Source organism: uncultured Gordonia sp. (genome assembly GCF_937858515.1).
GTDB lineage: Bacteria > Actinomycetota > Actinomycetes > Mycobacteriales > Mycobacteriaceae > Gordonia.
On the sequence record NZ_CALLZT010000056.1, the window covers coordinates 1 to 51,205 of the forward strand.

The 51,205-nt window shown below is 64.8% G+C and carries 42 protein-coding genes; 23 read left to right on the forward strand and 19 right to left on the reverse strand.

The genetic code is table 11. The features are described 5' to 3' along the window. The first annotated feature begins 291 nt into the window (after positions 1-291). The 7 genes from Q0627_RS04415 to Q0627_RS04445 all read left to right on the forward strand — a co-directional run bounded on the left by Q0627_RS04415 (position 292) and on the right by Q0627_RS04445 (position 7,609). Entirely contained in the window at positions 292-1,623 is a 1,332-nt protein-coding gene (locus Q0627_RS04415) for a DUF1524 domain-containing protein (RefSeq protein ID WP_291019213.1), read from the forward strand. Between the two features lie 180 nt (positions 1,624-1,803). After that, the gene (locus Q0627_RS04420; protein WP_291016306.1) at positions 1,804-3,786 is read left to right on the forward strand and encodes a CocE/NonD family hydrolase; all 1,983 of its coding nucleotides are present in this window, start codon (positions 1,804-1,806) and stop codon (positions 3,784-3,786) included. A 58-nt stretch (positions 3,787-3,844) separates the two neighbouring features. Beyond that, positions 3,845-5,512 carry an AAA family ATPase gene (locus Q0627_RS04425; RefSeq protein WP_291016268.1) on the forward strand — a complete coding sequence of 556 codons (1,668 nt, stop codon included), beginning with the start codon at positions 3,845-3,847 and terminating at the stop codon, positions 5,510-5,512. Continuing rightward, entirely contained in the window at positions 5,512-5,979 is a 468-nt protein-coding gene (locus Q0627_RS04430; protein ID WP_291016270.1) for a hypothetical protein, read from the forward strand. Before Q0627_RS04425 ends, Q0627_RS04430 begins: the two co-directional genes overlap by 1 nt. Further along, a complete protein-coding gene (locus tag Q0627_RS04435; RefSeq protein WP_291016271.1) occupies positions 5,976-6,194 on the forward strand; it encodes a DUF2997 domain-containing protein in 219 nt (72 codons plus the stop codon). The genes Q0627_RS04430 and Q0627_RS04435 overlap by 4 nt, the downstream gene beginning before the upstream one ends. Beyond that, positions 6,178-6,999: a helix-hairpin-helix domain-containing protein gene (locus Q0627_RS04440; protein WP_298807931.1), complete on the forward strand. Its 822-nt coding sequence runs from the start codon at positions 6,178-6,180 to the stop codon at positions 6,997-6,999. Before Q0627_RS04435 ends, Q0627_RS04440 begins: the two co-directional genes overlap by 17 nt. A gap of 13 nt (positions 7,000-7,012) precedes the next feature. After that, on the forward strand, positions 7,013-7,609 hold the full coding sequence (locus Q0627_RS04445) for a 4Fe-4S single cluster domain-containing protein (RefSeq protein ID WP_291016277.1): 597 nt from the start codon (positions 7,013-7,015) through the stop codon (positions 7,607-7,609). Here the strand turns inward: Q0627_RS04445 and Q0627_RS04450 are convergent. From Q0627_RS04450 to Q0627_RS04465, 4 genes are all read right to left on the reverse strand, one after another. Further along, positions 7,606-8,646, reverse strand: a complete 1,041-nt coding sequence (locus Q0627_RS04450) for an NAD(P)-dependent alcohol dehydrogenase (RefSeq protein ID WP_291016280.1) — start codon at positions 8,644-8,646, stop codon at positions 7,606-7,608. The two genes, Q0627_RS04445 and Q0627_RS04450, sit on opposite strands and share 4 nt — an antisense overlap. 135 nt (positions 8,647-8,781) lie before the next feature. Further along, a complete protein-coding gene (helR, locus tag Q0627_RS04455; RefSeq protein ID WP_291016283.1) occupies positions 8,782-10,911 on the reverse strand; it encodes an RNA polymerase recycling motor ATPase HelR in 2,130 nt (709 codons plus the stop codon). A 163-nt stretch (positions 10,912-11,074) separates the two neighbouring features. After that, positions 11,075-12,364, reverse strand: a complete 1,290-nt coding sequence (locus Q0627_RS04460) for a competence/damage-inducible protein A (protein ID WP_291016285.1) — start codon at positions 12,362-12,364, stop codon at positions 11,075-11,077. A gap of 41 nt (positions 12,365-12,405) precedes the next feature. Then, a complete protein-coding gene (locus Q0627_RS04465) occupies positions 12,406-13,011 on the reverse strand; it encodes a hypothetical protein (protein WP_291016287.1) in 606 nt (201 codons plus the stop codon). A 213-nt stretch (positions 13,012-13,224) separates the two neighbouring features. Here Q0627_RS04465 and Q0627_RS04470 point away from each other — a divergent pair, with 213 nt between their 5' ends. Further along, positions 13,225-15,819 (forward strand): ABC transporter ATP-binding protein/permease, encoded by a 2,595-nt coding sequence (locus Q0627_RS04470; RefSeq protein ID WP_291016290.1) that lies wholly within the window; start codon positions 13,225-13,227, stop codon positions 15,817-15,819. Then, entirely contained in the window at positions 15,816-17,555 is a 1,740-nt protein-coding gene (locus Q0627_RS04475) for an ABC transporter ATP-binding protein (RefSeq protein ID WP_298807939.1), read from the forward strand. Before Q0627_RS04470 ends, Q0627_RS04475 begins: the two co-directional genes overlap by 4 nt. On the opposite strand, the gene Q0627_RS04480 is transcribed toward Q0627_RS04475, so the two are convergent. The 3 genes from Q0627_RS04480 to Q0627_RS04490 are packed head-to-tail and all read right to left on the reverse strand — an operon-like array spanning position 17,545 to position 24,197. Next, positions 17,545-20,829, reverse strand: a complete 3,285-nt coding sequence (locus Q0627_RS04480) for an exodeoxyribonuclease V subunit beta (RefSeq protein WP_298807942.1) — start codon at positions 20,827-20,829, stop codon at positions 17,545-17,547. The genes Q0627_RS04475 and Q0627_RS04480 overlap by 11 nt on opposite strands. After that, entirely contained in the window at positions 20,826-23,684 is a 2,859-nt protein-coding gene (locus Q0627_RS04485) for a PD-(D/E)XK nuclease family protein (protein WP_298807945.1), read from the reverse strand. The genes Q0627_RS04480 and Q0627_RS04485 overlap by 4 nt, the downstream gene beginning before the upstream one ends. A 51-nt stretch (positions 23,685-23,735) precedes the next feature. Further along, complete coding sequence (locus Q0627_RS04490; protein WP_291016300.1) at positions 23,736-24,197, reverse strand: 5' nucleotidase, NT5C type; 462 nt, start codon at positions 24,195-24,197, stop codon at positions 23,736-23,738. Positions 24,198-24,335: 138 nt separating this feature from the next. Here Q0627_RS04490 and Q0627_RS04495 point away from each other — a divergent pair, with 138 nt between their 5' ends. The 3 genes from Q0627_RS04495 to Q0627_RS04505 all read left to right on the forward strand — a co-directional run bounded on the left by Q0627_RS04495 (position 24,336) and on the right by Q0627_RS04505 (position 26,955). After that, complete coding sequence (locus Q0627_RS04495) at positions 24,336-25,955, forward strand: HNH endonuclease signature motif containing protein (RefSeq protein WP_298807948.1); 1,620 nt, start codon at positions 24,336-24,338, stop codon at positions 25,953-25,955. 68 nt (positions 25,956-26,023) lie between these two features. Then, complete coding sequence (locus Q0627_RS04500) at positions 26,024-26,401, forward strand: helix-turn-helix domain-containing protein (RefSeq protein WP_291019196.1); 378 nt, start codon at positions 26,024-26,026, stop codon at positions 26,399-26,401. Further along, positions 26,398-26,955: a PIN domain-containing protein gene (locus Q0627_RS04505; RefSeq protein ID WP_291019194.1), complete on the forward strand. Its 558-nt coding sequence runs from the start codon at positions 26,398-26,400 to the stop codon at positions 26,953-26,955. Before Q0627_RS04500 ends, Q0627_RS04505 begins: the two co-directional genes overlap by 4 nt. 127 nt (positions 26,956-27,082) lie before the next feature. Here the strand turns inward: Q0627_RS04505 and Q0627_RS04510 are convergent, their stop codons facing one another. From Q0627_RS04510 to Q0627_RS04525, 4 genes are all read right to left on the reverse strand, one after another. Continuing rightward, entirely contained in the window at positions 27,083-28,846 is a 1,764-nt protein-coding gene (locus Q0627_RS04510) for a DUF262 domain-containing HNH endonuclease family protein (RefSeq protein WP_298807951.1), read from the reverse strand. Positions 28,847-28,990: 144 nt separating this feature from the next. After that, positions 28,991-29,323 (reverse strand): hypothetical protein, encoded by a 333-nt coding sequence (locus Q0627_RS04515; RefSeq protein ID WP_291019189.1) that lies wholly within the window; start codon positions 29,321-29,323, stop codon positions 28,991-28,993. Positions 29,324-29,362: 39 nt separating this feature from the next. Further along, positions 29,363-32,449, reverse strand: coding sequence for a DUF3427 domain-containing protein (locus Q0627_RS04520; protein WP_291019187.1), 3,087 nt, complete (start codon positions 32,447-32,449; stop codon positions 29,363-29,365). Positions 32,450-32,514: 65 nt separating this feature from the next. Continuing rightward, a complete protein-coding gene (locus tag Q0627_RS04525) occupies positions 32,515-33,372 on the reverse strand; it encodes a DUF3883 domain-containing protein (protein WP_291019185.1) in 858 nt (285 codons plus the stop codon). 165 nt (positions 33,373-33,537) lie between these two features. On the opposite strand from Q0627_RS04525, the gene Q0627_RS04530 reads away from it, so the two are divergent. Further along, on the forward strand, positions 33,538-33,966 hold the full coding sequence (locus Q0627_RS04530) for a hypothetical protein (RefSeq protein WP_291019183.1): 429 nt from the start codon (positions 33,538-33,540) through the stop codon (positions 33,964-33,966). Between the two features lie 65 nt (positions 33,967-34,031). Here the strand turns inward: Q0627_RS04530 and Q0627_RS04535 are convergent, their stop codons facing one another. Together Q0627_RS04535 and Q0627_RS04540 are read right to left on the reverse strand one after the other, a co-directional pair. Beyond that, positions 34,032-34,502 carry a hypothetical protein gene (locus tag Q0627_RS04535; protein ID WP_291019180.1) on the reverse strand — a complete coding sequence of 157 codons (471 nt, stop codon included), beginning with the start codon at positions 34,500-34,502 and terminating at the stop codon, positions 34,032-34,034. A gap of 75 nt (positions 34,503-34,577) precedes the next feature. Continuing rightward, positions 34,578-34,937, reverse strand: a complete 360-nt coding sequence (locus Q0627_RS04540) for a hypothetical protein (RefSeq protein ID WP_291019177.1) — start codon at positions 34,935-34,937, stop codon at positions 34,578-34,580. An 859-nt stretch (positions 34,938-35,796) separates the two neighbouring features. Between Q0627_RS04540 and Q0627_RS04545 the strand changes: the two genes are divergently transcribed. The 4 genes from Q0627_RS04545 (at position 35,797) to Q0627_RS04560 (ending at position 40,579) form a co-directional block, all read left to right on the forward strand. Beyond that, entirely contained in the window at positions 35,797-36,180 is a 384-nt protein-coding gene (locus Q0627_RS04545; RefSeq protein ID WP_291019174.1) for a LuxR C-terminal-related transcriptional regulator, read from the forward strand. A 198-nt stretch (positions 36,181-36,378) separates the two neighbouring features. Next, positions 36,379-37,791 carry an NAD(P)/FAD-dependent oxidoreductase gene (locus Q0627_RS04550; RefSeq protein WP_291019171.1) on the forward strand — a complete coding sequence of 471 codons (1,413 nt, stop codon included), beginning with the start codon at positions 36,379-36,381 and terminating at the stop codon, positions 37,789-37,791. A gap of 80 nt (positions 37,792-37,871) precedes the next feature. Beyond that, positions 37,872-38,579 (forward strand): ATP-binding cassette domain-containing protein, encoded by a 708-nt coding sequence (locus Q0627_RS04555; protein WP_291019165.1) that lies wholly within the window; start codon positions 37,872-37,874, stop codon positions 38,577-38,579. Continuing rightward, complete coding sequence (locus Q0627_RS04560) at positions 38,579-40,579, forward strand: YhgE/Pip domain-containing protein (RefSeq protein ID WP_291019154.1); 2,001 nt, start codon at positions 38,579-38,581, stop codon at positions 40,577-40,579. Before Q0627_RS04555 ends, Q0627_RS04560 begins: the two co-directional genes overlap by 1 nt. Before the next feature lies 1 nt (position 40,580). Here the strand turns inward: Q0627_RS04560 and Q0627_RS04565 are convergent, their stop codons facing one another. After that, positions 40,581-41,390 carry a sulfite exporter TauE/SafE family protein gene (locus Q0627_RS04565; protein WP_291019151.1) on the reverse strand — a complete coding sequence of 270 codons (810 nt, stop codon included), beginning with the start codon at positions 41,388-41,390 and terminating at the stop codon, positions 40,581-40,583. Positions 41,391-41,433: 43 nt separating this feature from the next. Next, positions 41,434-41,877, reverse strand: a complete 444-nt coding sequence (locus Q0627_RS04570) for a DUF5313 family protein (RefSeq protein ID WP_291019148.1) — start codon at positions 41,875-41,877, stop codon at positions 41,434-41,436. 107 nt (positions 41,878-41,984) lie between these two features. Here Q0627_RS04570 and Q0627_RS04575 point away from each other — a divergent pair, with 107 nt between their 5' ends. The 6 genes from Q0627_RS04575 to Q0627_RS04600 all read left to right on the forward strand — a co-directional run bounded on the left by Q0627_RS04575 (position 41,985) and on the right by Q0627_RS04600 (position 45,756). After that, positions 41,985-42,464 (forward strand): MarR family winged helix-turn-helix transcriptional regulator, encoded by a 480-nt coding sequence (locus Q0627_RS04575; RefSeq protein WP_291019145.1) that lies wholly within the window; start codon positions 41,985-41,987, stop codon positions 42,462-42,464. Positions 42,465-42,498: 34 nt separating this feature from the next. Next, a complete protein-coding gene (locus Q0627_RS04580) occupies positions 42,499-42,996 on the forward strand; it encodes a hypothetical protein (RefSeq protein ID WP_291019143.1) in 498 nt (165 codons plus the stop codon). A 66-nt stretch (positions 42,997-43,062) separates the two neighbouring features. Further along, positions 43,063-43,590, forward strand: coding sequence for a DUF1697 domain-containing protein (locus tag Q0627_RS04585; protein WP_291019141.1), 528 nt, complete (start codon positions 43,063-43,065; stop codon positions 43,588-43,590). Positions 43,591-43,647: 57 nt separating this feature from the next. After that, positions 43,648-44,130 carry a ribonuclease HI gene (rnhA, locus tag Q0627_RS04590; RefSeq protein WP_291019140.1) on the forward strand — a complete coding sequence of 161 codons (483 nt, stop codon included), beginning with the start codon at positions 43,648-43,650 and terminating at the stop codon, positions 44,128-44,130. Positions 44,131-44,141: 11 nt separating this feature from the next. Further along, positions 44,142-45,056, forward strand: a complete 915-nt coding sequence (locus tag Q0627_RS04595; RefSeq protein ID WP_291019138.1) for a D-isomer specific 2-hydroxyacid dehydrogenase family protein — start codon at positions 44,142-44,144, stop codon at positions 45,054-45,056. Positions 45,057-45,075: 19 nt separating this feature from the next. Beyond that, positions 45,076-45,756, forward strand: a complete 681-nt coding sequence (locus tag Q0627_RS04600) for a hypothetical protein (RefSeq protein ID WP_291019136.1) — start codon at positions 45,076-45,078, stop codon at positions 45,754-45,756. A gap of 14 nt (positions 45,757-45,770) precedes the next feature. Here the strand turns inward: Q0627_RS04600 and Q0627_RS04605 are convergent, their stop codons facing one another. The 4 genes from Q0627_RS04605 to Q0627_RS04620 all read right to left on the reverse strand — a co-directional run. Then, complete coding sequence (locus tag Q0627_RS04605) at positions 45,771-47,687, reverse strand: ABC transporter ATP-binding protein (protein ID WP_291019134.1); 1,917 nt, start codon at positions 47,685-47,687, stop codon at positions 45,771-45,773. Further along, positions 47,684-49,417, reverse strand: coding sequence for an ABC transporter ATP-binding protein (locus Q0627_RS04610; RefSeq protein WP_291019132.1), 1,734 nt, complete (start codon positions 49,415-49,417; stop codon positions 47,684-47,686). The genes Q0627_RS04605 and Q0627_RS04610 overlap by 4 nt, the downstream gene beginning before the upstream one ends. 105 nt (positions 49,418-49,522) lie before the next feature. Beyond that, positions 49,523-50,323, reverse strand: coding sequence for a family 1 encapsulin nanocompartment shell protein (locus tag Q0627_RS04615; RefSeq protein ID WP_298807980.1), 801 nt, complete (start codon positions 50,321-50,323; stop codon positions 49,523-49,525). A gap of 43 nt (positions 50,324-50,366) precedes the next feature. Then, positions 50,367-51,205, reverse strand: an 839-nt coding sequence (locus tag Q0627_RS04620) for a Dyp-type peroxidase (RefSeq protein WP_298807982.1), incomplete at its 5' end; no start/stop codon positions are given.

Below are 51,205 nucleotides of genomic sequence, written 5' to 3' on the forward strand. Positions count from 1 at the left end.
GGCCTCCTTGGTCAGCGAGACATTTCCGCCCTTGCTCAGGCTCACGCCCATTGTGTATAGCCTTCCGTTGATGTGGTGGTGTGTGGTGCCGACGGTGTGATGCCGACGTCTGTCGTGCCGACATTCAACAGACGCCACTCTATGCGAACACGGAAAGACCGGACATCGTTGAAGCGGATGACACCCGGGCGGCTGCCGTGCCTGTGTAACAATTCTGGCGCCTACGACGGTACAGAACCTGGTGCCGGTGCGGAATGGCCCGCGAGTGGCGTGGGTGTGAGAGTGGAGTGGGTGCGAGAGATGTCATCGGGTTTGCCGGGGGCGGGATGGTTTGCCGATCCGGCGGGCAGTGGCCGGATGCGCTGGTGGGACGGGTCGGGATGGACCGACGGCTTCGCAGATGAGGACGGTGCGTCGCCGTATCCGCCGCCGTCGCCGGTCACCGGTGGTGCACCGGGTGCGCCGCGCCGCCGGTCACCGAAATGGAAGTGGCTCGCGGTCGTGGGCGCGGCCGTCGTCGGGCTGATCGTCGTCGCGGGGCTTGTCGGTTCCCCGGATGACGATGCGGGCACCGTCGACACCGTCGCCGGGTCCTCGACCACCACAACGCCGCCGACCACCTCGTCGAGTTCGTCGTCGGCCAGTCCGTCGGCGGTGGCCACCGGCACCCGGATGCAGGGCCGCGAGGCGATGGTGGCGTTGGGCAAGCTCGACGAACTCGACGTCAAGGGCCGCGCTCCGAAGACCGGCTACAGCCGCGACGAGTTCGGCAGCCGCTGGTCCGACGACGTCGATGTCGAGGGCGGCCACAACGGCTGCGACACCCGCAACGACATGCTCAAGGGTCTCGACGACGTCACCTTCAAGCCCGGCACTCGCGACTGCGTCGTTCTGTCGGGCACGCTGCGCGATCCGTACACCGGCCGCGACATCGAGTTCGTGCGCGGCGAGAAGTCCTCGTCCGCGGTGCAGATCGATCACATCGTGGCCCTGTCGGACGCCTGGCAGAAGGGTGCGCAGAAACTGTCGGCCGACGAACGCCGCGACCTCGCCAACGACCCGATCAACCTGCAACCCACCGACGGACCCACCAACTCGCGCAAGAGCGACGGTGACGCGGCGACGTGGCTGCCGCCCAAGAAGTCGTACCGATGCACGTACGTGTCGCGGCAGATCGACGTCAAGACCAAATATCGCCTCTGGGTGACAACCGCGGAGAAGTCGGCGATGCAACGGGTCCTCGAGACCTGCGGCGCGACGATCACGGAATCTTCGACCACGTCGAGCGAGGCCCCCGCCCGGACCACCGAGACCGAACGAGCCACCGAGACCGAACGGACCCGGACCCGGACACGTACGCCGACGACGACGACCGACACACCCATCCGGACCCCGAACCGGGTGGTCGAGCTCCCCGTCGAGGAGACGGTCACCCCCGAAATGACGGTCGTTCCGGAACCGACGGTCGTGCCCGAGACGACAGAGGTTCCCGACAGCGGCGGCAGTGTCTACTACGCCAACTGCTCGGCGGTCCGGGCCGCCGGGGCCGATCCGATCTATGCAGGGCAACCGGGCTATTCACGCAAACTGGACCGGGACGGCGACGGCGTCGCGTGTGAATAGTCCGATTCGGGTCATACAAATCGGGACATCCGTATGATGTGACGCCGACAACTGCTATTGTCCTCCCGGATATGTGATATCGCGTATCGGTTCGCGGAGGGTAGTGAGTATATGGCTGGGTTGTGGGGAACTCGTCGCATGATCGGTGTGCGGTCGGCGGCATTGGCGACGGTGGCGGCGATGGCCGTGGGTCTGGGCGGTGCGGGTGTCGCATCGGCCGATCCGACCGGTGGCGCGGCAGGCAGGCAGTGGACCGCCTCGCACGACAGCAAGCAGAAGAAGTACGCGGGCGTGAGTATCCAGACCGACGTGCCGATCAGGATGAGCGACGGCACCGTCTTGCGCGCGGACATCTACCGACCGGCGGATGCGCGGAAACGTCCCATCGCTACCAAGACCCCGACGATCGTCAACCTGACGCCGTACACCAAGCTACTCACTTCGCTGGGCACCGCGGTCACCGAACACCCGGTCCTCAAGCCGTTCATGGAGCAGGTGGTGTCCAAGATTCATCTGACCGGACCACTGCGCGGCGCCGACGACCTGATCGGCACTATGCGCGACGGCGGCGCCAAGACGATGATGGCCGACTACGACCTCATCCGCAGTGGCTACACCCAGGTGGTCGTCGACGTCCGCGGCACCGGCTTCTCGCAGGGCAAGTGGCAGACCTTCAAGAGCCGGGAGCAGAAGGACACCGTCGAGGTCATCAACTGGGCTGCCAGGCAGAAGTGGTCCGACGGCAAGATCGGCATGTCCGGCGTGTCGTACTCGGGCATCAACCAGATCTACGCCGCCAAGATGGCGCCCAAGGCGCTCAAGGCGATCTTCCCGGTCGAGCCGGGTGGCGACCTGATCCGTGACGTGGTCGCGCCGGGCGGCGCACTTGGTGTCGGGTTCCTGCCGTTGTGGCTGACCCTGGTCAACGCCACCAAGCTGATCCCCAACGTCGCATCGATGATGACAGGCAACTTCGACTGGAAGTGGCTGGCGGACAGGATGAGTGAGCCGGGTACCTTCTACCCGCAGCTCTTTGCGGCGCTGTCGACACCGAACATCGCCTCGATCCCGCCGAACCTGAAGAGTCTGCTGGAGACCAATTCGGACGAACGTTCCTCGTGGCTGTCGGGCGCCGACAAGATCACCGTGCCCACCATGATCTACGGCGGCTGGTTCGATCTGTTCACCAACACCGAGGTCAGGGCGTTCAATCAGATTCCGCTGCCGCCGAGCCAGAAGAAGCTGATCATGGGCGACGGCTATCACCTGACCATCGGCGCCCGCCAGTCCGGTAAGAACGGCACCCCGCCCCGGCTGGACGTGCTGCAGAAGGCCTGGTTCGACAAGTGGCTCAAGGGAATCGACAACGGTATCGACAGGTATTCGCCCGTCACCCTCAAGCAGGTCGGCGACAAGTGGATCAGTGCCGATCAGTTCCCGCGCGCGGGCATGCAGCGTCAGCGCCTGTACCTGAGCGACAAGCGTTCGGGCACAGCGCCGTACGCGGTACGCGACGGTTCGCTGAAGGTGGCAAGGACCACTTCGCGTGGGCGACTGACGGTTTCGCCGGGCCTGGCCACCATCTGCTCGCGGGACAGCGCACAGCAGACCATCGGCGTGGTGGCGATCCTGCCGGTATGTTCGGACGACGCCCGGTTCTCCGAACGCGACGCATTGACGTTCACCAGCGCCCCGGTGCCCACCACCCGCAGCGTGTCCGGCTACACCAACGTGCGCCTGAACACCGTCCACGACGCCACCGACGGCTACTGGGTGGCAACCCTGAACGATGTCGCACCGAATGGCACGTCGAAGGTCATCTCCACCGGTCAGCTGGTGACGTCGCTGCGCGCCTACGATGCGGCCAAGTCCGAGTTCGCCGCCAACGGCGACGTGATCGACCCGTATCTCAAGCTGACGCTGAGTTCACGACAGCCGGTAACCCCCGGTAAGCCGGTGGCCATCGACATCGGCCTGCTGCCCACCGAGGCCCTGATCAAGGCCGGTCACCGGCTGCGGGTCGACGTGTTCGCGATGAACATGCCGCGTGGTCTGCCGCTGCGTCCGCTACTCAACGCCTCGCAGCTCAAGCCGCAGCACATCCAGCTCGACCCGACGCGGCCGAGTTTCGTGAACCTGCCGATCTCCGCCACTTTGCGATAGCTCGGTGACAGTTGATCGATCGACGCGGGCTGGGCATCGGCGCGACTAGTCTGAGCGGGTGAGCTTCCGTGACGACCTCGCGCTGACCCTGCGCGCCCGCTTCCCGATCCTCTACGTCGAGTCGTTCGAGGAGCACCGGGTGCTGGCCGAGATCGCCACGGTATCCGGGGCTGGCGGCAAGGTCCGCACGGCGCGGGCGGTGCATACCTGGTCGACCACTGCGGGCGTCGTAGACCAGGCCGGCAAGCAGGCGTCGGGTACCGGCGACCCGCGGGCCGCGCTGGAGTGGTTCCGCCGCAATCAGGAGCCGTCGGTGCTGGTGATGCGGGATCTGCACGCCTTCCTCGGTGACGACCGGCGGCCCGCCGACCCGGCGCTGGTGCGCACCCTGCGCGACCTGGCGAGCGAACTGCAGGCCGGAGCGGTGGCGCGGACCCTGATCCTGGTGTCGCCGATCCTGCGGATCCCGCCGGAACTCGACAAGGACATCACGCTCCTCGACTTTCCGCTGCCCACCGAAACCGAGATCAGGGCTGTCCTGGACGGGATGATCGCGGCCAACGCGGGTGGCCGGATCGCGATCGCCGCCGACGACGTGGGCCGCGAACGGCTCGCCAAGGCCGCGCTCGGGCTCACCCTCAACGAGGCCACCAACGCCTTCGCGCGGGCGATGGTGAACGACGGCCGGCTCGGCGCCGACGACGTGCATTCGGTGATGGAGGAGAAACGGCAGACCGTTCGCAAGGCGGGGCTGCTCGAGTTCGAGTCCGTCGACATCGACCTCGATGACGTGGGCGGGTTGCAGAACCTGAAACGGTGGCTGCGCAAACGCGACGGGTCGTGGCTGGCCGAGGCCGCCGAATACGGGGTGTCCGCACCCAAGGGTGTGCTGATGACGGGTGTGCCCGGCTGCGGAAAGTCGTTGACCGCCAAGGCGATCGCCGCCGCGTGGGAGTTGCCGCTGGTGCGGATGGATATCGGCAAGGTGTTCTCCGGGCTCGTCGGGTCGTCGGAACAGAACATGCGCACCGCCATCCGCACTGCAGAGGCCACCGCGCCGTGCGTGCTGTGGATCGACGAGATCGAAAAAGGCTTCTCCGGCATGGGAAGTGGCGATTCGGGGACGTCGACGCGGGTATTCGGGTCGTTCCTGACCTGGATGCAGGAGAAGACGGCACCGGTGTTCGTGATCGCGACCGCCAACAAGGTGGACGCGCTGCCGCCGGAGTTCCTGCGCAAGGGGCGCTTCGATGAAATCTTCTTCGTCGACCTGCCCACCGCCGCCGAACGCCGCGACATCTGGGAACTGCACCTGCACAAGCGGTTACGTGACAACAAGGCCGCCGGCCTGGGCATCACCCCGCAACTGCTGGAAGCACTCGCCGACCTCACCGAGGGTTACACCGGCGCAGAGATCGAACAGGCCGTCATCGCGGGACTGTTCGACGCGTTCAGCGACCGCCGGCCGATGACCGGGGTGGATCTGCGGCGCGCGATCGCGACGATGGTGCCGTTGTCGGTGACGCAGGCCGAGCAGATCGCCGCGATCCGCGGCTGGGCCGCCGACCGGGCAGTGGCCGCGACATCGGCCGAGGACCGCACCGGTTACACGACCGCCGGCCCGGACGCCGGCACGGCACCTGCGGAGAAGGACGGTTCCGGACCCCAACTTCGTTTGGTACCAACAGATCCCACGACACGTGGGGGAAGGACAGTGGATTTCTAGTGAGTATCTCAATTGTGCTGATTCCCGCGGCCGTGGCGGCCGCCACCTGGGTCGCCGGCCGTGGTCAACGTCGGGAGATGGACGGACGCACCGTCATCGGCGTGTCCACCCGGATGCGCGACGTCGATCTGCTGACCGGCGCTCTCACCGACACCGGCGCCGTGGTCACCTCACAAACCGACGACGCACTCGTCGCCCAATGGAGCAACGTGTCCGCCCGCTTTCACCGAGACCCGGCCGTCGCAGGCGGGGCCTGGCAGGTCGACTTTCTCGGCGAGGGCACGACCGAAGAGTCGGTGGCCGAAGTGGTCACCGCCATCGACACCGCGTACGGACTCCGGGTGCAACAGGCGGTATTGACCCGCCTGCGGGAGCGGGCACCGCTGGCGGGAATGAGCATCGCCTCGGAATCGGTCGACGACAACGACACGGTCACCGTGGTTCTCGATCTGGCGGCCGGCGCATGAGCACCCACAAGCAGATCGTGCTCACGGTGGCCGCCGACGGTTCGGTGCGCGCCGAAACCCGCGGTATCGTCGGGCCGTCCTGTCTCGATCAGATCGCGCTCCTGGAGGATCTGCTCGACGCACACACCGAAACCAGCGAATTCACGCAGGACTACTACCGGGCCACAGCTGTTGAGCACGACACCGTGGAGGATCCGGATGAGCTTTACCACTGATCCTGCGGTCGCCTCCCGGCTCGCCGACCGCAACTGGCGTATCATCCACAGCCTGTGGATCGCCACGCCGATCGTGTGTTGCGGGATCTTTTCGTGCGCCGGATTCATCTACGCCGCGGGCAGGGTCCGCAACCGCAAGTGGAACATCATCGCGGCCGTGTCGACGGTGGTAACGATCGCGGTGTGCGTGTGCCTCTTCGCGTTCGAGAATGCTGAGGACGAGGTCCCCGACTGGGCGGGTGGGGTGATGATCGCCTCGTGCATCGCACACCTGCTGGCGGGGCTGGCGCTACGCAACGAGTACCTGGTGCGCCTCGCGCAGCGGCAGGCGCAGGGGCCCTGGTACGGCTACGGCACCCACGGCGTCGGCACCCACGGCGTCGGCACGCAGGGAATGGGCCCCCAGGGTTTGGTGCCGCAACCTGCTCCCGGCCCGGGACAGTTCGCTCAGCCGGCGTATCCGCCGCCGCAGACCCCGGTGCAGACCCTGCCCGGCACACCCGACTACTCCCCCCCTGGCCCGCCGGTCGCACCGCGACCCACACCCGCCTCGGTCGTCGATATCAACACCGTCACCGCCCCCGAACTGGCCGCAGCCACCGGACTGGACACAGTGCAGTCCGACGCCGTGATCGCCGCCCGCGCCCGGACCGGTGGTTTCCGCGATTTCGACGACCTGGCCGCATCGACGGGCCTCCCCCCGCATCACCTGGCGCGCCTGCGGTCGGTGACTTTCGGGCCCACACAACCGGATTCGGGCTACCGGCCCCCACCACCACCTGGGGGCCGGATCCTTGATATCTGATTGGGCGATACGCGTGGGCGCGGTCGTCGACGACACGGTCGCCGAGGGCCCGGGCCGACGGTTCGCCGTCTGGGTGCAGGGCTGCTCCATCCGCTGCCCGGGCTGCTTCAATCCGCATCTGTGGGGTCCCCATGGCGGCACCGACATCGACGCCGGCGAACTCGCGGCCCGCGCGCTGGCGGTACCGGGTATCGACGGGGTCACCCTGCTGGGCGGCGAACCCTTCGAACAGGCCCGCCCGCTGGCCCGGTTCGCCTCCCTCGTCGCCGCCCAAGGGCTTTCGGTGATGACGTTCAGCGGCTTCACCTACCGTGAGTTGACCGCGGCAGGCGCCCCCGACGGGGCCGCTGAACTGCTGTGTGCCACTGACCTTCTGGTGTCAGGGCCGTATCTGGCCGACCGCCCGGACATCGGGCGGCCGTGGGTGGGTTCGACCAATCAGGAGTTTCACTTCCTCACCGATCGCTTGCGGCACGTGGAGGCAGAGCTGACCGCTCTGCCCGACCGCATCGAGGTCCGGGTGGCCGCCTCCGGCGAGGTCACGGTCAACGGCTGGGCGGCCACCGACCAACTCGACGCCCTCCTGGCCGACGACTTCCGGAGGTCTTAGTCCGGGACCACGACCGCCCGCCCCCGCAGATCATTCGCCGCGAGCCGCCGGTACGCCTCCAAACCGTCGTCGAGACTGAACCTTTCGACCTCCACGTCGAGAACGCCGTCGCGGGCCAGATCGAGTACCTCGATCAGCTCACCACGCGTGCCCCAGTATGGGGACCGCACCGACACCTCGTACGGCTGGGAGAAGAAGCCGACCTTGGCGGCGGCCACGCCGTCACCGAGTCCGACGATCACCACATCGCCGAGCACCCCGACCACGCCCATCGCGATGTCGATGGTCGGCTGATATCCGACGAAATCGAATACCGCTGTGGCACCCTGCTTTCCGGTGATCTTGCGGACCTCGGCAACCGTGTCGGCATTGCTCAGGACAGTCTCGTGCGCCCCCACCTCCCGGGCGAACGCCAGCTTCTCCTCGGTGACGTCGACGGCGATGATCCGCGACGGGGTCAGAGCCCGCAGCAACTGGATACCGACATGTCCGAGACCACCCGCACCGATGACGACGGCGGTGGTACCGCCGACCAGCTTGGCCAGCGACGGTTTGATCGCGTGGTAGGGCGTGAGTCCGGCGTCGGTGAGCGCCACCGACGTGACCGGATCAAGGTCACCGAGCGGCACCAGGTGGCGTGCGTTGTCGATGAGAAGATAGTCGGCCATCGCGCCGTCGGTGCCGAGTCCCGGTGGAGTGATGGACATTTCGGCCGCATTGAGGCAGTAGTTCTCCTGCCCCTGGGCGCACCGGTAGCAGGCGCCGCAGCCCCACGGCCCGTACACCGCGACCGCGGTTCCCTCGGACAGCCGCACGCCGGACCCGACCTCGGCAACGATTCCGACACCTTCGTGGCCGAGCGTCATCGGCAGCGGGTAACTGAACGCACCGGCCGGCGCGTTCAGCACGAAGTCATCGGAGTGGCAGGCACCGGCGGCGGTGATCTTGAGCAGCACCTGCCCGGGTCCGGGCGATGGTTTGTCCACCTCGCGAAGCTCGGGTGGTTGTCCGGGGGCGATGAACTGGATGGCCTTCATGGCGTGGGGTGCCTCTCAAATATGACGTCAACCTCACCTTTTGGTTCTACTCGCGCCGATGCGCCGATGCGGCTGCTTGGGACCAACTCGGGCATATCGGGGACGTAAGTCCCGTGCCGCGGCCGCGCGCCCGGATCAGGTCAGGATCACCAGTTGCCGCGTCGCCCGCGTCATCGCCACGTACCGGTCGACTGCGCCGGCCACCCCGTCGCCGAACGAGCCGGGCGCCACCAACACCACCAGATCGAACTCCAGCCCCTTGGCGGTGCCCGCAGTCAGTGAACGCACCCGCGGTCGGCGCAGCGTCACGGATTCGCCGATCACGCAGGCGGTCCCGTCGGTGTGTTCACGCAGCCACCCGTCGACCACCGATTCGAGGTCGTCGACCCCGGCACGGGTGACGGGGATCGCGCTCGACCTGATCGACCGGGGGACGTTGGCGTCGGGTATCGCCGCGAGGATCGCCGGAGCGGCCTCGGCCATGATCTCGGCCGGGGTCCGGTAGTTGACGGACAGGCCGGCGATACGGATGCCGTGCAAGCCGACCCGTTCGAGACGCTGCGTCCACGTCTCGGTGAATCCGTCGCGGGCCTGGGCGCGGTCGCCGACGACGGTGAAACTCCTTGACGGGCACCGGCTGATCAGCATCTGCCATTGTGCGTCGGTGAGTTCCTGTGCCTCATCGACGATGAAATGCGCGAACGGCCCGGCGAGTTCGTCGGGATCGGTTGTGGGCGAGACGGTGTCGTCGTCGAGTGCGTCGCGCAGGTCGGCCGAGCGCAGCATGGAGGCGACCCGCATCTCGCTGTCGTCGGCGGCGATCACGTCATTGATGACGTCGTCCATGCGGGAACGTTCGGACCGGAGCGCGGCGGCATGCCGGTGCCGGCGCCGGGTGGCTTCGGGGTCGCCGATGCGCCGACGGGCCGCGTCGAGCAGCGGCAGATCCGACGTCGTCCACGCCGAAGGGTTATCCCGTTGCAGCGCAAGTACTTCAGTACGATCAAGCCATGGTGCGCACATCGACAGGAATGCCGACACCGTCCACAGATCACCGATGATGTCGGCGGGGTCGAGCAGTGGCCACGCCCGATTGAACGCCCCGGTCAGAACCCTGTTGCGGCGCAACGACGATCGGACCTCGCCGAGTTCGGACTCTTCGATATCGGGCAGGGCATCGGCCGCGATCTCCAGCAGCTTCTCCCACACCGCGTCGCGGGCATCATTATGCGGCACAACAGGATCAGCCTCGCCGAATGCTTCGGCCCAGTCGTTGGGCGAGAGGATCAACTCACCCCAATCGGTGCCGACGGTCAGCGAGGAACGTGGGGGGTCCTCGTAGAACCGCACCGCCGGCTCGATGGCGCCGACCATCTCCACCGACGACTTCAGCTGCGCGACAACGGGATCAGATTCGACAATCGCCCCGGCCGTTTCGGGAACCAGATCCGCGACGGTGCACGTCAACACCCCCTGCTCGCCGAGCCCGGGCAGAACGTCGGCCACATACGACAGGTACGGCCGGTGCGGACCCACCACCAGCACCCCACCCCGATGTCCGCTCAGGCGCGGATCGGCATACAGCAGATACGCCGCACGGTGCAGTGCGACAACGGTTTTCCCGGTTCCCGGCCCACCGTCGACGACGAGGGTGCCCGAAGACCCGGCCCGGATGATCGCGTCCTGGTCGGCGGCGATGGTGCCGAGAACATCTCGCATCCGCTCACCGCGGCTGCCGCTGAGGCCCGCCAGGAATGCCGAATCGTCGTCGAGAATCAGACCCGGCGGAGTGTCGGCGGTGAGGGACTCGTCCCAGAAGTCGACGATCGACCCCTGTGACCAGCGGTAACGCCGCCGGCTGGTCAGGCCGCGAGGCTCGGCGAGGGTGGCGGCGAAGAACGGTTCGGCCGCCGGGGTCCGCCAGTCCACCAGCAGTTGCTCACCGGTCGGGCCGCATACCCCCAGGCGTCCGATGTAGGTCACGGTGCCGTCACCGGCCACCATCCGGCCCAGACACAGGTCGAGCCCGTACCGCCGGATGGTCGCCAGCCGGGCGTGGGTGCGGTGGATCTCCATATCCCGTTCCATCGCATGATGCCCCGCCCCGCCCGGCGCTTTCCGGAGCGCGTCCAGACGGTTCTCCAGAGTGGCCACGGTATGCGCGAACGCATCTGCAATGGCGGCGAAATGTGCGACATCGCCGGCAATGGACTGTGAATCACCCTTGTAGGCAACATTTTCGGATAGAAGGAACGGACTCTGCATGTGGCGTGTACTCCTCGTGGGCGGCGGGAGAAACGATTGTGCACCACCACGGGGGCCTTGCGGCAAGCCCCCATCCGCGATATACCGTTAAAGGGGAAAGAAATCCGCCGTTCGAGGTGGTCGCCTCATACGTGTCTCTCACCGGACCCTTCGTGAGCGAGGGTCACGAAGGGTCCGGTGACGCCAGGCTCCCGACGGTTTCCAGGATCAGATGCATCGCGGCCGTCACTGTCAGCGCACGAACGATCGCCCGGTCTCCCGGAAACCGGATCGTCAGCGTCCGCGTCGGCGCACCATCGACAGAAACGCCGAAACAAACAGTGCCGACGGGCTTTTCGGCCGATCCCCCGCCCGGCCCGGCGATCCCGGTGGTGGAGACCGCGATATCGGTGCCCAGCACCCGTCGGGCCCCGTCTGCCATCGCCTCGGCCACCTGCTCGCTGACGGCACCATGTTCGGCGATCATCGCGGCCGGCACCCCGAGCACGTTCGTCTTCACTTCGTTGGAGTACGACACCACCCCGCCGGCCACATACTCCGACGACCCGGCGCGGTCGGTGAGCCGGGCGGCGATCTTCCCACCGGTGCACGATTCGGCGGTCCCGATCATCCGCCCGGTCAACGCCGCGGCCACCAGGTCGTCGACGGTGGACCCGTCGGTGGAAAAGATCTGCCCGTCATGACGTTCGGTCATCAGATCGAGAAGCTCGGCATAGGGCGATCGGCCATCATCGGCGAACCGGGTGACCATGTCGATCTCCCCGGCCCGAATGCAGGTGGTGATCTCCAGTGCCGAAAACCCGGCCACATCGCGCTCGGCCAGCCGCAAAGTCTCGGCCAGTTCTGCCTCCGACAGCCGGTACGCGCGAATCGTCTCCGACGAGAACACCGGCAGCGACGCGGTCACGGAGGCGAACGCATCGGTTGTGACCGCAGCCGGCCACATCGCCTGCAGTTCGCGAGGTGGGCCGGGCAGCACGATGATCGCGGGCAAGCCATCGGTACGAGCGATGGCGATCCCCGGCGCGGTGCCGGTGGGCGGAATGTACCGGGCATCCTCGGGCACATACGCCTGCTTGCGAACGCCTGCCGCGGCGGCTTCGGGCAGCGGACCGTCGATACCGCGCCAGCGCAGCAGAATGTCGGTGATGTGCGATTCGAGGTCGGGGTCATGCCGCAACTCGCGCCCGCAGAACGCGGCGACGGTCGGGACGGTCAGGTCGTCGGCGGTCGGTCCGAGTCCGCCGGTGGTGACGATCAGGTCGACACCCTCGTCGACGAGGAACCGCAGTTGTGCGGTGAGGTCGTCGGGCCGGTCGCCGCAGACGGTGATGTGCGCGACGTCGACACCGAGCCCCAGCAGTTGTTCGGACACCCACGGCCCGTTGCGGTCGGCGATCCGGCCGGTCAGCACTTCGGTTCCGGTGACGACGATCCCTGCGCGTGTACTCACCCATCCGACCCTATCGGGTGGGTGAGTACACGCCGATCAGATCAGGCGTTGAGCCAGTTCAGAACCGCGTGGAAGGCCCGTGGGTTGGCCATGTTGATGCCGATGGCCCCGCCGATCACGGCACCGACTCCGGCGACCCAGAGGCAACCGATGATGGTGGCGCAGCCCAGGACGAGGCCGATGATCGCACCGATCGCGGCGGTAAGGCTGCCGCCGTTGTTCCAGCCGATCATCAGCTCACGCATCATGCGCTGGTATGCCTGAGCTTTCGACGCGTACGGCTTGGCGTCGGTGAAGATCGCGGCCCGTGTCTGCGGCGTGATGACCGGGACCAGTGTGGCGCTGGTGCGGTCGGCGCTCATCTGTACTCGCACGGGGACGTCGACGCCGCTGATCGGGAAGATCAGCGGAACCTGCTCGATGATCTTGCCGCTGCGGTTGGCGACCTTGAGGGTGTCGCCGCCGCTGTAGGGGAGGAATGTCGCATTCGTCAGCGATGTGGTGAGTTTGCCGGGCATAGCGGTGGTGACGGCGGTCGGGTTGGCGCCCGACACGGGAGCCGCGTCGGCGGTGCCGGCCGCGACGGCGAGGACGGTGGCTGTTGCGGTGACGCCGAGCGCCAGGCCGATGCGTCGAAGAAGTTTCATGGGATAACCGATGCCTTTCGGTAGTGAAGTTTCGTGCTGCTCACTCTGCCAAATCCTCCGTGCCATGTCTGGATTACGAACGTACATGTTGTTTCCGTTGCCGGATTGATGCCTACCGAACCTGTGTAATGCGCCCGGGGGATTGTTGTTACCCGGGTGGGGTATCTAAGGTGAGTCTTGCCTTACTTGCGATCGGATGGGTGGGAGGACGTCATGTCGAGGGGTTTCAACGGGGCGCTGATGCGTGCTTTCGGTGCCCGCGACCATATCGCTAAAGTCACTGGCGCGCAGGATATTACGCCACACTGCAAGCGGATCTGGTTCGTGTCGCAGACGCTGTTCACCGAGGCGGAGGCGTTCCCGACGGCGTTCGTGCGTGGTTGGTTCCCGGACGGGGAGGGCAAGGAGTTCCAGCGCGGCTACACCTTCGTCGACGCCGTGCCCGAAACGGGCGAATTCTCCATCGACTTCGTATTGCATGAGCCCGCCGGACCGGCGTCGAAGTGGGCGGCGACGGTCGAACCGGGCGCCGAGATCTCCGTGATGTGGATGAGCGCGATGCCGTTCGAGGTTCCCGCCGTCGGCCGCCCGGAGGGATATCTGCTCATCGGTGACTCGGCGTCGCTGCCGGCGATCCGGACCGTCGTCGACGTGATTCCCGACGACCTGCCGATCGAGCTGTATCTGGAGGAACACGACCCGCTCGACCACGAGTTGCCGCTCCCCGAACATCCGCGACTGCGCACGCACTGGGTGCCGCGCGTGGATGCGATATCGGTGGCGGCGGCGCTGGAGAATCGCGACTGGTCCAACTGGTATCTGTGGGTGTGTCCGGAATCGGGCACGCTCAAGGAGGTGCGCAAACGCGCCAAGGAGTTCGGATTCCCCAAATCGGAGACACACGCGCAGGCGTACTGGGCGCACGGCAAGGCGATGGGTAAGGAACGCGATCCCGAAGCCGAGGCGGCCGCGCAGGCGAAGGCCGTCGAGCCGGAACCGGTCGCCGAACCCGTTGCCGCGTCCACTCAGGAACCGTCGGCCGTCCAGGGCGAATGGAACGCCGCGGGCGCCGGCCGATTGATCGCGCCGCTCAAGAAGACACTCATCCTCGCCGGTATCGCGCAGGTGATCCTGGTACTCCTTCAGCTGGCGCCGTTCCTGCTGCTGGTCGAGCTCTCTCGGCGGATTCTGCGGGATGCGCCGTCGTCGGAATTGTGGAATATCGGTTTCTGGGCGCTCGGCCTGCTGGGTGCGGGATTGCTGCTCGAATTCTTGCTGCAATTGTGGCTGCATCTGGTCGACGCCCGCTTCTCCCGCGATCTGCGACATCGCCTGCTCGGCAAGATGGCGCGAATACCCCTGGGCTGGTTCACTTCCCGAAACTCGGGCACTATCAAGTCGCAGATCCAGGACAATACCCTGGCCCTGCACTATCTGGTGACGCACGTGGTGGTGGACGCCGTCGCTGCCGTCATCACCCCGATCGCGGTGCTGATCTACCTGTTCACCGTCGACTGGGGAATAGCGCTGTGCATGTTCATTCCGGTCCTCACCTATGTGGTGGTGATGTGGCGGATGATGGCGCAGTCGGGACCGAAGATCCCGCAGGCGCAGAAGTGGGCCGAACACATGAACGGCGAGGCCGCCGCCTATCTGGAGGCGCAGCCGGTGATCCGCGTCTTCGGTGGTCCGATGGCGTCGAGTTTCCAGCGAAATCTGGACGAGTACATCGTGTTTCTCGACAACTGGCAGCGCCCGTTCATCAAGGCGAAGACCCTGATGGACCTGGTCACCCGGCCCACCACGTTCCTGTGGTTGATCTGTTTCACCGGAACGCTCTTCGTCATCTGGGGGTGGGCCGAGCCGGTCGACCTGCTGCCGTTCCTGTTCCTGGGCACCACATTCGGAGCACGTCTGCTCGGGATCGGTTACGGCCTTTCGGGATTGCGCACCGGTACGGTCGCCGCCCGTGACATCCAGGCCACCCTCGAAGAACCCGAACTCACGGACCTTCCGGTCGCTCCGGTGTCTGATGCCGGTGGCGATGTGGAGTTCCGGAACGTCGGCTTCGGATACCGCAAGGACACCCCGGTGCTGCACGACATCTCGCTGCGCCTGACACCGGGAACGGTGACCGCGCTGGTGGGACCGTCGGGGTCGGGCAAGTCGACGCTGGCGGCACTGTTGGCCCGCTTTTACGACGTCAGCACGGGCGCTATCACTATCGCCGGTCGCGACATCCGGTCGATGGACGGCGACGAGCTGTACCGGAAACTCGGTTTCGTCCTGCAGAACACCCAACTCGTGGCAGGTACGGTCGCCGAGAACATCGCCCTCGCCGTACCGGATGCCTCCCGCGACCGTATCGAGGCCGCGGCACGTGCGGCCAACATCGGTGACCGGATCGAACGGATGCCCGACGGCTACGACACGTACCTCGGTCCCGACGCCGCGCTGTCGGGGGGTGAACGGCAACGTCTCACGATCGCCCGCGCTCTGCTGGCGGACGCACCGATCCTGGTGCTCGACGAGGCGACTGCCTTCGCCGACCCCGAATCGGAATACCTTGTGCAGCAATCATTGAGCAGGCTGGCCAGGGACCGGACGGTCCTGGTGATCGCGCACCGGCTACACACGATCGTCGACGCCGACCAGATCGTGGTCCTCGACGACGGCCGGATCGCCGAAACCGGTACCCACGCCCAACTGATCGAGGCAGGCGGCCGATATCGGGCTCTTTGGGATTGCCTGGAAGCCCCGCCCGAGACCACCGACGCATCTGACCTGACCCTGGGGGCACAACGATGATCCACACAGTGCTGGCTCTGATTCCGCCCGTCTACACCGGTTTCCTGCGCCGTTTCGCGGTCCTGACGGTGCTGTCGGTAATCGTCCGCGCGGTGAGCGTGGTGTTCCTGGTGCCGCTGCTGTCGGGGCTGTTCGACGGCGACCACGACAAGGCGCTGGTATGGCTCGGCGCGCTGACGGCGTCGACGATCGTCGGCTGGATCATCGACCGGATGACCTCGCGGGCCGGTTTCGACGTCGGTTTCGGCATCGTCGACAACGCGCAGCGTGATGTGGCCGAACGGCTGTCGCGGGTGCGGCTGACCTGGTTCAACACAGCCAACACCGCCGATGCCCGGCAGGCGATCGCCGCCACCGGACCCGATCTGGCAGGGCTGGTGGTGTATCTGATCGTGCCGGTGGCCGGTGCGGTGCTGTTGCCGGCGGCGATCGGGATCGCCCTGTTCGGGGTGGCGTGGCAGCTGGCGCTGGTCACGCTCGCCGGGGTGCCGTTGCTGCTGGGTGCGCAGTGGCTGTCCACCGTGATCACCAAGAAGGCCGACACCGTCGCCGACGAGGCGAACGCAGAGCTCAACGCGCGGGTCATCGAATTCGCCCGCACTCAGGAGGCGTTGCGGGTATCGCGGCGCGCCGAACCCGAACGTAGCCTCGTCGGCGATGCTCTGGACCGCCAGCACGGCGCGATGACCAAGCTGCTGCTGTTCCAGATCCCGGGCCAGGTGATCTTCAGTGTCGCAAGCCAGGTGGCGTTGTTCGCGCTCGCCGGTACTGCCGCCTGGCTGACAGTGCGCGGCGATCTGTCCCCGGCCGAGTCGGTGGCGCTGATCGTGGTGGCGGTACGTTACCTCGAACCGTTCACGATTCTCGCCGAACTCGGCGCGGGTCTGGAGACCACCCGCCTGACGCTGAACCGGATCGGTTCGGTTCTCAACGCGGAAACCGATGGACCACAAGAGGGTTCGGCAGCCAAGGCCGATCTCCGGACGGCCCCTCGGATCGTGTTCGAGAATGTCACCTTCGGCTACGGCGACGATCGGCCGATCCTGGCGAATCTGAATCTGACCATCGAATCCGGTTCGGCCACAGCCATTATCGGTGCCTCAGGGTCGGGCAAGTCGACGATCCTCGGGCTGATCGCGGGCCTGCACGAGCCGCAGTCCGGCCGCATCCTGTTTGACGGTGTCGACGTGGCCACCCTTGAACTGCCGGCGCGACGGGCGTTGTCGAGTGTGGTGTTCCAGGAGCCGTATCTGATCCAGGGCACCATCGAGGAGAACGTCCTCGCCGGCGACCCGTCGGCCGGTCCTGAACGTGTCGCGGCCGCAACACGTCTCGCTCGCGTCGATGAGATCATCGGCCGCCTGCCCGACGGCCTGGGTTCGGAGGTCGGCGAGGGCGGCTCGGTGCTCTCGGGAGGCGAACGCCAGCGCATCAGCATCGCCCGCGCCCTGCTCAAGCCGGCGCCGGTGCTGCTGATCGACGAGGCCACCAGTGCCCTCGACAACGAGAACGAACGCGCCGTCGTGGATGCGCTGTCTGCCGATGACGTGGCGCGCACCCGCATCATCGTCGCCCACCGGCAGGCCGGTATCCGGCACGCCGATCAGGTGATCGTGATCGACGACGGACAGATCGCCGAACAGGGCACCCCCGGCGAACTCCTCACCGCGGGTGGACTGTTCGCGCAGTTCTGGGAACGTCAGGGCGCGAGCGCCGGCTGGAAACTCACCGACTGAACGAGCGCGAGACTACGACGGCATCGCCGGGGCGACAGAAGACCAATTCCAGGCGGCTGACGTACTCACCGGTGGCCTGCCGGATCAGGTCGGCGTAGATGGACAGTTGCGCCCAATATGCTTCCAGCGTCTCCTGTTTCACGCCCACATCGGTCTTGTAGTCGACGATGACGAGGGCCCCGTCGTCGTCGCGGTAGACCAGGTCGGCCACGCCTTCGATGACGGTCGTCCCGTCGGGACCGATCCCGGCGAGCTGCATCTCCTGCCAATGAGGGCGCATTCCCGCGTGCTGTACGGGATCGGCTGCGATCGCCGAACAGGCAAGGTCCACAAAGAAATCCACGTCGGCCAGGCCATATTCGCCTGCGATGCGGCGGGCGGTCTCCCGGAAAGCGTCGTCGGTGCCGTCAGCGAGCGATACCGCTTCAAGAACCGTGTGTAGGGCGATGCCGAGCAACGGTCCGCTTTGCTTGCTACCCGTTCCACCGGCGATCGGGGTGGGACGACCGGAGGCGATGAGACCACCCGCGGTGTAGGAATCGAGCAGCATTGCTGCGGAATCGGTTTCGCGATGGGCAAGGTGCGTCGCAGAATACGACGACCGGCGGGCCGACATATCGGCCACCCGTTCGGTTTCGGCCAGCCAGTCGTCCCAGCTCTGCGGTTCGGCACCGGTGGGGGTGTCCTCGTCCCGGCGGCGGGCGTCGACGAGTTCGGGCATGACGGCGTCGGTGTCGTCGAGTCCGTCGGCGAGGATAGCGCCCCAGCAACTCCGGGAGCCCATATATCCGGACACTGCGAGGTGACTCTCGGCGCGTGTGCAGGCCACATACAGCAACCGGACCTTCTCGGCCGCGGTGTGCGCATCCTCCGCTGCGTCCGCGGCGTCGTATCCGGCGGTGCGCACAGCTTTGCTCGCGTACGCCTGCAGGGCGTCGGACGAATCCCACAGCACCGGTTCGGAATCGGTGCGGAAGCCGCCACTCATCCCGGCCACGATCACCATCGGGAACTGTAGACCTTTGGCGGCGTGAATGGTCATGATGCGCACCGCGTTCACCCCGATCTCGGGGAGCACGGTCTCGGCGACGCGGGCGTTCTCGTCGGATTGGGTGGCCGCCCAGTCGAGGTAGTCGCGCAGACTGCCCCGGTCCTCGGCATACCAGGCGTGGGCCTGGTCGATGACGAACCGCAGCCGCCGCCACACGTCGCGATGCCGCGGCGAGTCCATCGACACCTCGAACACGCGCCGGTCGGTGGCCAGCCGCGACAACAGCGCACCCGGGTTCAGGCCACCGATCTCCCGTGACAGTCCTTTGAGGTATGTGAATGCCTGTGCCACAGGTGAATCGGCGAGTCCGTCAGGTGGGTCGAGGTGGATGATCCACCGTCCCCCGGCGCGTCGCCACCGCAGCAGGTCGTCGTCGCCGCAGCCGAACAGCGGAGTACGCAGGGCTGCGACGATGGCCGCCGAATCGGCGGTGTTGGCCAGCGCTCGGCAGGTCACCAGCAGGTCGTGCACCTCCTGTGTCGAATAGACCAGACTCGATGCCTCGGAACGGAATTCGACTCCCGCCGCGTCAAGGCTCTTCTCCAGGAACGGCAGCACCGCACGCGACGGGATGAGAATGCAGATATCGCTCCACTTCAATGGCACATGATCGTAGTCGCGTGGGCCCCGACGCTTCTCATGGCACCAGCCCTCCTCGGTGGCGGTGGCGATGATGCGGGCCACATCGCGGGCCTCGCGCGTGCGCGGAAGATCGGCCTTGCTCAGTCCGATCTCGTCGGGGGTGGGGTCACTGTTGTCGGAGAACACGAAAGGTGCCGGACCCCAATAGGTCGCGCGCTGCGGCCGGTCGGGGCGCGGGGCCAGTTCGACGTACCCGGCCTGCACGTGTCCCTGCGCCTGCACGAGCCTGCCGAATACCCGGTTCACCCAGTCGATGACGGCGCGGGTGGACCGGAAGTTGGTGGTCAGCTGAACCATATCACCTACCGGAACCTGTTCGCGCGCACCCATATACGCCGCGATGTCGGCGCGCCGGAATCTGTAGATCGACTGCTTGGGATCACCCACGGTGAACAGCCTGCCGGTAGTATCTGCGGCGCCCGCGCCGGTAGTGTCTGTGGCGCCGGCGCCGGCTACGATCCGCTGCGCCAGTTTGAGCTGGAGCGGGTCGGTGTCCTGGAACTCGTCCAGCAGGATCCGCTGGTACCGCTCATGGGTGGCCGCGGCGACGGACGACTCCCTCAGGACCTCCGCTGCGTGGACGAGCAGGTCGTGAAACTCCAACTGCCCGGTACGGCGCCGTTCGTCGGCCTCCTCGCGGATCAGCCCCGACATGTAGTCGACGACGATCCGCAATGCCCCGTCGAGAAGACCGTTCAGAACACCGGGGATCAGCTTGTCCCGCAGGTCCTTGATGCGGGCCTTGATCTCCTTGACCTGCGCGGTGCCGCCCACCCAGTTGGCGCCCTTGCCGCCGTTGCCGGGTCCGGGGCAATAGGCGACGATCGGTATCCACCCGGTGGCGTCCGTCGCCTCGCGCAATGGGATCAGCAATTCTTGCAGCAGGTGCACCTGACGGGCCAGGTTGTCGGTTTCGTCGCGGCAGTCGGTGAGGCAACCGCAGATGGATTCGGCCTCCCGCACGATGATTCCGATATCGGCGTCCTCGACATCCGGCAGCTGTCCGCTGGGGTCGAGCCGGTCCCAGTTGCGGTCGAGACCGTCTGCGAGAGTGCGTATCTGGTTGACCGACACACCGGTGGCGATGAGGATGTGCATGGCCTCGGCCACGACATCGGGCGCCTCGTCGGTGAATAGCAGTTGCTGCATCCGTTGCCAGCGACGCTGGAACGACAGTTGCGAACCCATGGCGTCGACAACCTGGATGCGTGGTGGAACCCTCGCTTCGAGTGGATGTTCGCCGATGATGCGGGCGGCGAAGCCGTGCAGGGTACCGATGGCTGCGGTATCGAGTTGTCGCAGAGCCCGTTCCGACTCGGGAGAAGTGTGTCCGGCGAGTTCGACACGGACCCGCTCACGCAGTTCGGCTGCCGCCTTCTCGGTGAACGTGATCGCGGCGATCCGATCGAGCTCGATGCCGTCGGTGAGTACGAGATGACAGATCCGTTGCACCAGCGAGTGGGTTTTTCCGCTGCCGGCACCGGCTTCGACGAATAGGGTGGCGGTGGTGTCCTCGGTGATGCGGGTGCGGGCATCTGCGTCGTCGAGATCTTCTTCGATGGTGGTTCCGTGTGCGGTCATGATTGCGCGGCTCCGTATTTCGCGACGTAGTCGGTGATCTCGGGAACGTGCTCGAGGTTGGCCCAGGCGCGTTGCAGGCCGGCTTTGCCGACGAGGTCGAGAATGGGATCGGCCCACCAGGTGTCGGGGGTGCGGGGTGGAAAGTAGCCGGCGCGGATCATGTCGTGCACCAACTGCAGGTCGCCGGTGAGGATGTCTTCGACATCGCGGGTGAGCGCGTAGCCGATCTCATCGAATCCGCCTTTGCCGGTGATGAACCAGTAGCGGGCACTCACAGTGTCGCCGAAAGTCTTTGCGAGCAGGCCGTATACGGGTAGCTGGAAATGAGTCCCGTCATGGGTGGGACTGTCGGGGCTGATGTCCCTGTACGGCTTGCGCTGTCCCGATTTGTAGTCGGTGACGCGGACCCGGCCATCGCGGTGCTTGTCGATGCGGTCGACCGAACCCCGGAAGGCGATGGTGGTGTCGCCGAGATCGTGAGTGATGGCGGGGTTTACGTGTGGCTCGGAGTACGGCCGGCCCTTGGGTGGAAGCCCGAAGGAATGCTCGGCGTGGGTCGGGGTCCAGCCGTCGGAGTGGTCCTCGGTGTCGAGCCTGTGCCATTCGCGCAGGTCGTACATGATGGTGCCGCGTGCCCGGGCCCACAGGTGCCCGAGCCACCCGGGATTGTCTCGTTCGGCGCTGCCGAGTACATCGTCGGCGATGTCGGTGAGCCTGGAAAGTGATTGTGCTGCACCGTCAATAGTGCCGATAACATACCGTTCGAGGATGGTGTGGATGAGATTTCCGCGGGTGAGCGCGTCGATTTCGGTGGCCTCGTCGGGGTCGGGAAGTTCCTTCGCGCCGAGCACACTGGTGAGGAAGAAGCGGTACGGGCTCTTCACCCAGTCCTCAAGTCTGGTGGGCGACACCGGATTATCGAAGACGGTGAGCAGATCGCGGACGTCGTGCACGTTGCCGTTGAATCGGGTGAACCTGCCTCGCAGCCGGTCGCTGCGCATCCGCATTCCGGAGCAGACGATCGGATCGGTGAGAACCGTCTGCCGCTGTTCGGCGGGTACCGCGGCGAGCGCACGCAGCCGCCATTCGGTTTCCGACGCCGCTGACGCTCCGATCCTAGGATTCGCGTTTTGAGCTGCCACATCAAAGGATTCGACGACGACGATCCGGTCGGCACCCTGGGTTTGCTTCTGCCAGCCGACGACGTCGACAGCGGTGCCGGCGAGTGCGCCGAGCGCGGGCAGCAACCAGCGGCTCGGTACCCGTTCGGCACCTCCACGCAGGCTGCCGCGGGGGAAGGTGACCACTCGTTCGGTTCGGGCTGTCGCGAGTGCAGCCCGGTAGTTGCGATGTTGAGCGTCCATAGCGTCGCCGGGGGTGTGTCCGGTGAGTTCGGCAGGCAGCAACGGGTCTTCGCGTCGCGGCACCGGCAGCAATCCCTCCGCCGCGCCCAGGATGACGACGACGTCGAGGTCCCGGCCGGCGGCGTCGGCGAGTGCGCCGACGGTGACGCCGGTACCGGACTTCCCGTGTTTGCCGCCATGTGAATCGATGCGGACGCCCACGGCGTCGCGGATGCGTTCGATGGTCGGTGGTGGCGCGAACTCGTCCATGAAAGCAAGGGCGGCAGAGTCCTGGCGCAGCGTCACGATGTCGGTCGCCACGTGCTCGGATGACCCGTGAAATCTACTGTCCAGCAGCATGATCAATTGCTCGGACGCCTGGTGCCAGGTGTTGGCTTCACCGAGTGCGACGAGGTCGGCTTTCAGCGACATGATGTGGTCGTACAGGGCCGCGGTCTCATCGGGAAACGTGTCGCCGACGTAGGAGTCGTCGGGGAGTGGTTCGGGGAGCCGGTGCCAGTCGTCGCCGCCGACGATCTTGCGGTGTTCGCGCGTGATGAGTTCGAGTTTGCGTTGACTGACCGGTCTTTCGGCTCCCGGAACCTGCGGGCGACGCAGCACGCCTTCGGCGAAGAAGTCGAGAATATCACGCCGCGGCATGATCGCTGGATCGATGCTCAGCAACCCGAGCAGGGCTCGCACGGCGGGCCGATCGGCGAGCGTGTGGTGCAGCGGCGCGTTGAACGTGATCCGGCCGGCGGGCAGATGTTCGTGCAGCAAGCCGAGATACGGGTCGGGGGTGGGGTAGTAGACGCCGATGCGGTGCCCGGGTGTTCCGGCCGCGAGATGTTTGCGGATCAGCCGCACCACCGCCCGCACCTCGTCGTCGGCGTCGGAGGTATGGATGATCTGCGTCGGCAGGACGTCGCCATCGGTTTCGATGACGGTGCCCCCGGCGCTGAGGGTGTCGAGCAGCCCGTCGAGCGCCGGATTGTCGCGGGTCGGTGCGAACACCACCACGTTGGTCAGCGACGACGCCGCGGCTTCCGCTGCCGCATACGCCTCATGCTTGAGGAAGTACCTGCCGGTGAGCTCGTCGTCCAGCGCTTCGCGGTGAATGCGCAACAGGTCGTCGACGAGTGGTGTCGGGTTCTCGATCCGCGGCTCGGCCAGTTCGGTGAGCTGCCACGACGCCTGCGCCAGTGCCTGCGCCGTGATCGGCGCCTCCGCCACCTCCTTGAATACGCCGGGCCGTTCGTCGAGCACCCGCGCGACTGCCGCCTCGAGCAGCGGATACGGCAACGCCTGCCGAGGTGAGAGGACCGGCGCCGCCAACTGCTCCACAATCTGCCCCGCCGTCACGATGCTCGTGTTGGCTACGGCCCCCGCACGTGCCAACGCGTGCAACACATCCCGCCCCGCCGCATGATTGGGCACCACAACCGTCGCCGAAGCCAGCGGATGTCCACCCTTGGCTTCCGCAACCGCACCCACCACCCTGTCGAAGATCATGGCGCCCATCATGCCCGAGGGGTCCGACATTCCGGCCGCAACGAGCTCTCGTTACGCCAGTGGCCGCATGTGTTCGACGACCTGTTCCCACGTCTCGAATCCGGGTTGCCCGAAATGGATGTGGACGCCTTGGAATTCGCTGACACCGTTCTTGGTGCGGTCGTCGATGATGTAGTCGCCGGCGTTGAGGTGCTTGCGGTGCGACAGGATCAGCCGCTTATAGGCAGGCGTGCCCTCGTCGGCGCCGATGTGTTGGTGTACCCACAGCAGTTTGTCGGTCCATGCCGACGGGTTGTCCCAGGGCGCCGTCGACAGGATGTAGGCGTCAAACAGTTCGCTGAGCTCGTTGAAGGCCTCGATGGCGCCGGGGAGTGGGTCCATGAGTGCGAAGATGCCGGGGGCGTCGTCGTAGTGGCCGTCGTAGGTGGCGAGGTCGGCGGCGGACAGCCTGTCGATGCCGGACTGGAAGTTGACGAGGGTGTTGTCGAGGTCGACGTACAGGATCTTCTTCACAAGCGCAGTATGCCTGCGCGGTACGACAATTGGCGGTCGATCGGCGGTGTCTCCTGGGACTGTCGTCCGATCGGACGATTCCTCCTCACTTCCTCAATATCTGATGAAAAACATGTGTCTCGAATATATAGTCGAGTCATGGCTTGGGGTGAAGCATACAACGACTACGACGACAGCGACTCGGGCGCCAACGGCACGTTGCCGCACCGCCGCGTGCCGATGGCCCGCCGGCTGGCCGGAGACAACGATCTGTCGGCCACCGAACTGGTGGAGGTGCTGGCCCATTGCGCCTCGAACATCGCTGTCGCGCAGTACCGGATGATGCGCGCGGCCAGCATGATTCATGACGAACGCGCCGAAGACTATGCCTACGAACGCAGTCTGATCGACTCGGGTGAACGCACCCCGGGGCAGATGTTGGATTCGGTTTCCGCGGGCAAAGACCCGCATGCTGATTTCGGTCCGGACGGCCTCGAACAAGCGATCGCCGAAGTTGGCGCCGTGCTGACCATCACCCCTGCCCGTGCCAAAGCCCTGGTCATCGCCGGCGACGCCGCCCGCTACCGTCTGATATTCACCTCCTACACCCTGGCCGAAGGCCGCATCGATCTCGACAGGTTCCTGTCGGCGGTCGCACGCACCGACCTGTGCTCACCGGAGGCGATCGAGGACATCGACGCACATCTGGCGATAGCAATTCAAGAGAATCCGCCGATGTCCACCCGCCGCTTCAACACCCTGGTCGATTCGTTGATCGCCCGGTGGGATCCGGAAGCCGATCGTAGACAAACCGAACGCATCAAGGCCGGCCGCAAGGTGACCATCACCCCGGACCGTTTTGCCCGAGGCAATTCCCGACTTGGCGCGTCGTTGCCTGCGATCGACGGCGCCGCCGTCGACGCGAAGTTGAATACGATGGCAGGGTCGGTGCATTCAGCCGACCCCCGCACCAAACAACAACGCCGCGCCGACGCCCTGGTGGCCTTGGCCAAGGGCCGGACCGTCCTGCCGTGCCTGTGCGAGGCGTGCATCGCGATGCCCGTCAAAGACGACGTTCACGAGCCCACCGACACTGCTCCCGCCGCCGACCGCTCGCGACGGCACTCGATCGACGGATGCGGTGTCGACGGATGCGGTTCGGGTGCACGCCCGGTGTTTCACATCGTGGTCAACCTGTCGACCCTGCTCGGCCTGGACAACGACCCGGGCTTTCTCGACGGCCACGGCATCATCGACGCCGCCACCCTGCGCACGATGGTCGTCGAAGCCGAACGCAGCTACCTCAACACCCACACCAAGCAAGCCGACCGGCAGCCCACCAGGTACACCCCCAGCAAGAAGCTGATCAACCTGGTCAAGGCAGGGGAGTTGTGCTGCACCTTCCCCGGCTGCAACTCCCCGGTCTGGAAAGCCGACATCGACCACACCACTCCCTTCGACCACCGCAACCCCACCCAAGGCGGTCAAACAGTCCTCACCAACCTCAAACCACTCTGCCGCTTCCACCACCGCATCAAGACGTTCACGAGCTGGCAGGACTACCAAGACGACCTAGGCCACGGCTGGTTCCAATCCCCCACCGGCCACGAGTTCCACGCCGCCTTCTTCACTGGCCGCACCCTGTTCCCTGGCCTCATCCCACACCGCGACCCCGACCACCCCGCCCGAGCATCCCTCGACACCGCCCGCCAGAAACGGATCACCAAACTGGCCGACGACCAGCGCAAATGGGACGAAGCCAACCCGCCACCGTTTTGAGCTGCGTCGGAGCCCCGGCCCCGCGTACACTTAGAGCACTTAGCCGGGTATGGCCTCCAGGAGATGATATGAGCCACTCACTGACCGAGGACGTCGAGGCTTTGCGTTTAGAACTGGCCGGTGATCAGCCGGAGATCGAGGTAACGCTGCGCCTCCCCCGCGAAAGCGCCAAGAAGGTGCTGGCGTTGCTCGACGCCGAGCAAACCACCGGAGCCCTCGTCATCCCCGCCAAACACGAGTTCACCACCACTGAGGCAGCAAAGCTCCTCGGGATGTCCAGGCCGACGCTGATGCGGATGATTGAACGCAAACGCATCGAGTTCCGCATGGTCGGCAAGCATCACCGCATCCCTGCCTCGTCGATCCAGAAAATGCGCGAGTTCCTCGACGAGGACCATATGGCAGTCGTCGCCGACCTGGCGAACAAGTACGGGAACCTCGATTGAACCTGTCGGTCACTCTCGCCGACGCGAACATACTGATCTCGCGGACACTGCGCGACTACGTCGTCTACTCCGCGAAACTGGGAGTACTCGACATCCATTGGAGCGAGCCGATTCTCGAGGAGACCACCCGCAACCTCATCAAGCAGTTCAACTTCACCCCCGAGGCAGCGGACATCTTGGTCGACCGACTGTCGGCGTATCTGCCGACCGCGTTGGTCGAGATCAACAAGCGTGAGGAGGCGCGAGTCGCAAAGGTCGACATGGATCCCAAGGACAGACATGTCCTGGCTGCGGCACTCTCAGCGGATGCTGACGTGCTGCTGACACAGAACGTCCGCCATTTTCCGAAGGATTGGATGGCCAAGCGAGGTATCCGCCTGGTCGACGCCGGAACCCTCCTGCGGCACCTCGCGTCAGCCCATCCCGACAGCCTTCGCGACGCACACCGCATGGGCGTCAACTCGCGTCCACAGACATCCGAACAAGTCCTCGCCATTCTCGCGAACATCACCAACCCGCAAGTCGCGGCAATTGTCCGTGAAGTCGTCAGCTGAGAAGCGAAAACCGTTCGTAGTTCTACAGACTGATCTGACAGGAGGCGTCCTCGTGGTGCATGATGTGCAGGTGGTCACACGCCAAGCAACTCGACCTGGCGGGCCGCTTCGCGAGGCGGGGGCGAGGTTACAGCGAGGTGGCACGATGGCGGTGTCGGTAATCAACGCCGGAAGCAACCTGTGGCCGATCTTGAAGCTGCCATTCAGAGTAGAGGGTTTGCAAGAGCTCAGGCTGCCTATGTTCAAGTACCTTCGTGTCCCACTTTGCATGACCCAGGACCTGGGTGGTCAGGGCGAAGGTTGCCACGCCGGTCTTTCCGGTGAAGTACTGCGTCTTCTTTTTGTCGAAGTCAAAGTTTTGCGAAGCCGAGTTCTTCGACCTACTAAGTAGGACGAGATTCGCAAGCCGATGTGTCCACAGTTCGCGATCACTGTTGCTGAAAGTCTTGGTCCACTGTGAGCGTGCCGTGGGATTCTGTGGCAGTACGTGCTCGATCGTGATCTTCTTCTCGTCCGACCACACCGACTTGATATCAGCGAGGCTTTCGTCGAGTCGGAGGAGGATGTACCTACAACTATTCGCGTGGAGGTAGACGTCGCCGTCCAAGATCTCTCTGGTATTGCGAATCTCGGCTGAACTGAGTTGTAGGGCAGGCGAGGCGAGTCCTAAACCCTTCTCGTCAAGATCCCGCAGGACCTCTGCGTATCGCTGCGCCCTCGGCGTTGCGTATACACGCCGGATCAGCATGCTGGCAGCAAGTCGCTCCAGGAGTCGGAGTATGTCTGCTAGCCATGGGGGGTTGTCGCCTTGTGAATGAAGTGCCCACAGCGCCACCGGACGCCAATCGCTATTGTTGATTCGGTTCAGCCTTCGCAGCCAGGAGTTTACTTCGTCGGCGCCTGCGGCGCCTGATTCGTAGGAGGAATTGCAGATTTGCTTGTAAGCTTCCGAGTAAGGCTGCAAGACTTGATCGACGAACTCCGTGGACCGTCCGGTCTTGATGTAGGAGTTGAGAACTTGCCGGGGGAATTCGCTGAGGATTACCTTTTGGGGTCGTTGTTTTGTGTGGATTGTTCGGATGTGACCGAACAGGTCTTTGAAGTCGCTACGGCCGAGAAATGCCTCAGCATCTTCCCATTTCTCCGCATATTTCTTGCGTGTATCATCCGAGTCGATCGACCCGACGAGCTGTGACTTGAAAATATCGGTAGGTTCCAAGTTGAGGCCACGAGCATTCATCACGCTGAATATGCGATATGCGCTGTCGAGATCGGTCGTTGTAACTACAACCATCAGTGTGCGAATGCTGAGAAGCGTCGACAGTTGCTCGCGCCGCGATTCTGGCCACGAATCGGATTGGAGCTGTTTGCGGAATTCCAGGGTATTGTCGCGGATTGCGCGCAATGAATCTCGCGACACGTAATGGTCGCTCATAGATTCCATCTGAACCGTTGAGCCAGGCTTCTGTACGTTGGAAGCAAAGAATTCGGCGTCGCGTGGCCGGAGTGCGAGGCGCGGTTTTTCAACCCGCCCGTGAAGCTGACTCCCAGGTTCTTCGATCATGAGAGCGAGTTCGCTGGCGAATCGGGGATTGGTGGATAGATCGCGAAGTGTGGCGAGCAAGATAGTCAGTGTGGTGAGTCGCTGTTGCCCGTCAATGACGTCTGCTTCTGGGTTCTTCTCGTCTTTGACCAGTACGATCGATCCAAGGAAATATGGTTCGTCGTCCTCTCGGTCTAGCGCTTCGCTGAGGTCATCGAGGAGCTGACGGGCGTGTTCAGGCTGCCATGAGTACGGCCGTTGGTACTCGGGAATTCTGAAGTCGAAATCGCGATTGAAGACCTTCGAAAGCTCGAGCTCGTGGGCGCTTAATTGGGCATTACCCGTCATCATTAGGCAATTTCTCCTACGTAGTGCCGCAACGTGGTTCGACGCGAACAGGCGGTATTATGCCACATCATTGTGTGGAGTTCTAGTGCTGTCGCCCGAACGGCTGAACTGACAGACCGACTGGTCGTTCGGAAGGAGCGAAAATCAGTCATTGAACCGGATCTCGTGCTCGTACTGACACTGTTCGGAGACTTCGGCCCAGTCGAGGCCCATCGCATCTGCGAGATGGTGCAGGTCGTTGACCATGTCACGCATCGCGGTGAACACCGACTCGTTGCGATAGGTTCCTGTGAACTTTGCGTACGCAGTGAGACCGACGCTGGCGAAGCCTGCACGGTCGTGGTTTTCAACGCCATTCAGTATGTAGTCGGCGGGTTCCTGCAGTCCGCAGACTATTTCCATGTCGTCGAATCCAGGGCCGTGGTCGTCGAACTTCGCCGTCGTGAGAGTCGGGATGCGGAACGGGGTGTCGGTCACGGGTGAGCCTTTCGTGTGTCGGGGAGTGGGAACGGGGCGCTACTCGCCCACGATGGAACCGCTTGCGAACACATCGGCCGGCATGGGGCGGCGTAGCCTCCAGGTGACGGAGATGGGGCGTTCGCCGCGGTGGCTGACGTAGTCGACTGGCCCGAGCAGGATGAACGGGTCCGCGCCATAGAGTCCGTTCGTGCGGTCACGAACGAACAGCAGTACGTTGACCCCGTTGGTTCGTTGGTCGAGCCAACGGCGGCCACGGTCAGAGTTGGCAGCAGTGTTGTTGGGCGATTCCCAGTGGAAGGTTTCGCGAGAAACGGGGAAATCGCGGTACATTGTCGCTGGACTGAACTCCGATTCGTCTTTGTGGAGGGTTACGAACAGAGATTCGAACTGGCCGATACCGACAGCACCTCCAGCCTGACCTCGAGCCTTCCTTTCAGAGTTTGCGAAACCTATTGCTGCGAGCACCTCTTCCTTACGGTAGGTCGCATGTGAGTAGAGGGGGCATGAGTCGCCCAGATCCTGCAATGATTTAGGGATGTGGTTGATGCTCGCGGTGGCGACAGCCAGGACTTGGTCGATCTCAGAGCAGATCGCCGGGTGGTTGCGGAGATGAGCGAACCCAGTCTCGTAGGAATCAAATCCACCGCGATCAGACCATAGGGTGAAGAAGAGCATGCGGGCGTACGCCTGGTCCCGCTCGGAAAGATTCGTGTACTCCGGGCAATCGGCCGACGCGAGCGTACGGTACGCGGTGATCCGTTCCAGGTCATCGACGTGGGCGAGGGCTCGGACCCGTTTGAGAAGCGAGGCTTCGGCTGGACCTGCGGCGGGTGTGTCGATGCCTGCGTCGCGCAGCAAGGGTGTCCACGCTCTGGTGCTACTGCCGGTGCCTGCGTAGATGTCGGAGAGCTCGCCGCGAGTCTTGGCGAGATAGTCCGACAATATGGGTTCGCCTGTGGAACGCACAGACTCGACGAGCGCGCGGCGTTGGTTCGTGGGAAGCTGCCGTCGAATCGAATTGAGCACAATCTCTTGCGATTGCCGATCGAGGACGAGACGACTCGCGCCAGGCAGGAACGGGAAGCCGCCCTCCACCTCGTCGACGAGGTGCTTGTAGTGCGCGCCGGTAAGGGCACTGAAACGCGGAGCGAAGTTGAACTCAGTACGCTGGTGGCCGATGAAATCGAGAACGGTCAACACAGCCTTGGTGGCGCTCCGCCGTAGTCCTCGACCGAGCTGTTGAAGAAACACTGTTGCGCTCTGCGTTGGCCGGAGCATCAGGAGGGTATCGACATTGGGAATGTCGATACCCTCGTTGAAAATGTCGACGGCGAAGAGGCACTGGACCTTGCCGTTCCCCAGGTCGGCGAATGCCTGAGCGCGTTCCTCGCGTGGCGTATTCGCGGACAGGGCCACAGATGCGATTCCTTGCTTGGTGAACGAGTCTGCCATGTAGTGGGCGTGAGCGATCGACACGCAAAACCCAAGGGCGCGCATGACCTTTGGGTACGCAATGTAGTCGCGAACTGCGTTGAGAATCAATCGAGTTCGCGCTTCATTGCCGGTGTACAGGTTCTCGAGCGCAGCGACCTGGTAGTCGCCACCCGACCACGTGACGTCACGTAGGTCGGTGTTGTCGGCGATCCCGTAATAGTGGAATGGGCACAGTAGGTCTTGTTCGAGGGCGTTCCACAGCCGCAGCTCGTAGGTGGCTTGCCCATCGAACCAGCCGAGGATGTCGGCGCCGTCGCTGCGCTCTGGGGTAGCCGTAAGGCCAAGCAATTCGCTCGGTGTGACGCGGGACAGTAGCGACCGGTACGTTTCGGCTGCCGCGTGATGGAATTCGTCGATGACAATGACATCGAAGTGGGTAGCGTCAAAATCTCTGGCTCCGCGTGAGCTCAGAGATTGGACGCTTGCGAACACATGGGTCCACTCCGACGGCTTGTGTCCGTCGACGTAGAGCTCGCCAAAGTTTCCGTCACCCAACACTTCCCGATACTTGCGGAGGGATTGCTCAAGGATCTCCTTACGGTGCGCGACGACCAGCAGTGAAAGGCGTCGTCCGGCTGCATCGCAGAGATTCTGGTAGTCGAGTGCTGCGACGACCGTCTTGCCCGTGCCTGTTGCTGCCACGACGAGGTTGCGGTGTCGGTCGTGGACAACGCGGGCGACTTCGAGCGCTTCGAGGATCCGTTCTTGGTGTGGATAGGGGCGAACATCCAGACCAGACACCGTGAGAGCATCGCGAGATGTGCCTTGGCCGCCCGCCTCGCGAAGTGCGCGGTCGAGGAGATCAGAGTCAGACTCTGGATCGTACTGCTTGAAAGCAGGGTCATCCCAATAGGTATCGAAGGTCGCTTCAAATTTCCGGGTCAAAGCGGGGGTTGCGACGCTCGAGATCCGAACGTTCCATTCAAGGCCGTCGACCATCGCCGACCGGGACAAGTTGGAACTGCCGACATACCCAGTATCGAACCCTGAGTTTCGGCGGAACAGCCACGCCTTCGCATGGAGCCGGGTCGATGCCGTCTCGTAGCGGATGCGAACCTCGGCGCCGTATTTTGTCACCAGTTCATCGACCGCGCGCTGTTCGGTCGCCCCGCGGTATGTCGTGGTGACGACGCGCAGCTTCACGCCGCGCTCGCGTAGCCGTGCGAGCTCACGTCCGATGACCGCGACGCCAGCAAACCGAATGAACGCGCAGAGCAGATCGACGTGGTCGGCGCTCTCCAGTTCGCGACCGATTTCGCTTGCCATGTTCGGCTCGTCGCGCGTGTTGGTTAGAAGCGCAACGTCGGACAGTGGCGTTTCTGGCCGTCGTGGGGGCGCCTGTCCGGCCAGGCTGAGCGCGGTAAGGTGCGCAGATTCGGAAATATCGTCACCGTCGGAGTGGCCAAGGCCAGCGACGATGTCGTTAACGACGGCGATCCGTTCCCCGGAACCCCTGACGTGAGCGAGGTGACGCTCGACCGCCGAAGCGACATGGCGCGCGAGCACATGCGGCTCGTCGCCTTCGGCCAGCGGCCGGTACTCGGGTTCAAGCTCCGTGCGAGCGACAGAACTCTGCAGCCGCTGCGTGTGGAGCGACTCGTAGATGCCCGGCGCGAGGGGTTCAGTCACAGGTGCGAGTAGACCATAACCGTCTGACATGTGGTGCCCGCCGCCTGGACGGTGCCGCGATGAGATCAGTCGACTCGGGCCAGGTACGTTTCGGCGTTGAGTTGGCAGTGGTCGCTGATGTGGCCAGAGAGGATGAAGTGCTTGGGCTCCTCACGAAACTCGAAAACTCGGTATAGGTGGTAGATATCGGAATCGGCTCTCGATCGGTCCAGTTCATTGCGACTAACGTAGAAGGGCGTCCGGATTTCGAAGGATGTCGTCTTCACCTCGATGAGACGTTCGCGGCCATCTACCTCAAATGAGTGGATGTCGTATCCAAGGCCATCACCGGCCGTTTGTGACACGTGCTCAACTCGGTTGCTGAGCTTTTGTTGTCCGGCCTCCCACAGTCGACGTATCTCCATCTCGACAACGTGTTTTTCACCGGCTTCCCCCAGTGAACGGTTCCTGGCTTCGATTGCAAAGTAGTCACGTTTCGCGGCGCTGAACGTTGGTGTGTCGTGGAAGCCATGGGATATTGTTGTCGGTGCTGGTGGACTGACCGCTCGCCACACGATGTCGCCTGGGATCGCTCCGACAGGTGGTACTACGGCAGGTCGGCTCACGATATCCTCGACGGCTGCTCGGAGTGATTCGTTTGTCAATAGTTGCTTTGATACCTCGTCAACTAATATCCGATGGTAGTTCTTCGCAGGCTTGTATCCCGGATGGTGCGGGTATCCGAGTTCCAGCATGACGGCGCTAATATTATGCCACTTGTACTTTACCGCCTTATCTGTTCGCCCATTTAAGTTGGCGGCAAGCGTCCGCGCGCGTTCCGCCTTGTTGTACTTTTGCCCGTTGAATTCAAGCGCCATCATGTAGAGATAGTCGGCGACGCATGCCTCAACCTCCGAAGCAGACCATGTTTCGTTCGCTGGCACTGTTCACCTTCCGCCCGGTGTCCATTACTTGACCATATGTGATTGGTGGGGTCCTGGTGGATGCTCGCGGGGACGCGGCGTCGGTCGGACGCTGGACGCCTTGTCCCAGCCCCGGGATATTCTCGCATGACTACTGAGTTGGCAACTACGGAGCAAGGAGCAGAAATGCGGATGAAAGATGTGGTGGCGGTCCTCGCGGGCGTCGTGGTGGGTATGTCCGGGGTATTCGTGGCGGCGGGTGAGGCGCGGGCGTCGTCGGGTGCGCAGGCTGTGCTGTGGCCCGATCGGCCGAGTGATTGCCCGAGCAGGATATGTACTGAGGGTGGATGGGTCGTCACCGGGCCGACGCTCAAGGCCGTGCTCGTGGGCGTCGACAAGTGGCGTATGGGAGCACCCAAGAAGGTTGCCATCGACAAGTGTGTCGGTGCGCGTACCGGGGTGACGCGGTCACAATGCGATGACATGGGCTTCCAGGCTGTTGCGCAGAGGATGACGGAGAACCCGGGGCGGATGCGCGCGTATGTGAAAGCGCATCCGAAAAGTCGTGCCGCGGCTTCGGGTTGGGTTCAAGGGCAGTACTGGGTGACCGGGTAATTGCCGTCAGGGTCACCGGACCATTCGTGATCCTCGCTCCCGGCGTCGCGTCGGCTGCATGAGGTCTACCTGCGGGTGGGCCGTCGCTTCTTGGCGGAGGCTGCGGTTTCGGTGACGGGTTCACGGGTCCATCGGAAGTCGGCTTGTGCCGTGGCACCGCTTGCATACCCCTCCGCGGTGGTGCGCCAGCCGGTCACCCGCGACAGTAGCGTTCCGTACGTACCGAGATCGGCGGCGCTCCATAGGTGCTTGGACACGTCGTCGATGCAATTTTTCTGCTCGACGGCCGACAGGAGTGCGAACCACGGGTAGAGGGAGTCGAATGCCGTGGTCAGGTTGCCGTCGGAACTCAGTGTGGCCCGCAGCAGTGACGATGCCAGCGCGATGCCCTTCTCCTGTTGTTCGAGGTCGTCGGCGCGCATGAGAATGAGGTCGTCGGCGTCGCGGCGCGTGATGTGGACCGGCCCCTCGTCGGTGAGGGCGACGACGTCGCGGGGGCGGCGCAGGAGTTCGGTGAAGGTTTCGGTGGCGACCATGCGAACATACTAGCGGTCTGATAAACCTTTGACAAAGTCTTGTAATCGAACTAGTGTTCGTCTAAGTTGGCCGCCCTATAGCTCGCGGATGGTCTGGTAGAGGCACTCCAGGCGAGCGAGCGTTTCCTGCTGCACCTCGATGATCGCTTCGAGCTCATCGAGTACCTGGGCCTTGGTGTCGTCGGCCGATGCTGAGGTGTCCTCGTCTTGGACGAGGGTGATCAGCCGCAGGAGTCGGGTCGACGATTCGGCGGGCGCGGCCTCGGGGGCAGAGGTTGTTTCGGTGGTCCGCATCCTGGAATCGTCGTGCATCGCCTGGGCGAGGGCGGCATCGCCCAGGTGGGCGACGGGTGGGTACGGTCGTGCGGCGCTGCCGGGCGACACTGCGCTGCCGGGCGACACTGTGCTGCCTGTCGAACTATCCGGCGCGGACATGTGACTCCCCTCGAATATCAACCTTCTGCGGTGGGGCCGACGCTACGAGGCTCCCCCAACGACTCGATGCTCGCAGATTAGTTGGTCACTCGTCCAATTGGAGGACGAATCGGAAGAATGACACGAATGTTACTTGCTTGCCGTGCGGAACCGGGCGTCCGGGATCAAACCGTTCGGTGGGGTCGACGTCGTCGCGAGCGCGCCCTGAAAGCGGTTCTACCTGCATGTTCTCGCTTGGTGAACGTGGTTACCTCACGCTGCGGTAAGCAACTGTCGAGGTTGAAGAATCTGTTGAAATATGGCCTGCATTTGTCGATTGTTACTCCGTTTGGGGGACATGGGTATTTGTCGGAACAAAGGGTGGAATCCGATTCGCGCAGGACTATTCAGAACCATGAAGTCAGATTTTCATGATTACGCAGCATGTGGGGTATGGACCTTGTGTCGGGACACCTCGGCCGGAAGGGTTCCGGTCGTGGGGGTGCCGGACCGGTGGTGTCCGCCGCCGGCGTGGGCCGGGACTGTAGACCGGAGGGTGTATCGACGGCCGCCCGGCGTCCGACTATCGTCGGGTGCCAGACAGGCGTTACACGAAGCCTTCCGTCCATATCGCGAGGCTGCTACCGCGTAGGCGTGAGTCGTGAAAAGTGCCTAAAGACCCTGATTTTGGGCAATTTTCCACTTAGTTCAGGTAACGGTGCCACCAGTACTGGTGTCGCACGTTTTATCGTCTATACGCACAGGTAGTTGTTGGCATATATTCAGGTTCGCGGCGGGGGGCTTTGCTTTCACACATCGTCGGGTTGCTGATGCGAATCGGTCGTCTGGGCGATGCCGAGCCTGGATGTAGGAGAAACAGATGACAGCTTCGCTCGTGTCCCACGGCCCCGTCGCCCATCCTGCCCTGCCTGGTGCGCGACCGCTGATCGGTCATGGTTTGGCCTCTCCGCGCCTCAGTGTCCGCGAGGTGGAGATCCTGGCCACCTGGCTCGTCTGCGACACCAAGGTGGAAGTGGCCGACCAACTGTTCGTCACCGTCGCCACCGTGCGCACGCACCTGGCCCGGATCCGGTCCAAGTATCGGGAGGTCGGCCGCCCCGCGGGAACCAAGATCGCGTTGCTGATCCGCGCCGTCGAAGACGGCTACTGCACGCTCGACGACATCGCCGACAAGCTCGACTTCGGGGCGCAGGACGAGGACGACGACATGCCCACCACGCCCTTGGTGGCCGTCGCCCGCTGACCGCCACGCGCACTGAACGCCCACGCTCACAGAACACCGCTGCCACCACCGACGCATCCGCAAAGCCGGATGCGTCGGTCGTGTTACTTGTATTAGCATCGGCAGTGCGACTGGCGTAGCCGGAGTACCGGCATGGAGCGTATTTCGACGATGGCATCGACCGCCTGGGTGCCGCCGATGAACCGAAAGGATGCGCCCATGTCAGCGAAGGCAGTACGACCCACGGACGCGGCCGGCACACCGGCACGCCATCACGTCGTCGTCATCGGCTCCGGATTCGGTGGCCTCACCGCCGCCCGTGAACTGGCCAAAACCGACGTCGACGTCACGGTGATCGCCAAGACGACCCATCACCTGTTCCAGCCGCTGCTGTACCAGGTGGCCACCGGCATCATCTCCGAAGGCCAGATCGCGCCGCCGTTCCGGGTGGTGCGGCGCAAGCAGAAGAACCTGACCGTGGTCCTCGGCGAGGTCGAGGACATCGACATCGCCGGTAAGACGGTCACCTCGCGGCTCCTCGAACGAGTCACCACCACCCCCTACGACAGCATCATCATCGCCGCCGGCGCCGGGCAGTCGTACTTCGGCAACGACCGGTTCGCCGAGTTCGCACCCGGCCTCAAGACCATCGATGACGCGCTCGAGCTGCGCGGCCGCATCCTCGGCGCGTTCGAACAGGCCGAACTGTCCGACGACGAGGAAGAACGGGACCGGCTGCTGACCTTCGTCGTCGTCGGTGCGGGCGCCACCGGCGTCGAGATGGCGGGTCAGATCGCCGAGATGGCACGCAAGACGCTCAAAGGCACCTTCCGAAACATCGACTCCACCACCGCGCGGGTCATCCTGCTCGACGGCGCACCCGTCGTCCTGCCGCCGTACGGGGGCAAGCTCAGCCAGAAGGCCGCCGAGAAACTCGCCAAGCTCGGCGTCGAGGTGCAGCTCGGCGCGATGGTCGTCGACATGGACTACGACGGCCTCGTGGTCAAGGACGCGGACACATCGGGCTCAGGCGGCACCACCCGCCGTATCGAAAGCCAGTGCAAGGTATGGTCGGCGGGTGTCGCCGCCAGCCCCCTCGGCAAGCTGCTCGCCGCACAGAGCGAGGTGGAGCTCGACCGCGCCGGCCGCGTGAAAGTGCTTCCCGACCTGACGATTCCGGGCCACCCCAACGTATTCGTGGTGGGCGACATGGCTTTTGTCGACGGCGTCCCGGGTATGGCGCAGGGTGCGATCCAGGGAGCCCGCTACGCCACCGACGCGATCAAGGCCGGATTATCCGGTGCCCCGGTGGAATCGCGGAAACCGTTCAGCTACTGGGACAAAGGCTCGATGGCCACCATCGCCCGGTTCAGTGCCGTCGCGCAGATCCCGATCCCCGGTACCAAGAAGAAGATCGAGCTAGCCGGCTTCCTCGCCTGGCTCGGTTGGCTGTTCCTGCACCTGATGTACCTCGTCGGGCACCGCAGCCGGTTCACCACCTTCATCGACTGGACCCTCGCGTTCACCACCCGGTCCCGTAGCCAGCTCGCGATCACCGAGCAGCAGGTGTTCGGGCGCACCGCATTGCAGCAGTTGGAGCAGCGGTCGGGTGAGGGTAAGGAAGTAGCCTGACACCCACGCCGGTTTCTCCGGATCGATCGTGATGCGCGATAGTGAACGTCGTCAGCTGCGATCAGATAACGGAGGTGCTGATGGCCGCGTCGGCGATCACCGCACGTGCGATCACCCAGTCCGGGCCGTGGGGGCCGGTGTACGGGCCCCTCGACCTCGACATACCCGAAGGCGGGCTGAACGTGTTGGTGGGGCCCGCGGGCAGCGGCCGCACCGCCCTGCTGATGACGCTGGCCGGCCGGATGAAGGCACGCAGCGGTGACCTCGACGTCCTCGGTGAATCCGCGCCCCGCCGGATCTTCCGCCGGGCCGGGATGGTGGGTGTCGAAGGGCTCGACGCCGTCTATGAATCGGTGCGCGTCGTTGACATCCTGACCGAACAGATCCGCTGGGACGCGCCCTGGTACACGCTGGTGCGCCGGGCGCGCACCGACGACCTGAGGCGGGTGTGCGGGCCGGTGTTCGGGGACCTGCCACTGCCCGACCTCGATGAATACGTCGAAGAGCTGCCCGAACTGGACGGGCTGCTGCTGCGGATCGCGCTCGGCAACACCCGTAGACCCCCGCTGCTGGTGGTCGGGGCCGTCGACCAGGTGGCCAACGCGCGCGATCAGCGGCTGCTGGTGGAGCGGCTCGTCGCGCTGGGCACCACGCAGACGGTGATCACCGCATCCGCCAACCCGCTGCCACCCGCCGTCGGCTGGCGCACCCAGACCACGGTGCCCAACCTGATCCGGCATCAACTTCTGATCGACCAACTTGACGCAACCCGGGAAGGTGGTCGCTGATGCTGGCCGGAATGTCGCTGGGCACCGAGATCAGGCGGTACTCGCGGGGCACACTGCCCAGGATCGCCGTCATCACGATGGTGCTGTTGCCGCTGCTGTACGGTGCGCTGTACCTGTGGGCGTTCTGGAATCCGTTCGGCGAGGTCAACAAGATGCCCGCCGCGCTGGTCAACCTGGACGAGGGTGCGGTCAACGGCGGTAAGAAAATCAACGCCGGCGATCAAGTGGCGGCGGCGCTGAAGTCGTCCGGACAGCTCAACCTCACCGAGATGTCGGCCGAGGATGCCCGGCGTGGCGTCGCCGACGGCAAGTATTACTTCTCGATCACACTGCCCGAGGACTTCTCCGCGGCCGTCGTCTCCCCGAACACCGCCAACCCGCATAAAGCGTTGCTGCAGTTCACCTTCAACGACGCCAACAGCTACCTCGCCAGCGTCATCGGGCAGAACGCGGCCCGAGAGGTGCTCGCGAAAGTCGGCGACACCATCGGACAGCAGTCCGTCGACCAGGTGCTCGTGGGCCTGACCACCGCGGGCAAGGGCATCGACAAGGCGTCGGCCGGCGCGAAGCTGCTCGCGACCAACCTGGCAACAGCGGATTCGGCTGCGCAGCAACTCGCTTCGGGATCCAAACTGCTCGCCGACAACCTGGCCACCGCCCGCGACGGCAGTGCGCAACTGCAAGCCGGATCGGCCGAACTGGCAGCCGGGGTGGAGTCGGCGACCGGGCCACTGCTGGGAATTATCAATCAGCTTCAGAGTTCGGGAGTGAAACCGTCGTCGTATGTGACTACGGCGCAACAACTGAGCACCGAATTGTCCCCGGTTCTCGACAGTCTTTCGCTTGCCGGGTCGGCGCAGGGGGAGGCGCTGCGATCGGTGCGGCAGATCATCACCTTCCTCAAACTCGACCCGAACCCGGCCGTCCGCAACGCGGCCAAAACCCTTGCACCGGTGGAGAAATTCCTGTCGACGCAGGGGCTGAGCCCGCAGACCACCGCCCGGATCGACGGTCTGAAGCAGACGAGTACGACGCTGACGACGCAGCTGTCCGATCCCGGGGTCACGTCGATGCTCTCGATGCTCGAAAGCGGAGACCTCACCACTCAGGTCACCAGGTTGCGCGACGGATCGGCCCAACTGAAGACCGGCATCGACACTCTCGCAGGCGGTCTCACGCAACTCGCCGCGGGCGGAACACAACTCGCCGACGGGGCAGGGCAACTCGCCGCGGGTACACCGCAACTCAAGGCGGGCGCCGAACAACTCGCCGCCGGACTGGCCGACGGCGCCAAACAGGTACCCAAATGGTCCGATCAGCAGCGGATCGGAACAGCCCAGACGTTGTCGTCGCCGGTCGCTCTCGACATGTTCCACGACAACGAGGCACCCAACTTCGGGTCCGGATTCGCGCCGTTCTTCATGACGCTGGCCCTGTTCATCGGGGCGATGCTGATCTGGATGATCCTCAAGCCGTTGCAGTCCCGGCCCATCGTCAACGGCGTCAGCGCCATCCGTACCGTTCTCAGCTCCTACTGGCCCGCACTGCTGATCGCCGTCGGCCAGGGCCTGGTCATGTACCTCGTGGTGCACTTCGGGCTCGGGCTCGACGTCGCGCACGTCGCCGGTGCCATCGCATTCGTGATTCTCATCGGCGCAACGTATCTGGCGATCATCCAGATGTTCAACGCGATATTCGGGATACCCGTCGGTCGCGTCCTGACGCTGGCATTCCTGATGGTGCAGATGGTGTCGTCGGGTGGTATCTATCCGGTGGAGACCACCGCCAGACCGTTCCAGATCCTGCACCCGTTCGACCCGATGACCTACGCCGTCAACGGGATGCGCCAACTCATCAACGGCGGCGTCGACGAGCGTCTTCCTATCGCGGTGGCGGTGCTGCTCGGGTTGCTGTTGGCCGCACTCGCGGTCAGCTCGTGGGCGGCGAGGCGCAACCGGGTGTACACGATGGACCGGTTGTATCCGCCGATCGAGGTGTGAGTCAGCTGAGCAGGAGCCGGACCAGGCCGATGAGGCCGACCACGACGATCGTCGCGCGTAATGCGGTGGGGGACAGGCGACGTCCGTAGCGGGCGCCCAGGACCCCGCCGATCAGTGAGCCTGCGGCGATGAGTCCGGCTGCGGCCCAACTGATCCGGTCGAACGCGGTGATCGTGTAGGTGACCGCGGCCACCACGTTCACGACGAGCGACAGCAGATTCTTGACCGCGTTCATACGCTGCAGATCGTCGGGCACGATGACGCCGAGGGCGGCGATCAGCATGATGCCCTGCGCCGCGGTGAAGTAGCCGCCGTAGATGCCGATGAGGAACGTGGCCGCGATCATCGCGGTGATCCGCAGCGGCGTCATCGGTAGCCGATGATGGTCGGTGCGTTCCTCGGCGACGGCCCGGACGTCGAAACCGGTGCGTGCGGCCACCCAGCGCTGGATGCGGGGCTGCGTCACCACCAGGATCAGCGCGGCCACCAGCAGGATCGGGACCACCGCCTCGAACACCGACTCCGGCAGATGCAGCAGCAGCCAGCAGCCGACGAGCGCACCGAAGAACGACGCCGGTATCTGCCACTTGAGCTGCTGCCACTGCCCGGCCAGCTCGCGCCGATACCCCCACGTGCCCGACACACCACCCGCGACCAGGCCGATCGCGTTCGAGATGGTGGCGGTGACCGGGGCGTAACCGAACGCCACCAGCGTCGGGAACGTGATGAGCGTGCCGCTGCCGACCAGCGTGTTGATGGCGCCGGCACCCAGGCCTGCGGCGAAGATGGCGAGGATCTCGGCGATGGTCATGCCCTACACGGTGGCATGGTCGACACCGGTGGGTGCAGCGGGGTCAGTCTGTCGTCGCGTCGCGGTGCCGGTGGATCGCCTGGTAGGCGTCGCGGTCGGCGTCGACCTCACGTTGGCGGCGCTGGGTGAGCGTGGTGCCGCCGAGGCCGTTCTTCTGCAGTCGCCGACTGCGGTTCTGGGGCATGTAGGAGACGGAGAAGATGAGCGCCAGGGAGGCGCCGAGCGCGACCATCGCCAGGCGGATGCCCACCTCGCCGGGGAAGGCGAAGTACAGGATCAGGTAAAGCGGCAGGAAGCTGAACTGGCTGCGCAGCAGGTGACGGGGGACGGCGAAGCGTCCGGTGAGGTCGTTGTACACCCACGAGCGGTTGCGCTCCGGAAGCCGTGCACCGTACGCGTAGGCGATCCAACGCAGCGGGTTGGGGCGGTGGATCGGATCGTTGCGTCCGTCGTTCGCCGGTGCGGTGCCGGCTTCTGGGCTGGTCATTGGAGTCCCTTTGTGATCGTGGGTTAATTGATCGTGCACTATCAAATATCACACAGCCGGCTGGTCGATTCAATCGTGTGCGATCTAATTCACGTAGGATGATTCGCATGGCCGCCGCGATCCCTGTTGATGAGAACCCGCTCCTACTCGAACGCCAGGTGTGTTTCGCACTCGCCGTCGCCAACCGGTCGGTGCTGCGGATCTACCGCCGGTTGCTCGACCCGCTCGGCCTCACCCACCCGCAGTACCTGGTGATGTTGGCGCTGTGGGAGTCCGAACCGAGGGCCGTCAAGGACATCGGACGCGTTCTGCAACTCGACTCGGCCACCCTGTCGCCGCTGCTCAAACGGCTGGAGGCGAACGGGCTCATCGAGCGCCGCCGACGCGGTGACGACGAACGCAACGTCGACATCGTCCTCACCGACACCGGTCGCGACCTGCGGGAGCAGGCCCTCGCGATCCCGCCGGCCGTCGTCGACGCGCTCGGTGTCGACTGGGACGATCTCATCGAACTGCACTCCGTACTGACCAAGGTGAACGCGGCCGCGTTGCGTGCCGAGCAGAAGAGGCCGGGCGGCGGCGACTAAGGTCGATGGGGAACTCGAACAGGGAGGCGCGTCGATGTCGACGGTAGCGATAGTGGTCATTGTCGTGGTGGCGGTGGCGGCGCTGTTCTTGCTCATCGGGGTGGTGTGGTTCGCCTACGACTCCAACAAACGGGTCCGCGACTTCGCCCACTCCACCGACCTGATCCCCGGCAAAGCGGGCCGTGCCCCGCAATCATGGACCACCGACACCTCACGAGAAGCGCTGCTGCATCAGCGGATCCGCTACGCCATGCTCGATGTCCACCAGAACCCCGCGCTGCCGCACGATGATTCACTCGTCGCCGCCCGGGACCGCCTCGATGACGCCGCCTTCGCACTCGACGACCGCCTGATCGCGGTCTCGGCGACCGCCGACGGGGACGACCACGACGACGCGCTCGCGCGGGCCGAAAAGGCGATCAAAGCGCTCGAAAAGCTCCCCAAGAAACTCTGGGAAGCCCCCACCGACCAGCAACTCGAAGACTTGACCCGGGTCACCGACGCCCTCCGCGCGGGTGCGGCGATCGAATGATCAATGCGGAATTCCGGTGCCAGTATGTGGCACCAGAATTCCGGATAGATGTGGGATGCTGGTGCGATGTCGCGGCGGGTTGTGCTTATCAGGGCGGTGAATGTCGGGGGGACCGCGAAGTTGCCGATGGCGGAGCTGCGGGATGTCGCGCAGTCGCTGGGCGCTTCGGATGTGTCCACCTACATCGCGTCGGGAAATCTGTTCTGTGTTCCGCCGGGCGATCCGGCCGAGTTCGATCGGGCCCTGGAATCGGCGATCGAGACCCGGTACGGGTACTTTCGCGAAGTCATCAGCCGGTCCATCGACGAACTGCGTGCCGCGGTCGACGCGCATCCCTTCGAGGTGGTCGACGAGAAACTCAACTATCTGTACCCGCTGACAGGCACACCGGAGCCGGAGAAGGTACAAGCCTTGGTGGCAAAGCCATTTGACGACACCCGGATCGAGGTCATCGGCGCTGATCTGCACATCCGCTACGGCGTGGGGGTCGCGGCATCGAAGCTGACACCACCGCTGATCGCCAGGACGCTCGGGGTCACCGGGACGGGCCGCAACTGGCGCACCGTCGGCAAACTCATCGAGCTCGCCGGGTAGTTCACAGCCCGTTCCGCGAGGCGCTCGCAGGGCCGAAGGTTGGGTAACCTACCTGTCGTGGTGAACGAACAGGAACCGGCGGCGACGGCCGGAGAAGCGGCGAGCGTCGTCGAAATATCAACGGACGGTGCTTGTCTGGGGAATCCGGGGCCCGGTGGGTGGGGTGTGATCATGCGCTGGCGGGGGCAGGAGAAGCGGCTGTCGGGGGGCGTGGAACACACCACCAACAATCAGATGGAATTAACCGCGGCGATCGAAGGTCTTGCGGCGTTGACCAGGCCGTCTAGCGTTGTTCTGTACACCGACTCCAGTTATGTCCGCAACGGCATCATGGCGTGGGTGAAAGGCTGGCAGGCCAACGGGTGGCAGACCAAGGACCGCAAGCCGGTCAAGAACGCCGACCTGTGGCGCAAGCTGGTCGAGGAGGAGAAGCGTCACGACGTGACGTGGAAATGGGTGAAGGGGCACAACGGCGATCACTACAACGAGATCGCCGATGACCTGGCGACCAGCGCCGCGCGGGAGATCGCGGGGCGCTGAAGGAGTTGACAGTGAGTGAAGTGACGGTGGCGATCGAGCCGGAGCGCGATCCGCATCTGGTAGCGGCTGTCGAGGGGGCCGGGGGTCGGGTCGTGCCGTTGGATCAGGCGCGGGTGCTGGTGTGGATCGGGGCCGGGCCGGGCGGCTTTCCCGAACTGACCGACGATATCGAGTGGGTGGCGCTCAAGACGGCGGGCATCGAGGCGTTCGTAGGTGCGGGCGTGATCGACGCCAAACGACTGTGGACCAATGCGTCGGGGTTCTACGCCGAAGGGGTCGCCGAACACGCGCTGGCGCTGCTGCTGGCCGGGCTGCGGCAGATCAACACGTCGGTGTTGCGGCACTGGGACAAACAACCCATCGATACCGGGGTGCGGACGCTGCGCGGGGCGAGAGTCGCGATCGTCGGGGCCGGTGGGATCGGGGCGTCGCTCATTCCGCGGCTGACGGCGTGCGGGGCGTCGACGATCGCGGTGAACCGGTCGGGACGGCCCGTCGAGGGTGCGGCTTTGACGCTGCCCGCCGACCGGCTCGACGAGGTGTGGGCGCAGACCGATCATGTGGTGCTCGCAGCGCCGTCGACACCGGAAACCCGGCACCTCATCAACGAACGCAGCCTCGCCGCGCTGCCGGATCACGCGTGGATCGTGAACGTGGCCCGCGGCCCGCTCATCGACCAGAAAGCGCTGTACAACGCGCTGCGCGACGGGGTGATCGCCGGGGCCGCGCTGGATGTGACCGACCCCGAACCGCCGTCGCCCGACGACCCGCTGTGGTCGCTGCCGAACGTCATCATCACCCCGCACATCGCCAACCCGGCGTCGGGTCTGACCCGTGAGATGGCACCGTTCCTCGCCGAGAACGTGCGGCGCTTCACAGCCGGGGAGGCGCTGATAGCCCCGGTGAGTGCCGACCGCGACTACTGACTACACGTAAGGTCAAGGTGTGGGCCCGCTGTTCAGCTTTCTCTCCAGCTACTGGTGGCTGGTATTTCCGTTCGCCGCGATCGTCGGCGGGTGGGGCAAAGCGGTCGCGGCATACAGCGAGCGACGGCGCCGGGACAAGATCGAACTGGCCCGCATCGAGGCGGAAGCGGCGCAGCGCGCGGTGGCGACCTCGGCGCCGCCGCGGGTGCGGCAACTCGCCAAGACGATGGCCACCCACGACAAGGTGAACGACCGCTGGTTCTCCTACGAGATGGACCTGGCCACGCTGATCGACTTCCCGATGCTGATCGACCTGCGCGAACCGCTCACCGAGGCATTCCACCGGGCCCGGGTTCGTGCCGACACCCTACGTCCCGCCGAACCCGACGACTTCGATGACCCGGCCGACATCGAACGCTACCGGGACGCCGTACGGGAATATGTGGTGTCGTTCGAGGCCGCCGAACGCGAGGCTCGCCGTCGTCGGGACAGCGGCTTCACCGCCGACGAGCGGGAATCGCTGAACCGGGCCCGAAAACTGACCGCCACCGCCTCCGACGAGGGTGCCACTCCGGCCGAACGGCAGGCTGCCTACCGCAAACTCCGCGACGAACTGCGCGGCATCATCGACGTTCCGGGCGCGGCCGGTGAACACATCGAACGGTCGATCGCCCTCGCGATCGAACGCGGCCGGGACTGAGCGGTGTCCTACTGCTATTCGGATTCGATGGCGCCGGCGAACTGACTGTTGTAGAGGCGGTAGTAGGCGCCGCGGGTGGCCAGGAGTTGCTTGTGGGAGCCCTGCTCGACGATGCGGCCGTCTTCCATCACGACGATGATGTCGGCGTCGCGGATCGTCGAAAGGCGGTGGGCGATCACGAAACTGGTGCGGTCGGTACGCAGCCGGGCCATCGCCTTCTGGATGAGCAGTTCGGTTCGGGTGTCGACGGAACTGGTGGCCTCGTCGAGAATCAGGATGGTCGGTTTGGCCAGGAACGCCCGCGCGATCGTGATGAGCTGGCGCTCACCGGCACTCACGCCGCCGCCCTCGTCGTCGAGGACGGTGTCGTAGCCGTCGGGCAGATGCCGCACGAACGCGTCGACGTGACTGAGGGTGGCCGCCGCGATGACCTCCTCGCGGGATGCGGTGGGGTCGCCGTAGGCGATGTTGTCGTAGATGGTGCCGCCGAACAGCCAGGAGTCCTGCAACACCATGCCGGTACGTTCGCGAAGGTCGGCACGCGTCATCAGGCGTGAGTCGAGGCCGTCGACGCTGATGGTGCCGGTGTCGACGTCGTAGAAGCGCATGATCAGGTTGACCAGCGTGGTCTTGCCCGCGCCGGTGGGTCCGACGATCGCGACCATCTGCCCCGGCCGCGCCACCAGCGAAAGGTCCTCGATGAGCGGCTTTTCCACGGCGTACCGGAACGAGACATCGTTGAATTCGATGAGCCCGTGATCATCGAGAGGGGACCGTGGCTGCACGGGATCGGGGGATTCCTCGGCGGCGTCGAGAATGTCGAAGATGCGTTCGGCAGAGGCCACCCCGCTCTGCAGCAGATTGACCATCGACCCGATCTGGGTGAGCGGCTGGGAGAACTGCCGCGAATACTGGATGAACGCCTGCACCTCACCAAGACTCAGCGAACCCGACGCCACCCGCAGACCGCCGACGACCGCAACCGCCACATAGTTCAGGTTGCCCAGGAACATGATCACCGGCATGGTGACACCGGAGATGAACTGGGCCCGCCAACTCGATTCGTACAGTTTCTGATTTCGTTCGTCGAAGACCTGCTCCACCTCACGCTGGCGGCCGAACGCCTTGACCAGTTCGTGGCCGGTGAACGCCTCCTCCACTTGCGCGTTCAGCTTGCCCGTCGAACTCCACTGCGAAATGAAATGCGGCTTGGACCTTTTCGCGATGATCGCGGTCGCGCCGATAGCCAAGGGCACCGTCACGATCGCGATGAGCGCCAGCAGCGGGGAGATGACCACCATCATCACGAGCAGGGCGATCACCATCAGCACCGAGTTGAGGAGCTGCGAAATGGTCTGCTGCATACTCTGCGACAGATTGTCCAGATCGTTGGTGACGCGGCTGAGTAGATCACCGCGCGGTTGAGAGTCGTAGTAGCGCAATGGTAGTCGATGGATCTTGGCCTCGACGTCGGCGCGCAGGCGCCGGATCGTGGCCACCACGACGATATTGAGCAGATACGACGCCAGCCACGCCAGTGTCATCGATACGACGTACAACGCCAGCACGATCAGCAGGACGCGTCCCACGTCGCCGAAATCGATTCCGGTACCGGGGATCACGTCCATCGACGACACCATGTCGGCGAATGTGTCCTGACCCTTCTCGCGTAGCCCGGCGACCGCCTCGGCCTTGGTCTGCCCGGCAGGCAGGACTTTTCCGATAACGCCGTTGAACACGAGATCGGTGGCGTGCCCGAGTACCCGCGGCGCGATTGACTGCAAGATCACCGACGCGGTCAGCGCCAGCAGGATCGTCGGCATCAGTACCCGGTACTCAGACAACAGCCGCACGATCCGTTTGATCGACGGACCGAACGAGCGCGCCTTGTCGCCGGGCACGTTACCCATTTGCATTCCTGGGCGGGTCATGCGACATCCTCCACGGCGCGTTGGGATTCGGCGATCTCGGCGTACGTGGGGCACGACGCCAGCAATTCGTCGTGGGTGCCGATGCCGGTGATCCGTCCGTGTTCGAGGACGACGATCTGATCGGCTTCGGTGATCGTCGAAATACGTTGCGCCACAACCACAACTGCAGCATCGCGGGTGACCGGGGCCAGTGCCGCACGCAGCCGGGCGTCGGTGGTCAGGTCGAGGGCCGAGAACGAGTCGTCGAACAGGTAGATCGCCGGGCGGCGGATGAGGGCCCGGGCGATCGCCAGTCGCTGCCGTTGACCACCCGAGACGGTGGTGCCGCCCTGCGCGATCGGGGTGTCGATACCCTGCGGCATCGCGGACACGAAATCGGCGGCCTGCGCGATCTGAAGTGCCTCCCAGATCTGTTCGTCCGTGGCGTCGGATTTGCCGTAGCGCAGGTTGCTCGCGACGGTGCCGGAGAACAGATACGGTCGCTGCGGGACCAGCCCGATCACCTCCCGCAGCTTGTCGGGGTCGAGCCGGCGGACATCGGTGCCGCCCACCGACACCGAACCGTCGGTGACATCGATGAGCCGTGGGATCAGGCTGAGCAGGGTGGTCTTGCCCGCGCCGGTGGAGCCGACGATCGCGGTGGTGGTGCCCGGGGTGATCCGGAACGAGATATCGCTCAGCACAGGCGAATCGGCACCCGGATAGCGGAACTCGGCGCCGGAGAACTCCGCTGTCGCCGGGTCCGCGGAAAAGCCGATCGGTGCGTCGGGAGCGTGCACCGACGACTCGGTGTCCAGCACCTCCAGGATGCGTTCGGCGCACACCGCGGCGCGCGGGGCCATCATCGCCAGGAACGAGGCCATCATCACCGACATCATGATCTGCATGACGTACGACATCATCGCCGTCAGCGCCCCGATCTCGAGGTGGCCGTCGTCGACGCGGTGCCCGCCGAACCAGATGATGGCGACAATGGTCACGTTGGAGACCAGCAGGATCACCGGGAACATCAGCGCCATCATCTTGCCGACGCGCAGCGTGGCCGCCGACAGTTCGTCGTTGGCGACGGCGAACCGGTCGGTCTCGTAGCGTTCGCGGACGAACGCCCGCACCACCCGGATGCCGGTGATCTGCTCGCGCAGCACCCGGTTGATGGCATCGAGTTTGTCCTGCATCGCCCGGAAACCCGGCACCATCTTGCTGATCAGCACCGCCATCGCCCCGCCCAGGATGGGCACGGCCACCACCAGCACCCACGCCAGCCCAGAGGCCACGTGCACGCCCATCACGATGCCGCCCACACACATGATGGGCGCCGACACGAGGATCGCCGCGGCCATCACGATCAGCATCTGCACCTGCTGGACGTCGTTGGTGGTGCGGGTGATCAGCGACGGCGCACCGAACCGGCCCACCTCACGCGCCGAGAAGCCGTCGACGGTGTGCAGCAGGTCGTGCCGGATGTCGCGGCCGATGCCGAGCGCGCCACGCGCCCCGAAGAACTGCGCGGCGATCGTCGTGCACACCTGCAACACCGTGACCACGAGCATGACGCCGCCCACCCGCAGGATGTAGCCGGTGTCGCCGTTGGCCACACCACCGTCGATGATGTCGGCGTTGAGCGTGGGCAGATACAGCATCGCGCCCGTCGCGACGAACTGGAACAGCACGACAGCGACGAGGTTGTTGGTGTACGGCGGGAGATAGGTTCGGACGAGTCGGATCAACATGGGCGGCAGACCTGGGGCACCCGACCACGCTAGCAACCGGCTCCGACTCAGTGCGAGTGAATAACGGCGCGAACGGATTTCGCGCCCGAAATGCCGGGCTCGCCGCTACGGGATGGTGAGGGGGATGACGGCCTCGGGAGAGTAGGTCAGGAAGGTGAACGACTCCTGGAAATAGAGGTTCACCGAATCGCCGTCGTGCGAGTCGTAACCGATCGACACGTCCTGGCCGATGGTCAGCTCGAAGTCGCCGCCGCGGGTGCTGATCAGGTACGCGCCCTCGATCGCCGGCGCCCACACGATCTCGCCGTCGAGGATGCGCTGGATGTGCTGGCGGCTCGGGTAACCGTGGTTGGAGGTCTCGGCGACCTGCGAGTACAGGTCGGCCGACAGGGCCAGCGAGTACGGGCCGTCGACCGATTCCAGGCGCAACTGGTTCAGGGCCTGGCTGATCGCCTCCGGGTAGTCGCGGACGTCCTCGGGCAGGGCCATCGCATGCGAGGCAGCCCGGCTGCCGATACCGGTGATGCCGGCCGACTCATAACCTTCGAAGATCGCCCGGTCCTCGGCAAGCGCGAGTTGTGCGGCCGCATCACGCACCGGATCCCAATCTGAATCCTTGGCACCGCGATCGACATTGTCGATGGCCTCGCGCGTCACCGCGAACGGCACCTTCAACTCGACGAGTGGCTGCGTCTGGCGCAGGAAAGCGGAGATGCCGTCGGCGGGGGAGTCGATCTTGGCGCGGCTGCCGAGCGTCACCGACGCGGTGTCCAGACCCAGCGGACCATTCACATCGACCAGACGCCGGCCGGCACTGTTGCGTTTGAACGACCGGGTGGCCTCGTCCTCGATTTCTTGCCACGCGCTTTCGGAAATGGGGGCGAGTTCGCGATGCAGATTGTTCATTGGTTCTCCCTCTCTGGAGTGATGTGGTCAGTCTGTGAGGTGATCAGCGAAGTGAGCCGATGCCCAGTGAGCCGTTGGACGGCCGTGACGGCGGTGTTCGGGGTGCGGTATCGGTATCGGGAAGCGGTGGTGGGGTGTCGAGGAATTCGACGGTCGGTGCGAAGAACTGCGCACCCGTCACCGCGGTGGTGAAATCCAGCAGTCTGTCGTGGTTTCCGGGTGGATCGCCCAGGAACATGTTGCGCAGCATACGTTCTGTGATGTCAGGGGTAGCCGAATAGGCGATGAAGTATGTACCCGACTCGCCGGTTCCCGATACATCTCCGTACGGCATGTTGTCGCGGACGATGTCGAGTTCATTGCCGTCGTCGTCGGTGATCACATTCAGCGCGATATGTGAATTGGTGGGTTTCACATCGTCGGACATCTCGATGTTGTCGGCCTTGGAACGACCGATGGCCGCCTCCTGCTCCTCGGTGCTCAGTGCCCGCCACGCCCCGAAATCGGTGACGTACCGCTGAATCGCGACATAACTGCCGCCCGCGTAACCGTCGTCGTCGGTCGTGGTGATGGTGTCGATAGCGTCTTGTCCCGTCGGATTCTCTGTGCCGTCGACGAAACCGATCAGGTCGCGCAGATCGAAATAGCGGAAACCGTGCACCTCGTCGACGACGGTGATCGCATCGCCCAGAGCTTCGGTGATCAGCCGGCCCACCTCGAAACACTGATCCATCTGGTCGGCCTTGATGTGCAGCAGCAGATCACCCGGCGTGGCGGGGGGGCTGTTCCCCCGGCCCCGCAGCCGGGTGAGCCCCCCCCCCGACCCCCGGGGCCGGGCCGGGGAAAAACCCACCCCCGCGGCCGCGCCCCACCCCCGCCCCG

Excerpts from the sequence above, each read along its gene's own strand:
- Q0627_RS04485 (WP_298807945.1), bottom strand. The coding sequence starts at position 23,684 with ATGATCTTCGACAGGGTGGTGGGTGCGGTTGCGGAAGCCAAGGGTGGA.
- Q0627_RS04580 (WP_291019143.1), top strand. The coding sequence starts at position 42,499 with ATGTCGACGGTAGCGATAGTGGTCATTGTCGTGGTGGCGGTGGCGGCG.
- Q0627_RS04570 (WP_291019148.1), bottom strand. The coding sequence starts at position 41,877 with ATGACCAGCCCAGAAGCCGGCACCGCACCGGCGAACGACGGACGCAAC.
- Q0627_RS04615 (WP_298807980.1), bottom strand. The coding sequence starts at position 50,323 with ATGAACAATCTGCATCGCGAACTCGCCCCCATTTCCGAAAGCGCGTGG.
- Q0627_RS04440 (WP_298807931.1), top strand. The coding sequence starts at position 6,178 with ATGAGCTTTACCACTGATCCTGCGGTCGCCTCCCGGCTCGCCGACCGC.
- Q0627_RS04480 (WP_298807942.1), bottom strand. The coding sequence starts at position 20,829 with ATGACCGCACACGGAACCACCATCGAAGAAGATCTCGACGACGCAGAT.
- Q0627_RS04500 (WP_291019196.1), top strand. The coding sequence starts at position 26,024 with ATGAGCCACTCACTGACCGAGGACGTCGAGGCTTTGCGTTTAGAACTG.
- Q0627_RS04495 (WP_298807948.1), top strand. The coding sequence starts at position 24,336 with ATGGCTTGGGGTGAAGCATACAACGACTACGACGACAGCGACTCGGGC.
- Q0627_RS04610 (WP_291019132.1), bottom strand. The coding sequence starts at position 49,417 with ATGTTGATCCGACTCGTCCGAACCTATCTCCCGCCGTACACCAACAAC.
- Q0627_RS04565 (WP_291019151.1), bottom strand. The coding sequence starts at position 41,390 with ATGACCATCGCCGAGATCCTCGCCATCTTCGCCGCAGGCCTGGGTGCC.
- Q0627_RS04530 (WP_291019183.1), top strand. The coding sequence starts at position 33,538 with ATGCGGATGAAAGATGTGGTGGCGGTCCTCGCGGGCGTCGTGGTGGGT.
- Q0627_RS04585 (WP_291019141.1), top strand. The coding sequence starts at position 43,063 with ATGTCGCGGCGGGTTGTGCTTATCAGGGCGGTGAATGTCGGGGGGACC.
- Q0627_RS04560 (WP_291019154.1), top strand. The coding sequence starts at position 38,579 with ATGCTGGCCGGAATGTCGCTGGGCACCGAGATCAGGCGGTACTCGCGG.
- Q0627_RS04465 (WP_291016287.1), bottom strand. The coding sequence starts at position 13,011 with ATGAAACTTCTTCGACGCATCGGCCTGGCGCTCGGCGTCACCGCAACA.
- Q0627_RS04435 (WP_291016271.1), top strand. The coding sequence starts at position 5,976 with ATGAGCACCCACAAGCAGATCGTGCTCACGGTGGCCGCCGACGGTTCG.
- helR (WP_291016283.1), bottom strand. The coding sequence starts at position 10,911 with ATGCAGAGTCCGTTCCTTCTATCCGAAAATGTTGCCTACAAGGGTGAT.
- Q0627_RS04605 (WP_291019134.1), bottom strand. The coding sequence starts at position 47,687 with ATGACCCGCCCAGGAATGCAAATGGGTAACGTGCCCGGCGACAAGGCG.
- Q0627_RS04475 (WP_298807939.1), top strand. The coding sequence starts at position 15,816 with ATGATCCACACAGTGCTGGCTCTGATTCCGCCCGTCTACACCGGTTTC.
- Q0627_RS04550 (WP_291019171.1), top strand. The coding sequence starts at position 36,379 with ATGTCAGCGAAGGCAGTACGACCCACGGACGCGGCCGGCACACCGGCA.
- Q0627_RS04575 (WP_291019145.1), top strand. The coding sequence starts at position 41,985 with ATGGCCGCCGCGATCCCTGTTGATGAGAACCCGCTCCTACTCGAACGC.
- Q0627_RS04540 (WP_291019177.1), bottom strand. The coding sequence starts at position 34,937 with ATGTCCGCGCCGGATAGTTCGACAGGCAGCACAGTGTCGCCCGGCAGC.
- Q0627_RS04545 (WP_291019174.1), top strand. The coding sequence starts at position 35,797 with ATGACAGCTTCGCTCGTGTCCCACGGCCCCGTCGCCCATCCTGCCCTG.
- Q0627_RS04510 (WP_298807951.1), bottom strand. The coding sequence starts at position 28,846 with ATGACGGGTAATGCCCAATTAAGCGCCCACGAGCTCGAGCTTTCGAAG.
- Q0627_RS04450 (WP_291016280.1), bottom strand. The coding sequence starts at position 8,646 with ATGAAGGCCATCCAGTTCATCGCCCCCGGACAACCACCCGAGCTTCGC.
- Q0627_RS04535 (WP_291019180.1), bottom strand. The coding sequence starts at position 34,502 with ATGGTCGCCACCGAAACCTTCACCGAACTCCTGCGCCGCCCCCGCGAC.
- Q0627_RS04420 (WP_291016306.1), top strand. The coding sequence starts at position 1,804 with ATGGCCGTGGGTCTGGGCGGTGCGGGTGTCGCATCGGCCGATCCGACC.
- Q0627_RS04470 (WP_291016290.1), top strand. The coding sequence starts at position 13,225 with ATGTCGAGGGGTTTCAACGGGGCGCTGATGCGTGCTTTCGGTGCCCGC.
- Q0627_RS04555 (WP_291019165.1), top strand. The coding sequence starts at position 37,872 with ATGGCCGCGTCGGCGATCACCGCACGTGCGATCACCCAGTCCGGGCCG.